General features: G+C 46.0%; 51 protein-coding genes and 1 pseudogene (2 of these 52 cut by a window edge). 30 read left to right on the plus strand and 22 right to left on the minus strand.

Translation table 11 applies throughout. From position 1 onward, the window contains the following. Positions 1-89, minus strand: the 5' end (the start) of a protein-coding gene (urtB, locus tag QMA41_RS10390; protein WP_281629587.1) for an urea ABC transporter permease subunit UrtB. The gene continues 1,561 nt to the left of window position 1, outside the view; the window shows 89 of its 1,650 coding nt (coding positions 1-89); it begins with the start codon at positions 87-89; its stop codon lies beyond the left edge, outside the window. A gap of 83 nt (positions 90-172) precedes the next feature. Next, positions 173-1,459 carry an urea ABC transporter substrate-binding protein gene (gene urtA / locus QMA41_RS10395; protein ID WP_043009708.1) on the minus strand — a complete coding sequence of 429 codons (1,287 nt, stop codon included), beginning with the start codon at positions 1,457-1,459 and terminating at the stop codon, positions 173-175. 574 nt (positions 1,460-2,033) lie between these two features. Between urtA and QMA41_RS10400 the strand changes: the two genes are divergently transcribed. After that, a complete protein-coding gene (locus QMA41_RS10400; RefSeq protein WP_281629588.1) occupies positions 2,034-3,392 on the plus strand; it encodes a hypothetical protein in 1,359 nt (452 codons plus the stop codon). Positions 3,393-4,375: 983 nt separating this feature from the next. After that, positions 4,376-5,413 carry a hypothetical protein gene (locus tag QMA41_RS10405; RefSeq protein ID WP_281629589.1) on the plus strand — a complete coding sequence of 346 codons (1,038 nt, stop codon included), beginning with the start codon at positions 4,376-4,378 and terminating at the stop codon, positions 5,411-5,413. A 139-nt stretch (positions 5,414-5,552) separates the two neighbouring features. On the opposite strand, the gene QMA41_RS10410 is transcribed toward QMA41_RS10405, so the two are convergent. The 4 genes from QMA41_RS10410 to gcl all read right to left on the minus strand — a co-directional run bounded on the left by QMA41_RS10410 (position 5,553) and on the right by gcl (position 10,003). After that, entirely contained in the window at positions 5,553-6,167 is a 615-nt protein-coding gene (locus QMA41_RS10410) for a TetR/AcrR family transcriptional regulator (RefSeq protein WP_038156877.1), read from the minus strand. A gap of 302 nt (positions 6,168-6,469) precedes the next feature. Next, positions 6,470-7,369 (minus strand): 2-hydroxy-3-oxopropionate reductase, encoded by a 900-nt coding sequence (locus tag QMA41_RS10415; protein ID WP_171340138.1) that lies wholly within the window; start codon positions 7,367-7,369, stop codon positions 6,470-6,472. 25 nt (positions 7,370-7,394) lie between these two features. Then, entirely contained in the window at positions 7,395-8,171 is a 777-nt protein-coding gene (gene hyi, locus QMA41_RS10420) for a hydroxypyruvate isomerase (protein ID WP_281629590.1), read from the minus strand. A 59-nt stretch (positions 8,172-8,230) separates the two neighbouring features. After that, complete coding sequence (gene gcl, locus QMA41_RS10425; protein WP_006959841.1) at positions 8,231-10,003, minus strand: glyoxylate carboligase; 1,773 nt, start codon at positions 10,001-10,003, stop codon at positions 8,231-8,233. A 312-nt stretch (positions 10,004-10,315) separates the two neighbouring features. On the opposite strand from gcl, the gene aceB reads away from it, so the two are divergent. Beyond that, positions 10,316-11,944 (plus strand): malate synthase A, encoded by a 1,629-nt coding sequence (aceB, locus tag QMA41_RS10430; protein ID WP_281629591.1) that lies wholly within the window; start codon positions 10,316-10,318, stop codon positions 11,942-11,944. Between the two features lie 20 nt (positions 11,945-11,964). After that, positions 11,965-12,402, plus strand: a complete 438-nt coding sequence (locus tag QMA41_RS10435) for a heme-binding protein (RefSeq protein WP_006959844.1) — start codon at positions 11,965-11,967, stop codon at positions 12,400-12,402. Between the two features lie 40 nt (positions 12,403-12,442). On the opposite strand, the gene QMA41_RS10440 is transcribed toward QMA41_RS10435, so the two are convergent. After that, complete coding sequence (locus QMA41_RS10440) at positions 12,443-13,363, minus strand: LysR family transcriptional regulator (RefSeq protein WP_045986358.1); 921 nt, start codon at positions 13,361-13,363, stop codon at positions 12,443-12,445. A gap of 130 nt (positions 13,364-13,493) precedes the next feature. On the opposite strand from QMA41_RS10440, the gene QMA41_RS10445 reads away from it, so the two are divergent. The 6 genes from QMA41_RS10445 (at position 13,494) to QMA41_RS10470 (ending at position 19,464) form a co-directional block, all read left to right on the plus strand. Then, positions 13,494-14,912 carry an AbgT family transporter gene (locus QMA41_RS10445; RefSeq protein WP_281629592.1) on the plus strand — a complete coding sequence of 473 codons (1,419 nt, stop codon included), beginning with the start codon at positions 13,494-13,496 and terminating at the stop codon, positions 14,910-14,912. 9 nt (positions 14,913-14,921) lie between these two features. Beyond that, the gene (locus QMA41_RS10450; protein ID WP_281629593.1) at positions 14,922-16,736 is read left to right on the plus strand and encodes a CocE/NonD family hydrolase; all 1,815 of its coding nucleotides are present in this window, start codon (positions 14,922-14,924) and stop codon (positions 16,734-16,736) included. A 311-nt stretch (positions 16,737-17,047) separates the two neighbouring features. Next, entirely contained in the window at positions 17,048-17,344 is a 297-nt protein-coding gene (locus QMA41_RS10455; protein ID WP_021456182.1) for a c-type cytochrome, read from the plus strand. A 4-nt stretch (positions 17,345-17,348) separates the two neighbouring features. Next, positions 17,349-18,575 carry a molybdopterin-dependent oxidoreductase gene (locus QMA41_RS10460; RefSeq protein ID WP_281629594.1) on the plus strand — a complete coding sequence of 409 codons (1,227 nt, stop codon included), beginning with the start codon at positions 17,349-17,351 and terminating at the stop codon, positions 18,573-18,575. Next, a complete protein-coding gene (locus QMA41_RS10465; RefSeq protein ID WP_019277429.1) occupies positions 18,575-18,988 on the plus strand; it encodes a hypothetical protein in 414 nt (137 codons plus the stop codon). Before QMA41_RS10460 ends, QMA41_RS10465 begins: the two co-directional genes overlap by 1 nt. Continuing rightward, positions 18,985-19,464 (plus strand): cytochrome c, encoded by a 480-nt coding sequence (locus tag QMA41_RS10470; protein ID WP_281629595.1) that lies wholly within the window; start codon positions 18,985-18,987, stop codon positions 19,462-19,464. Before QMA41_RS10465 ends, QMA41_RS10470 begins: the two co-directional genes overlap by 4 nt. A 61-nt stretch (positions 19,465-19,525) precedes the next feature. Here the strand turns inward: QMA41_RS10470 and QMA41_RS10475 are convergent, their stop codons facing one another. Continuing rightward, positions 19,526-20,008 carry a MarR family transcriptional regulator gene (locus QMA41_RS10475; protein ID WP_006959854.1) on the minus strand — a complete coding sequence of 161 codons (483 nt, stop codon included), beginning with the start codon at positions 20,006-20,008 and terminating at the stop codon, positions 19,526-19,528. Positions 20,009-20,128: 120 nt separating this feature from the next. On the opposite strand from QMA41_RS10475, the gene QMA41_RS10480 reads away from it, so the two are divergent. Further along, positions 20,129-21,028, plus strand: coding sequence for a DMT family transporter (locus tag QMA41_RS10480; RefSeq protein WP_038156899.1), 900 nt, complete (start codon positions 20,129-20,131; stop codon positions 21,026-21,028). A 48-nt stretch (positions 21,029-21,076) separates the two neighbouring features. Here QMA41_RS10480 and QMA41_RS10485 read toward each other — a convergent pair whose 3' ends face one another. Then, on the minus strand, positions 21,077-23,560 hold the full coding sequence (locus tag QMA41_RS10485) for an EAL domain-containing protein (protein ID WP_006959856.1): 2,484 nt from the start codon (positions 23,558-23,560) through the stop codon (positions 21,077-21,079). Further along, the gene (locus QMA41_RS10490; protein ID WP_172857372.1) at positions 23,557-24,675 is read right to left on the minus strand and encodes a substrate-binding domain-containing protein; all 1,119 of its coding nucleotides are present in this window, start codon (positions 24,673-24,675) and stop codon (positions 23,557-23,559) included. Before QMA41_RS10490 ends, QMA41_RS10485 begins: the two co-directional genes overlap by 4 nt. An 82-nt stretch (positions 24,676-24,757) precedes the next feature. Between QMA41_RS10490 and QMA41_RS10495 the strand changes: the two genes are divergently transcribed. Next, positions 24,758-25,855, plus strand: coding sequence for a substrate-binding domain-containing protein (locus QMA41_RS10495; protein WP_043009699.1), 1,098 nt, complete (start codon positions 24,758-24,760; stop codon positions 25,853-25,855). A gap of 81 nt (positions 25,856-25,936) precedes the next feature. Here the strand turns inward: QMA41_RS10495 and QMA41_RS10500 are convergent, their stop codons facing one another. Further along, on the minus strand, positions 25,937-26,554 hold the full coding sequence (locus tag QMA41_RS10500; protein WP_281629596.1) for an NUDIX hydrolase: 618 nt from the start codon (positions 26,552-26,554) through the stop codon (positions 25,937-25,939). 77 nt (positions 26,555-26,631) lie between these two features. Next, positions 26,632-27,543, minus strand: a complete 912-nt coding sequence (locus QMA41_RS10505; RefSeq protein ID WP_281629597.1) for a LysR family transcriptional regulator — start codon at positions 27,541-27,543, stop codon at positions 26,632-26,634. A gap of 118 nt (positions 27,544-27,661) precedes the next feature. On the opposite strand from QMA41_RS10505, the gene QMA41_RS10510 reads away from it, so the two are divergent. The 3 genes and pseudogenes from QMA41_RS10510 (at position 27,662) to QMA41_RS10520 (ending at position 29,710) form a co-directional block, all read left to right on the plus strand. Next, a complete protein-coding gene (locus QMA41_RS10510; protein WP_064486839.1) occupies positions 27,662-27,979 on the plus strand; it encodes a monooxygenase in 318 nt (105 codons plus the stop codon). Continuing rightward, complete coding sequence (locus tag QMA41_RS10515; RefSeq protein ID WP_281629598.1) at positions 27,976-28,347, plus strand: hypothetical protein; 372 nt, start codon at positions 27,976-27,978, stop codon at positions 28,345-28,347. The genes QMA41_RS10510 and QMA41_RS10515 overlap by 4 nt, the downstream gene beginning before the upstream one ends. A gap of 114 nt (positions 28,348-28,461) precedes the next feature. Further along, positions 28,462-29,710 (plus strand): annotated as a pseudogene (locus QMA41_RS10520) (leucine-rich repeat-containing protein kinase family protein). A gap of 26 nt (positions 29,711-29,736) precedes the next feature. Here the strand turns inward: QMA41_RS10520 and QMA41_RS10525 are convergent. Continuing rightward, complete coding sequence (locus QMA41_RS10525; RefSeq protein WP_019277418.1) at positions 29,737-30,078, minus strand: helix-turn-helix domain-containing protein; 342 nt, start codon at positions 30,076-30,078, stop codon at positions 29,737-29,739. A gap of 104 nt (positions 30,079-30,182) precedes the next feature. On the opposite strand from QMA41_RS10525, the gene QMA41_RS10530 reads away from it, so the two are divergent. Then, the gene (locus tag QMA41_RS10530; protein WP_281629599.1) at positions 30,183-30,950 is read left to right on the plus strand and encodes an SDR family oxidoreductase; all 768 of its coding nucleotides are present in this window, start codon (positions 30,183-30,185) and stop codon (positions 30,948-30,950) included. A gap of 25 nt (positions 30,951-30,975) precedes the next feature. Next, entirely contained in the window at positions 30,976-31,632 is a 657-nt protein-coding gene (locus QMA41_RS10535) for a cupin domain-containing protein (RefSeq protein WP_021456172.1), read from the plus strand. 52 nt (positions 31,633-31,684) lie between these two features. Here the strand turns inward: QMA41_RS10535 and QMA41_RS10540 are convergent, their stop codons facing one another. Together QMA41_RS10540 and QMA41_RS10545 are read right to left on the minus strand one after the other, a co-directional pair. Then, on the minus strand, positions 31,685-32,416 hold the full coding sequence (locus tag QMA41_RS10540; protein WP_281629600.1) for an SDR family oxidoreductase: 732 nt from the start codon (positions 32,414-32,416) through the stop codon (positions 31,685-31,687). Between the two features lie 38 nt (positions 32,417-32,454). Further along, positions 32,455-33,360 (minus strand): LysR family transcriptional regulator, encoded by a 906-nt coding sequence (locus QMA41_RS10545; protein WP_281629601.1) that lies wholly within the window; start codon positions 33,358-33,360, stop codon positions 32,455-32,457. 82 nt (positions 33,361-33,442) lie between these two features. On the opposite strand from QMA41_RS10545, the gene QMA41_RS10550 reads away from it, so the two are divergent. After that, the gene (locus QMA41_RS10550; RefSeq protein WP_281629602.1) at positions 33,443-33,679 is read left to right on the plus strand and encodes a DUF2798 domain-containing protein; all 237 of its coding nucleotides are present in this window, start codon (positions 33,443-33,445) and stop codon (positions 33,677-33,679) included. 65 nt (positions 33,680-33,744) lie between these two features. Here QMA41_RS10550 and QMA41_RS10555 read toward each other — a convergent pair whose 3' ends face one another. From QMA41_RS10555 to QMA41_RS10570, 4 genes are all read right to left on the minus strand, one after another. Then, entirely contained in the window at positions 33,745-34,974 is a 1,230-nt protein-coding gene (locus QMA41_RS10555) for a lysozyme inhibitor LprI family protein (RefSeq protein ID WP_281629603.1), read from the minus strand. 169 nt (positions 34,975-35,143) lie between these two features. Further along, the gene (locus tag QMA41_RS10560) at positions 35,144-35,860 is read right to left on the minus strand and encodes a YebC/PmpR family DNA-binding transcriptional regulator (RefSeq protein ID WP_019277412.1); all 717 of its coding nucleotides are present in this window, start codon (positions 35,858-35,860) and stop codon (positions 35,144-35,146) included. Between the two features lie 89 nt (positions 35,861-35,949). Beyond that, positions 35,950-36,159, minus strand: coding sequence for a DUF3283 family protein (locus QMA41_RS10565; RefSeq protein WP_006959884.1), 210 nt, complete (start codon positions 36,157-36,159; stop codon positions 35,950-35,952). A gap of 161 nt (positions 36,160-36,320) precedes the next feature. Continuing rightward, positions 36,321-36,518 carry a hypothetical protein gene (locus tag QMA41_RS10570; RefSeq protein ID WP_281629604.1) on the minus strand — a complete coding sequence of 66 codons (198 nt, stop codon included), beginning with the start codon at positions 36,516-36,518 and terminating at the stop codon, positions 36,321-36,323. A gap of 371 nt (positions 36,519-36,889) precedes the next feature. Here QMA41_RS10570 and QMA41_RS10575 point away from each other — a divergent pair, with 371 nt between their 5' ends. Genes QMA41_RS10575 through QMA41_RS10585 form a run of 3 tightly spaced genes read left to right on the plus strand, consistent with a single transcriptional unit; the run spans position 36,890 to position 39,134 of the window. Next, positions 36,890-37,738 (plus strand): ABC transporter ATP-binding protein, encoded by an 849-nt coding sequence (locus tag QMA41_RS10575; RefSeq protein ID WP_281629605.1) that lies wholly within the window; start codon positions 36,890-36,892, stop codon positions 37,736-37,738. Further along, on the plus strand, positions 37,735-38,667 hold the full coding sequence (locus QMA41_RS10580) for an ATP-binding cassette domain-containing protein (protein ID WP_281629606.1): 933 nt from the start codon (positions 37,735-37,737) through the stop codon (positions 38,665-38,667). The genes QMA41_RS10575 and QMA41_RS10580 overlap by 4 nt, the downstream gene beginning before the upstream one ends. Then, complete coding sequence (locus QMA41_RS10585) at positions 38,664-39,134, plus strand: transcriptional regulator (protein ID WP_281629607.1); 471 nt, start codon at positions 38,664-38,666, stop codon at positions 39,132-39,134. The genes QMA41_RS10580 and QMA41_RS10585 overlap by 4 nt, the downstream gene beginning before the upstream one ends. Positions 39,135-39,219: 85 nt before the next feature. Here QMA41_RS10585 and QMA41_RS10590 read toward each other — a convergent pair whose 3' ends face one another. Next, positions 39,220-40,137, minus strand: a complete 918-nt coding sequence (locus QMA41_RS10590) for a phosphatidylinositol-specific phospholipase C/glycerophosphodiester phosphodiesterase family protein (protein WP_021456167.1) — start codon at positions 40,135-40,137, stop codon at positions 39,220-39,222. Between the two features lie 595 nt (positions 40,138-40,732). Beyond that, positions 40,733-42,703 (minus strand): replication initiator protein RctB domain-containing protein, encoded by a 1,971-nt coding sequence (locus tag QMA41_RS10595; RefSeq protein WP_019277407.1) that lies wholly within the window; start codon positions 42,701-42,703, stop codon positions 40,733-40,735. 1,251 nt (positions 42,704-43,954) lie between these two features. On the opposite strand from QMA41_RS10595, the gene QMA41_RS10600 reads away from it, so the two are divergent. The 3 genes from QMA41_RS10600 to QMA41_RS10610 all read left to right on the plus strand — a co-directional run bounded on the left by QMA41_RS10600 (position 43,955) and on the right by QMA41_RS10610 (position 48,248). After that, positions 43,955-45,172, plus strand: coding sequence for a ParA family protein (locus QMA41_RS10600; protein ID WP_006959900.1), 1,218 nt, complete (start codon positions 43,955-43,957; stop codon positions 45,170-45,172). A 7-nt stretch (positions 45,173-45,179) separates the two neighbouring features. After that, on the plus strand, positions 45,180-46,151 hold the full coding sequence (locus tag QMA41_RS10605) for a ParB/RepB/Spo0J family partition protein (RefSeq protein ID WP_281629608.1): 972 nt from the start codon (positions 45,180-45,182) through the stop codon (positions 46,149-46,151). A gap of 108 nt (positions 46,152-46,259) precedes the next feature. Beyond that, positions 46,260-48,248 (plus strand): GNAT family N-acetyltransferase, encoded by a 1,989-nt coding sequence (locus QMA41_RS10610; RefSeq protein WP_281629609.1) that lies wholly within the window; start codon positions 46,260-46,262, stop codon positions 48,246-48,248. A gap of 112 nt (positions 48,249-48,360) precedes the next feature. On the opposite strand, the gene QMA41_RS10615 is transcribed toward QMA41_RS10610, so the two are convergent. Further along, complete coding sequence (locus QMA41_RS10615) at positions 48,361-51,570, minus strand: methyl-accepting chemotaxis protein (RefSeq protein WP_165579816.1); 3,210 nt, start codon at positions 51,568-51,570, stop codon at positions 48,361-48,363. A 500-nt stretch (positions 51,571-52,070) separates the two neighbouring features. Between QMA41_RS10615 and QMA41_RS10620 the strand changes: the two genes are divergently transcribed. The 6 genes from QMA41_RS10620 to aer2 form a co-directional block, all read left to right on the plus strand. Next, the gene (locus QMA41_RS10620) at positions 52,071-52,364 is read left to right on the plus strand and encodes an STAS domain-containing protein (RefSeq protein WP_006959908.1); all 294 of its coding nucleotides are present in this window, start codon (positions 52,071-52,073) and stop codon (positions 52,362-52,364) included. Next, entirely contained in the window at positions 52,357-52,716 is a 360-nt protein-coding gene (locus QMA41_RS10625; RefSeq protein ID WP_006959910.1) for a response regulator, read from the plus strand. Before QMA41_RS10620 ends, QMA41_RS10625 begins: the two co-directional genes overlap by 8 nt. A 45-nt stretch (positions 52,717-52,761) precedes the next feature. After that, a complete protein-coding gene (locus QMA41_RS10630; protein WP_281629610.1) occupies positions 52,762-54,867 on the plus strand; it encodes a chemotaxis protein CheA in 2,106 nt (701 codons plus the stop codon). A 9-nt stretch (positions 54,868-54,876) separates the two neighbouring features. Next, on the plus strand, positions 54,877-55,428 hold the full coding sequence (locus tag QMA41_RS10635) for a chemotaxis protein CheW (RefSeq protein WP_080569006.1): 552 nt from the start codon (positions 54,877-54,879) through the stop codon (positions 55,426-55,428). After that, on the plus strand, positions 55,425-55,895 hold the full coding sequence (locus QMA41_RS10640) for a chemotaxis protein CheW (protein ID WP_281629611.1): 471 nt from the start codon (positions 55,425-55,427) through the stop codon (positions 55,893-55,895). Before QMA41_RS10635 ends, QMA41_RS10640 begins: the two co-directional genes overlap by 4 nt. A 108-nt stretch (positions 55,896-56,003) precedes the next feature. Continuing rightward, a protein-coding gene (gene aer2 / locus QMA41_RS10645) for an aerotaxis transducer Aer2 (protein WP_348650164.1) crosses the window boundary here: on the plus strand, positions 56,004-57,671 show its 5' portion. Its footprint extends 1,050 nt past the window's final position; only the first 1,668 of its 2,718 coding nucleotides appear in the window; the start codon lies at positions 56,004-56,006; the stop codon falls past the right edge of the window.

The raw sequence follows: 57,671 nt of genomic DNA on the forward strand, positions 1-57,671 counted from the left end.
TACGCGAACGCCGCCTGAGAGATAAAGGGCAGCCACACCAAGGCTAAACAGACCATCAGCTTTTTGAGCACCCGAACTAAGCTTGTCATGAATTGTATCCTTACAAGACATATGGCAGAAAAGAAAAAGCAGCGCCGTAGAGGTTGCCCTCCTTGGCGCTGAAGGGAGACATCTAATTTGTGCTACCTGCACATTTATTGGTTTCAACATTAAATGCGCCGCAAGAAAACGGCTTAGACCAGCTGGAATAAAGCTTGGCGGATTCCGGTAAGTATTGTGACCAAGCATCCCCTGCGACCAGCCCCGTGGTTTCCCACACCACGTCGAACTGACCGTCATCCTGAATTTCACCAATCAGAACGGGTTTGGTGATGTGATGGTTTGGCAGCATGGTTGAGTAGCCGCCAGATAAGTTAGGCACAGACACCCCAATCAAGGCATCCTGTACAGCTTCTGAGTCCGTGGTGCCAGCGTTCGTCACCGCTTGCGCCCACATATTGAAGCCAATGTAGTGCGCTTCCATAGGGTCGTTGGTCACACGTTTTTCGCTGGCGATAAACTTCTGCCAAGCTTCAACAAACTCAGCGTTGTTATCAGTATCGACACTCATGAAGTAGTTCCACGCCGCCAAGTGACCAACCAGTGGCGCTGTATCCATACCAGACAGCTCTTCTTCACCCACAGAGAAAGCCACCACAGGGATGTCTTCAGATGAGACCCCTTGCGCCCCTAACTCTTTGTAGAAAGGCACGTTAGCATCGCCATTAATGGTTGAAACAACGGCGGTTTTCTTACCTTCAGCACCGAACTTCTTAATATCCGAGACAATCGACTGCCAGTCAGAATGACCAAATGGCGTGTAGTTGATCATGATGTCCTGTTCACTGACACCTTTACTCTTAAGGTAGGATTCCAAAATCTTGTTGGTGGTGCGAGGGTAAACGTAATCGGTACCCGCCAGCACCCAGCGCTCAACTTCCAGCTCTTCCATCAGATAATCCACTGCTGGGATCGCCTGTTGGTTTGGCGCAGCGCCAGTGTAGAAAACGTTTTTCGAAGACTCTTCGCCTTCATATTGAACAGGGTAGAAAAGAATGCTGTTAAGTTCTTCAAAAACCGGCAGCATGGATTTTCGCGATACCGAGGTCCAGCCACCAAACACAACGTCCACTTTCTCTTTTTCGATCAGCTCACGTGCTTTTTCAGCAAACAAAGGCCAGTTGGAAGCGGGGTCGACCACCACAGCTTCAAGCTTCTTGCCTAGCAGGCCGCCCTTTTTGTTCTGCTCCTCAACCAGCATCAAAACAGTGTCTTTCAGAGTGGTTTCGCTGATTGCCATGGTGCCAGAAAGGGAGTGCAGAACGCCGACTTTAATCGTCTCTTCCGCCTGAGCTGCCCCCGCCGCAAGTGCCAGTGAAGTGCCCAATACAGCAAGCTTAAGTTTGAACATCATGTTCATGTTGGATATCTCCTTATAATGAATGGTTATTCAACCTTTCGGTATCTGAGAAGAGAAATCCAAGAACAGTGCCAAGCTTAAAGCCCACACTAGATGGCAATTAATTAGTTGATTTTTAAATAATTAAAATTCAAATCCACCAAATTAGGGCGATGAGCTGAGTGACATTTGCTGCATAGTAGTGCAATCACATAACTATTTTCACCATTATGGCGATATGGCTCGAAAATTCGGGGGGAGCTGAGAAAAACTATGGGGAAAGGCTGAATCTATAACAAGCTTTTGTCCCTTTCCTTTCTAGTAACGCTCAACCTCACTAATCACAGTGAGGTGATTCGACCGACTTTTTCTTATCTGTGTAATGTCTTGGGGGTAGCTATAGCCAATGGAATAACGCAATATATTCCATTGGGTTAAGTTTAGGAAGAATTGATGCTAGTTAAAACTCTCAGTGCTTGGCACTTTGTCGCAGACACTAACCTCGTCGAGTTGGAGCATGGACTTTTAAACTCAATTACGTAGCACTCGAAACTAGATAGAATACAGAAGCCTTATCAACACGGATTTAGAAACGATGGGAAGCTACGTATACGACTACTTAAATGATTCATTGCTACTCGATAGTACACTCGTAACTAGGTTTTACAGTGGTTTGTCAGACGCTGTACTAGAACAGGAACTTATCAAGTATCGTGAGTACTGCTTAAAGGTGCTGCCTGAAATACGTGATGCAGTGAAATCTAACGGTGTGGTTAGTTGCTTGGCAACTGATACCCTGTCTCATACTTCTCATCTAAAACAGGCTGCATTGTATCTCGAAGAAGCTGTAGTTGCAGATCCAGTATTTGAACTAACGGACTTTAGAACCCAAGCTACAGAAGCCCTGACATCATTTATGGGTATGGCGTCAACCCCAAAAGTAGACCGCCAAAAACTAGCTAAAGCAGCGGTTCGACTGATTGAATTACGTCCGTTAGTATCAGGTGGTTACGTCAAACTGTACCCAGTTACTTTTGAACTTGAAAAGGGTGCTGAAGTACCACTGCTCTACTCAGATGTTGGATTTGAAGATTGCTTACCTCCAAACATCTTAGAACAGTACAAAGCTAGTGCAGATGTTCGAAGTGTTCAAAACGATAATGGACGAATGCTCGTAATGCGAGATCTGTATCCATGTAGAAACATCAGCATTCATTTTCAAGGCATGGAAAGTGGCTTCGCTATGGGTTATGTATTAAACCCAACAAAATTTGAACCGACTGATAAAGAAAACGTATTCACCATCATTCAAAAGAAGTCCTCTGTGCCACCCAGTAAACCTGATTTTGATGCTTGGGTAAATCAATCTGTAAATCAAACCGCACGAAATCACTTCATTGAACTAAGTAAGCGCATAGCGTTATCTGAATACCTTGGCTGCATGTTTGGTACGGAACATCCATTCGAAAGCAATCTGCTTAACATGAATGTCGGTAGTGCGGATATTCAAGCCAATACATTAAATTGTGCGCTACAGATGGACGTGCCATTCTTGGAACAAGTGTCCTCTGCTGATTTGATGTCTATCCGAAACAACGATGGTGAAGCATTCCAGTCATTCCGTGCTGAATTAGAAAAAGGGCTGCGTGAAGCGAGGCATGAAACTAACCTTAGTCGTGTGAAAGCAATTATCGAAGATACTCAGCATGAACTATTCGAAGTACAGATGCGCCAGATCGCACCTCAAATTAAGCACATCCAAAACACCCATCTTGCTGAAGCAGTGATTGCCGTAGCGGGTTTAGGTCTTAGTGTCGTGACTGGCGGGGCAAGTTTGATTGCTACTGGCATAGCAGGGCTTAGTGGAATGAAGTCACATAGCGACTACAAATCAAAACTCACTGCTAATCCAAGTCATTTCTTGTGGAATGTAAAACAAAAAGCAAAAAAGTAGTTCGATTAGTTCGTGATTCGATAGAAAGCCCGCTGTATGCGGGCTATTTGTTATGGGATTGCTTACTTGGGCTTGTAGGGGCGACTTCGTTCTCTCTATTGCTATCGAACCTAACAGTGTCTCTTTTCCTTTTTCCATAACTGTCGTAATTCATTAATAGCTGATTTAGCAAATGTGCCAACAAGTTTTTGTCCAGAAATGAGTCGATATAATGAGGGTTAATCCCTTGGAATTCGCCTTTATTCGTCATCGAGTTACGGCCGACTCAAAGAAGTTTAAAATATTTATGTGGATCAACGTATTAGGCATGTGGAGCTACATAGTTCTTATTGCAAGTCTATTATTTTTAAAGTTAACGGGGTACATGCCTTAAACCATATGGGAAGCGATCGCTTCCCATTTTTTATTGTTCATTTTGACTCGTTTACCAATAAAAAAAGCAGCGCTAAGGCTTAACTCCCTAGTAAAAAGCTAGAAAATATAACAAATGATTCTTTAGCTTTTTTATTTAAAGCTGCCAATTGAACTAGCTCTGTTTATCGGTTCCCAAGTTAAGCCATTGCTTAAATACTCATGTGTATTATTAGAATATAAATTTTATACCTTTCACCACTCTGTTAATTAAGACTGTCACTTTATAAGAGCCCTTACATAGCCTTACAAAGCCATACAATACTCACTTCGGTTTTAAATTAATCTGTTCATCTTCGATGAACAGATTTTGTACGTTTCTAGAAAATACTTATCTTGCTAGCACTATTGCGCTACGTTCATCTAGAAGTTATAAAAATGTTAATTAGGTGGGTCAGATTACCGCATTCGATACCTTCTTGTTGTAGCGTATTGAGAGTTCATACGCCCACATAAGTAGCACTTCGCATCATAGGATGCATATCTAAGATGTTCATGAACGAACAAGGAAACACAGCACTTTTAGGATGGTATAGGCACAGAAAAAGTACACCGAGTAGGGAGATAAGCCAATGTATAAAAATGATGCTATTGCAAGTCTAAAACAATACAACAAACTGGATGAGGTTGAAGTAGAACCCGGAGATGTGCTGATATTCAAAGTCTTCCCTGGGTGGGCATTTGGTCAAGTCGAACTCGGAATTACATGGGGACAAAAGCTTCTGCATAAGAAGTCAGCGGATGAAAAGTTCGGGATAAAACTTCAAGGTTCATCAACGTCTGAACATGCAGCCATTGGTTTATCAAATCGCCTATTAGCAGAAGCTGCTGCAGAAGTTCACGACACTGATGAGATACCAAACAATGCCGCTATTGTATTTAAATGCAAAAACAAAGAATTAGCTAAGGGTGCTGTGGCAGTGACTAAGGCACTTTGCAGAATTGATGTTGATACAAGACCTAAAAATCGAAATATTCTTGATGGTAATTATGACATGGGTGGCGCCATAAAATCGTTGTCTCAGGAAAGAGCTTTTAAGTCGACGACCAATCAGTTTATCGAAGACATTATCAGTTTCGTTTATGGTAGCAGTGACGTTATCCCTAATATGTTTTGTTCTCAGCTAGCCGTCGCGGCATATGAGAGTGCGTCCGTTGCCTTGTATGGCAAAACTTGTTTTGGCTCAGATCCTAGAGGTGTCACACCTAAATACTTGGAACACCTTCTCAATACTAGCGGGAATTTTTACCTCGCAGGAAAATTAAAAATCCCTGCTCTCATTCTTCACACTCACAAAGTGATAAAAAAATATGAGCATGCTAGAAAATGGAAACAAAGCAGCGAATCTATAGAACTGATGGAGATATTGGAAGAAGCATGGAGTCTGCAAGCACAGGAAAGAAAAGGGTTTGGGAGACTATTGCATATTTATGAGACGTATTTTGGGCTTAATGTAAAAAGTGAATTCAGGCACGAAATGCTTTCTCTGACTCCTGAATATCTAGAGGATTATCCAGCAGTCAAAGCGCTACACATGAAACCCAAAAGAAATGGTCGCTTGTACAATATGGTTTTTCAAGAGATCGCGCCGTTAGAATATTTTATGTGATAATTGCGATTGTTCAGTGCTAAATTGGTGCTAATCTCCAAGGTAACAATAAGGGCGTAACTATTAATTGGTTACGCCCTTTTTTTGATCAGATAAACCAACCAACTTCAGTCGCTAATTCGCATAAGTGGGTGGTTACTTACGCTTTACCCTTCACTCCACAGCCTTTAATCACTAGCTGGGTGATAAATTCAGCGGCTTGTTGGTAATCGCCATTATCCAGCGTGTCTTTCTGCATAACGTTACAGATCTGCCAGCTGAAATCTGCGTAAGTCTGCGTCGCTGCCCAGATGGTGAACATCAGGTGGTGTGCAGGGACTTTATCCATCAGCCCTTCTTCACTCCAGGTCGCGAATTTATCCAAAATCATCTGTGACTGCTTAAACAGCTCTTGCCCGATATCTTCTGGCAACACCTTAGCTCCTGACATCACTTCATTAGCAAACACTTTAGACGCGTGTGGGTGGTCGCGCGAAATACGCAGCTTAGCTTCAATGTATTGAGTTAAGGCTTCGACTGGGTCGTCGAGTTCTTCAATCGGGCGAGAGGCTTCCAGTAACGGCTGAGTCACCGTCTGGAGCACAGCATAGTAGAGCTTGTCTTTACTGCTGAAGTAGTAGAACACATTAGGTTTAGGGATATCTGCGGCTTTTGCAATATCCGCCATCTTTGTCGCTGCGTAGCCATGGGTGGCAAATTGTTCACTCGCGACATCGATAATCAATCCCTGATTTTTCTGCCTGATACGAGACATTGTTATTCCCTATACATCTGGTGTAACGACATACTAAACAATATGTTAAGAGAGACAAAGTGGTGAGGATAAAAAATCCCGAAGTAAGCACACCAGGAGCCTGCTATATGGAGCCCGAGGAAGGTGTAACTCCAACCTGCTGTCTTACGACGGGAACGCGTATAAAAGGAGACGAAAAACTACGCGATTTAGTAATGAATCATTTAGGAGCAGCGACTACGGATTCAAGCCATGAGAGAATCAGCAGGACCGCTACCCCATGGAACGATGAGGGAGAGGAATCCACATCGTCCCGACAGGAATTAGTCCCTGATTGAGTGGCCTGAGCGTTTCTCAATCGCTTTAATTAGCGCAGAGTGATCCCAGTTCTGGCCGCCCATTGCTGCACAATCTTCAAATAGCTCTTGAGCATTTGCGGTGTTTGGTAGTGCTACATCCAACTCTTTAGCGCCAGTCAGCGCAAGGTCTAGATCTTTCTGGTGCAATGTAATCTTAAAGCCTGGGTCGAATGTGCCTTCCACCATGCGCTCGCCGTGCACTTCAAGAATCTTAGAGTTAGCAAATCCGCCAAGCAGTGCCTGACGTACACGCGCTGGATCAGCGCCCGCTTTTGATGCAAACACTAAAGCTTCAGATACGGCTTCGATGTTCAGCGCAACAATGATTTGATTAGCGACTTTACACGTCTGACCCGCACCATTTTCACCGACTAGCGTGATGTTTTTACCCATCACCTCAAACAGTGGACGCGCTTTATCAAACGCTGATTGCTCACCACCAACCATGATGCTCAGTGACGCATTAATAGCACCCACTTCACCGCCTGATACAGGTGCATCAAGATATTGCGCACCACTTTCGTTGACACGTGCCGCAATCGCCTTGGTTGCGATTGGTGAAATCGAGCTCATGTCGATAACCAGTTTGCCTGCTGCGCCACTTTCGTTTAGGCCAGCTTCAACACCGTTCTCACCGAACAGTACGTCTTCTACCTGCGGTGTGTTTGGCACCATCAGGATAATCGCGTCCGCTAGGCGAGTCGCTTCTGCTGGTGAGTGACAAACCAGCGCACCAGCTTCAACAAGTTCAACCGGTGGCGGGTTGAAGTGATCAGTCAACACAATGTCGTGACCCGCTTTTTGCAGGTTGATCGCCATTGGCTTACCCATGATACCTGTACCGATAAATGCAATTTTCATAATATGTTCTCCGTAACGTTAACCGCACTTAGCGGTATAGGTTTAGCCAATCTAAGCCTTCAGTTGTGGTGGTTTTTGGCTTGTATTCACAGCCCACCCAACCTTGGTAACCCAATTCATCCAGATGTTTGAGGACAAACGGGTAGTTAATCTCACCAGTTCCCGGTTCATGACGGCCCGGGTTGTCCGCCAACTGCACGTGGGCGATCTGGCCAATGTTGGCACTCATGGTTGGCGCTAAATCCCCTTCCATGATCTGCATGTGATAGATGTCGTACTGAATGAACAGGTTGTCACTGCCCACTTCTTTAATCACTGCTTTGGCCTGCTCAGTAGTGTTGAGGAAAAAGCCCGGAATATCACGAGTGTTAATCGCTTCAATAACCAGTCGAAGCCCCGCTTCCTGCAAAGCCTGAGCGGCGTATCTGAGGTTAATGACAAAGGCTGCATGCGCATCCTGTTGGCTGACACCAGCAGGGATAATCCCCGCCAGACAGTTGACCTGCGTGTTGCCCAGCACCTTGGCGTACTGAATGGCTAACGCAACGCCTGACTGAAACTCTTCGATGCGTGACGGGTCACACGCAATGCCGCGGTCGCCAGCATCCCAATCGCCCGCTGGAAGGTTGAACAGCACCTGTGTCAGGTTGTTTTGCTCCAGCTTCTGTTTGATTTGCTCAGCATCGAATGCGTAAGGGAAGAGGTATTCCACACCGCTGAATCCAGCCTGAGCAGCAGCGTCAAAGCGCTCAAGGAAATCAACCTCGGTAAATAACATGGATAAATTTGCAGCAAACTTTGCCATAGTGATGTCCTTTTTCTTGCAGCCCTTTCGGGCTGCTTCAGTATTTTGCGATAAACAGATTATTGATTGGCTAGCGCGGTTGGTGCGTCATCGATGCTGTCTGCCAGAGATTCAAACTCGTTGATGGCATCAATCTCTACACCCATAGAAATGTTGGTCACGCGCTCAAGAATCACTTCCACCACAACAGGTACTTTGTGTTTGTTCATCAGCTCTTTCGCTTGTGCAAACGCGGCCTGCATCTGTTCTGGGTCAGTTACACGAATCGCTTTACAACCTAAGCCTTCAACCACAGTCACGTGGTCAACACCGTAGCCATCAAGCTCTGGCGCATTTTGGTTTTCAAACGCCAACTGAACACAGTAGTCGATATCGAACTGGCGCTGCGCCTGACGAATCAAACCTAGATAGGAGTTGTTCACCAATACGTGGATGTATGGCAGATTGAACTGAGCACCTACCGCCAATTCTTCAATCATGAATTGGAAGTCGTAGTCTCCCGAAATTGCCACGATGTCGCGGTTTGGATCCGCTGCACGTACGCCTAGAGCAGCTGGTGTTGTCCAGCCAAGCGGACCTGCTTGACCACAGTTGATCCAGTGGCGTGGTTTGTAAACGTGAAGGAACTGCGCCGCCGCAATCTGGGACAAACCGATAGTGCTGACGTAGCACGTATCGCGGCCAAAGGCTTTGTTCATCTCTTCATAAACACGCATTGGTTTGATTGGCGCGTCAGTGTAGTGCGTCTTACGCAGCATGCTCGATTTACGCTGCTGACATTCCGCCACCCAAGCGCCACGATTAGGCAGTTTGCCTGCATCACGCCACTCACGAGCGACTTCAACCAGCAATTCCAGCGCTGCTTTGGCGTCAGAAACGATACCAAGATCCGGACAGAACACGCGGCCAATTTGAGTTGGTTCAATATCGACGTGAACAAACTTGCGGCCTTTGGTGTAGACATCCAGTGAACCAGTGTGGCGGTTCGCCCAGCGGTTACCAATACCGAACACGAAATCCGATTCCAGCATAGTTGCGTTGCCATAGCGGTGCGCAGTCTGCAAGCCCACCATACCGGCCATCAGTTCGTGATCGTCCGCAATGGAACCCCAGCCCATCAAGGTTGGGATAACAGGCACACCAGTAATTTCAGCGAACTGTTGCAGTAGCTCTTCCGCACCAGCGTTGATTACGCCGCCACCTGAAACGATGACTGGGTTTTGTGACTCACACATCATCGCCATCGCTTTCTCAACCTGCGCACGTGTCGCTTTTGGTTGATACGCTTCTAGCGGCTCATAGGTGTCGATGTCGAATTCAATTTCCGTTAACTGAACATCAAGTGGAAGGTCGATCAGAACCGGACCCGGACGACCAGAACGCATTAGGTGGAATGCCTGCTGGAAAGCACGTGGCACCTGAGCGGGCTCTAGAACCGTCGTCGCCCATTTGGTGACAGGTTTCGCAATGGATTCAATATCCACCGCCTGAAAATCTTCTTTGTGCAGGCGGGCTCTTGGCGCCTGACCCGTAATACATAAGATTGGAATGGAATCCGCCGACGCTGAATACAGGCCAGTGATCATGTCTGTCCCTGCTGGGCCAGATGTACCGATACAGACACCAATGTTGTCTTGATTAGTACGGGTGTAACCCTCCGCCATGTGCGATGCACCTTCCACATGTCGTGCTAACACATGATCAATACCACCGAGCTTTTTCATTGCCGCGTACATAGGGTTGATGGCAGCGCCTGGAACGCCGAAGGCAATGTCTACGCCTTCCTTTTTCAATACTTCTACCGCTGCTTCGATTGCCTTCATCTTTGCCATGCGAACCTCCATTTCAATTGTATACAATCCAAAGATACTTTGTGTACTATGAATCAATTTCTAAATATAGCAACCCCCATTTGCAACATTTTTTCAACATAGAACATTTACCCTAAGTGGTTGCTAACCCCATAACACAAAGAAATCATTGCTTTACATAAAATATCTTTACGTAAAAATAATTTCCCAGACGAGCAAATGAAAAATAAATGTTAAATACCCTTTGATTGTTTACAAATTTTCCCATATAAGTATTCGTGTAAATAATTTTTGTACACAAAATCGATCAATATTGTTTAAAGGAGACGAACAATGAATTTGAACGATCTAGCCGAAAGAGAAGAAACTGCCTGTCTGGAGGTTGTCGGTCATACAGACAACCCAGGCTATAAGGAGATTCTGTCAGATGAAGCCCTTTCTTTTCTGACAGTATTGGTAAACCGATTTGGCGCCCGTCGTGACGCTTTGCTGCAAGCACGCGAGGAACAGCAAAAGCAATACGATGCGGGTGCATTACCAGATTTCAGAGCTGACACTCAGGCGATTCGTGATGACAAATCATGGAAAGTGGCAACACCACCGCCAGAGCTATTGGATCGCCGAGTAGAAATTACCGGTCCGGTAGACAGAAAAATGGTTATCAACGCGCTGAACTCTGGCGCAAAAGTCTTTATGTGCTGCTTTGAAGATGCTTCTTCACCGACATGGGAAAACATGGTCGAAGGGCAAATCAACCTCAGAGACGCCAACGCAGGCACCATCAGCTACTTTGACGACAAAAAAAATAAGCAATATGAGCTGAATGCTAACCCTGCCCTACTGATCGCTCGTCCACGCGGCCTGCACCTGCCAGAGCAATCAATCCAATTCAATCAACAAGTGATTCCAGGCTGTTTAATGGATTTCGCTTTGTACTTCTATCACAACTACCAGACCCGATCGCAACAAGGTCTGGGCGTATACTACTACATTCCTAAGCTAGAAAGCATGGAAGAAGCAAAATGGTGGGATGACGTATTTGCTTTCACTGAAGATCACTTCGGCGTGGCACGTGGCACCATCCGCGCAACCGTACTGATCGAAACACTGCCAGCAGTATTCCAAATGGAAGAGATGCTCTACGCCATGCGCGATCATATCGTGGCGATGAACTGCGGCCGCTGGGATTACATTTTCAGCTACATCAAAACGTTGAAAAACCATCCAGATCGCATCCTGCCAGATCGTCATGTGGTTGGTATGGATAAAGAATTCCTCAATGCTTACAGCCAGTTACTAGTCAGAACCTGCCACCAGCGTGGTGCGTTGGCAATGGGCGGCATGTCGGCCTTTATTCCTGCCAAAGACCCGCAGGAGATGGAACGCGTCACCGCTAAAGTGATTGAAGATAAAGAACGTGAATCACGCAATGGCCACGACGGTACTTGGGTCGCTCACCCTGCTTTAGTCGACTTGGCGATGTCTGTGTTCGATAAAAATCTTGAAGGCAAAGTCAATCAGCTCGATTTCGTCAGCCCTACGCACGAGATTGGCGCAGAGCTGCTGCTTAAACCGTGTGAAGGCTCGCGTGATGAAGCTGGCGTGCGCAAGAACATTCGCATCGCTCTTTACTACATTGAGGCATGGATTCAGGGCTCAGGTTGTGTGCCTATCTATGGTCTGATGGAAGACGCGGCGACCGCAGAAATCTCACGCGCGAACATCTGGCAATGGATTCATCATGGCGTGAAGCTGGATGATGGCCAAACCTTCAACAAAGAATTATTCCACACGTGGTTGTATCAGGAACTCGACACTATCAAACAGGAAGTGGGTGAGGCTCGCTATGCGGCAGGCCGCTTTGAACAAACTGCTGACCTTTTCTATAAGTTGTCTACTGCAGAAGAGTTCGCCACCTTCCTGACCTTACCTAGTTACGAGCTTCTGCAAGGAGCCGCGTAAACAAAAAATCAGGAGATAACATGGGAAGTTTAACTCTAGAACAAGCACTAGCCGTCATTGACGGTACTTTTCAGGCTGGACAAAAGAGCCAAAGCGCCCCTCTGACGGTCGCTGTACTCGACAGCGGAGGAAAGCTGATTACATTGCAGCGACAAGATGGTAGCAGCATGATGCGGCCAGACATCGCAATCGCAAAAGCATGGGGTGCTCTCGCGCTCGGCTGCTCCTCCAGAAAGCTCGCTCAAGACGCAGACAACCGCCCCGCGTTTATCTCCGCCGTAAACGTTCTGGCACACGGTAATATGGTCCCCGTCCCTGGTGGCTTACTGATCCGTGATGCTGAGCAGAACATCCTCGGCGCGGTCGGTGTTAGTGGAGATATCTCCGACCTCGACGAAAGCTGCGCCCTGCGTGGTATCACTCACGCTGACTTGTTCTGTGATGAGAACGCAGCATAACCTTTCATCAAAAGCGGCTCCGGCCGCTTTTTTATTACCGTTAACGGCCCAACACAGGCAGTTCTGTCAACATTTCCTGAAGTAAATCCGAAAACGCATCAATGACTGGCTGTTTGCGCTCATTGGCAATGTCATCAGGCCGCTGGATCACGCCATACTGATAGCGAGGCAAGTCCAAGATCGGCAACGCACGAATCTTGTGATTGTCCATCCCTTTGAGCATGGTGCTGTTGGCAATCGACACGCCAATCCCTTCCGCCACCAGTGAACAAGCGACATCGACAGAGTGCGCTTCAACGACAATTTCCGGAAACAAATTACTGCGAGTAAACCAGTTCATCACATCATGACGAGTACTGCTCTTACGTCCGATCATGACCAGTTTCTGATCGCGCAAGTTGTCAGCGTTGACCGAGTGGAATGACTCGAACTCATGGCCCTCGGGAAACACACACATCGCAATCCCTGAATCCAGCGCCGTAGAGCGAAACTTGGAATGATTGCTGATGCGGGTAAACCCAACATCGGCCTGACCGGAATAGACACTTTCTTCAATCGACTGATAATGGCTTGAAAACAATTCAACCGACACGTCAGGAAATAGCGCCACCAACTGCTTGATGAGTTTAGGTGCCAGTGACTTGGCAAAGGTATAAGGCATCGCAATCTTGAATACTTGCTTCGCTTTGCGTCCCCTTTTGATTTCCGACGCCTGAGTCTGGAGCTGCTCCATACCTTCTAAAACGTGCAGTGCGTTTGATAACAAATTGAGCGATTCGGGCTTAATTTTCAATCTCCCTCTGTCTCGTTCAAAGAGATCCAGATCAAGCTCCTTTTCCAGCTGAGCCAACATTCGACTCACTCCAGATTGAGATAAGTTCAACTGCTCTGCCGCCAGACTGGTTGTCCCAGCTTGGCTGATGGCTTTAAGCGCCCGAAGTTGTTTTGCCGTTATATTCATCTGGTTCCATTTAAACAAGTCATTTATGTCATACACCTATGACTAATTGTCATTGAATTGAAAACCCTAACACAAAAAAATATGTTGCAGAAATGTTGTAGGATAGAATGTGACGAAATGGAGATTTAAAGTGAGTGAAGCTATATCACCAGCTCAACAAAATGTTACTGAACAACCCAAGAAGAAAGGTAACTTAAACCCTGTAATCATCCTGCTGTCTGTCGTTGTGGTAGCAGTACTGATGACCTATTTTTTCGATTCCGGACAGTTTGAACGTAACGGCAAACTGATCATTCCCGGCACCTACCAAGTGCTGGAAAAAGAAGTCTCCCCACTCAACCTGATTGGTATTTACCCTCAAGAAGGCGAAGCTCAAGCCGTCAGTTTGCTTGATGCGTTAGTCAGTATTCCTCAAGCCATCACCAAACAAGCAGGCATGATTTTCATGGTGCTGTTTATTGGTGGTATGTTCGGCGTACTCGACAAAGTGGGCGCCATTGAAACTGGCCTTGAGCGCACACTTTCTGCAACTCGAGGTAACGTCTACTTATTGGTACCGATCCTGATGGTGGTGTTTTCCATGGGCAGTACCTTCATGGGCATGGCGAAGGAGTTCCTGCTCGTGATACCTATGGTCGTCGCCATGGCAACAAGACTGGGGCTGTCAAAAATTATAGGTCTGGCGATTGTCACCATTCCGGTTAAAGTCGGTTACTTAGCATCGATCACTAACCCTTATGCCCTATCCGTCGCTCAGCCACTGGTTGATGTGCCGATATTCAGCGGTATGGGGATGCGTATTTTCGTTTACGTGGTACTGATGATCATTGGTGTGGCGTACGTACTGCACAGTATTCGCAAAGAAGCGCGCACAACGGAAATCGTCGCACAATGGGACAACAAACCTCTGCCAGTTCGCCATACGCTTGTACTGGCGGTTCTTGGACTGGGCATCGCCTTTCTGGTCTATGCTTCGCAAACTTGGAAGTGGAAATACAATGAGTTATCTGCATATTACATCTCGCTTGGCGTGATTTTCGCTGTCATCGGTGGCTTGTCAGCTAATGACACCATCAACGCTTTCATCAGCGGCATGAAAAAGGTTCTCATCGCAGGCGTATTGATCGGGCTCGCCACTTCTGTCGCCATTGTCCTTGCGCAAGGTAAAGTGCTTGATACCATCATCTACCACTTAGCCGGAGTCATCGGTGAAGGCCAACCAACGCTTGCAGCTTATGGCATGTTCTTCTCTCAGTTGGTCATCGACGTGGCGATTCCATCCACCTCTGGGCAAGCCGCCGTCACTATGCCAATCCTTGGCCCACTCGGGCAGCTTTCCGGTGTCGACCCACACACCACGGTACTGGCCTTCCTGATGGGTAACGGGGCGACAAACATCATTACACCGACTTCCAGCGGACTACTGATCTTCCTTGCGACGGCACAAGTTGGATGGGGACAATGGGCGAGATACATCTTCCCATTCTTCCTCATCACCATTGCGTGTGCTCTGGTATTCCTATCCATCAGCCTACACGTATACGCCTAAGGACATCTCATGAAAGCAGTAACTGATGTCAAAATCCGTACGCGAGACGGAGAAACACTCGCGACCGATATTTACTTTCCAACCAACGGTGAAGGCCCGTGGCCCGTGGTGATGGAGCGAACGCCTTACGACAAAACGGCGCCTTCTCGTTCTGAAGTCACGTTGCAAGGGCATAAGGTCTCACGAGAAGAAATGGCGCAGGCATTTGTTGATAAAGGCTTTGTGTGTGTCTTTCAGGACTGCCGTGGACGTTATCAGTCCAGCGGCACCTTTACCAAGTACATCAATGAAGCGGAAGATGGCTACGATACGTGTGCATGGCTAGTTGAGCAGTCTTGGTGCAATGGAAAAATAGGTACCATGGGGCTGTCTTACGCCGCCCACACTCAACTGGCACTGGCGTGTCTCAATCCTCCGGGGCTGGCAAGTATGGTGATGGATTCAGGTGGTTTCTCCAACGCCTATCAGTGCGGTATTCGTCAGGGAGGAGCGTTTGAGCTCAAACAGGCAACATGGGCCTATCGTCAGGCCCTGGTGAGTCCCAAGGCCAAGCGAGATCCTGTGGTGAAAAAAGCGCTGGAACAAGAAGACATTCGCGAGTGGTTTAAGTACTTACCGTGGAAAGCGGGCCAGTCGCCACTGCGCCATGTGCCTGAGTATGAAGCGTATCTACTTGAGCAGTGGAAACAGGGCAGTTTCAGTGATTTCTGGAAAAAGTCCGGCATCTACGCGCTTGATAGCTATCAGAACATTGCTGATATTCCGGTGTTGCTCATGTCGAGCTGGTACGACGTATACGTTAAAAGTACGCTGGAAAACTACACTGTACTGAGTGAAAAGAATCGCTCCCAGACAGCACTGCTCATGGGCCCGTGGCTTCATGGAGACCGAAATACCACGCATAGCGGTGACGTAGAGTTCGGTCAGGACGCCTCTTTTGACGACAACATTGACAGCAGCTGGCTGGATTTTCGCGTGAAATGGTTCCAGCGCTGGCTGCTCAATGATGACTGTCATACGTTTGCCAACGTGCAGGTGTTCCAAATGGGCGGCGGTTCAGGTGAAAAAAACCAACTGGGCCGGCTTCAACACGGAGGCCAGTGGCTAAGCAGTGATCGCTGGCCAATGAAAAACACCGAAGCTCAGAACTGGTATCTGCATCGACAGGGCCAGCTGACCCAGCAGGCTCCGGCCACAGACAATCACATCAGCTATCTGGCCGATCCGAGTAACCCAGTCCCCACTGTTGGCGGTGCGTTAACCTCGGGTAAGCCAGTGTTTGAAGGTGGTGCGTACGATCAACGTGAAGATGCTCGCTTTTACGGCACCAAAGGCAACCATCTCCCCCTTGCCGCACGTTCGGATGTGCTGGTGTTTGAAACCGAACCACTCGCTGAAGATTTGGTTGTATCAGGAAAAGTATCGGCGAAACTGTTTATTGAATCCGACGCGCCGGATACGGATTTCACCATCAAACTGGTGGATGTTTATCCGCCAAGCGAAGACTACCCGCAAGGCTTCGCGATGAACATCTCCGATGGCATCTTTCGTTGTCGCTACCACAAAAGCTGGCAACAGCCAGAGCAACTTCGCCGTGGTGTGATTTACGAAATTGAGGTTGAAGCGTTTGCCACTCAGAATTGCTTCGCGCAAGGACACAAACTGCGATTGGACATTGCCAGCAGCAATTTCCCTAAGTTTGACGTCAACCCCAACAGCGGTGAACCCGAAGGTGAGGCATATACCAAACAAGTGGCCAAAAACACCATTCACTGTAGCCACAGTCATCCATCAATGTTGACCTTGGAGATACTCCCTAGCTAGAAAATTAAGCCCCTATTTTAGTAGGGGCTCTATTCACACTTTCGGCAGCTCTTACCCATGATCGAAACACGCTGATTTCAGTTTCCAAATGCATTTCAGATACTTACCACCATCAACAAAGTTTATCTTTGAACGATTAAAATACTCATTATCTATCAGTAAGTTACCAGACATTGATTTCGTTACTGGGTTAAATATTAGTTAACCTAGGTTAAATTTATTTGAATTTTATTGATCGCAAAAACTCGTTCTAATGCGCGTGATTTTTAATCACCCAGCCTGCTTTATTAACCTAAGGCTTAGGAGACGTTTTGCGAAAGTCCATTCTTGCCCTGATCTTTTGTTCGCTGCCTGTCTTTGGGGCCGCCGACGATTACCAAAAACTCGCAAACATGTGTATCGCTTGCCACGGCAGTGACAACAATACTGCGTTTCCTTCTATCCCTAATCTGAAATGGCAGAACAAACTCTACCTGACCAAACAGCTCTCCGACTTCAAAAACAGTCAGCGTCAGGATGCCACCATGACCAAAGTCGCCCAGTTACTGTCTGAAGAGGATATCGAAAAGCTGGCCGATTACTTTTACACCCTGAACCATCAAGAGTAACCCCATGAGTTTAGATAGAAGACAATTTCTCAAGGCGGCCCTTTCCGCCACCGCCGTATCTGCGTTACCTGTATCTTGGGTGTTTGCTGCTAATCGACCGGAAAACGTTGCGGCTTTGGATATCAGCGCACTGACATGGGCCAAAGCGGAAGATCTGCCGGATTACTACACGGTACTCAACACGAACCCCCTCAATGCTTATCCGCCAGAAAGCATGCTCGCGACTCCTGTCACACCAGCAGGAGTGCCTTTTGTGCGTTGGAATGGCCAAATGCCGGATTTTTCTCAAATCGACCCAGAGACCTGGACATTTGAAGTGAAGGGAGAGTCGGTCAAGCAAAGCAAGACGTACACCATTGCTGAGCTCAAGTCTAAGTTCAAGCATCACACCCAGAGCTTGGTACTAGAGTGCGGCGGTAACAGCCGCAATAACTTCTACCCAAGCACTAAGGGTAACCAGTGGAACAACGCTGGCGTGTATTGTGCCGAATGGACAGGCGTATTGCTTAGTGATGTGCTCAATGACTGTGGCATCAAAGATGATGCGGTCTACACAGGCAACCATGGCTTTGACAAGCACTTGAGCGGCAAAGGCGAAGCCATCTCGCGTGGCGTGCCTATCAAAGCCGCGATGAACGACAACGCACTGATCGCGTGGGCCATGAACGGCGAACCAATTCCTTATTTGCATGGTTACCCACTGCGCGTCGTCTTTGCCGGCCGACCAGCTTCCGTCTCACAAAAGTGCGCCACTGGGATCAGCGTTCGCAACCAAATCCACGATGGCCACAAAATGGCAGCCCCGGCTTATCAGGTGCCAAAATATCCGATCGCTCCCGGAGAGAAGGTCGACAACAAAGACTTTCGCATTATCGAGGAGATGATCGTCAAATCACTGATCACCTCTCCCAAAAGCGGCACTGAGTTTGCTCTGGGTAAAACCGTCACGGTCAGCGGCCATGCATGGGCAGGTATGAGAAGCGTGGAGAAGCTTCAGGTGAGCTATGACTATGGCACGACATGGCGTGACGCTAAACTGGAGAAACCCGTCAACAAAGGCGCATGGCAACAATGGCAGGCCGATTTGGAACTGCCAATGGCGGGCTACTATGAGATCTGGGCTAAAGCAACGGACAGCGAAGGCGACAGCCAGCCTGTCGTCCAACCGCAATGGAACCCTAAAGGTTATCTGTTCAACGGTTGTCATCGCATTGCCATCAGGGTGTCGTGATGAAAAGGGCTACAGGCAAATCTCGTGCGATGTTTATCGCCTCACTGCTGGCGTTATCTCCACTCAGTGTGCAAGCGGAAGACGAAGCCAAGCTGACACCGGAGCAGAAATACGGTGTCGATAAAGCTTCTGGGCTGATCATGGCACCGGGGTGGGAGTTGGTGAATGGTCAATGTAACGCCTGCCACACGAGTCTTATTGTGGCTCAGAACAGCGGTGATAAGGAGCAGTGGCGAGAAACGATTCAGTGGATGGTGGACACACAAGGGCTGTGGGATCTGTCAGACACTTGGGATCCGGTACTCAACTACCTCAGTACCTACTATCAGGACAAGGGCATCGATATGAACAAGTATCGCCGTAAGCCGATTGAAAGTGCTTTGATGCCGCCAATGCGGGGAGAAACACAATGACACGCTCAATGTTTCACGCGCTTTGCCTGACAGGTGTATCTGCGCTCAGTATCGCAGTACTGTCTGCTTGTTCAGAGGAGCCAGCAGCTCCGATACAACCATCAGACGCACTGTCGGTCGAGAATCCATCCGATACTGAGCAGCCATCTAAAGCTATCATCGATATCGCGGCGGGAGAGAGCTTAGTGACCAACCTCTGTAGCCAGTGCCATGGCGACAAAATCATCCCTTTCGTCCAGTCATACCCGAACATAAAAGGGCAAAAGGCGAATTATATCCTTAAGCAGCTACACGAGTTCAAAACAGATAAGCGTCAGGATCTGTATATGCAGTCGGTGGTGAAATCTTTGTCCGATCAGGACATGAAGAATGTCGCCGCCTTCTATAGCACGTTAGAACCGCTCGATCTTTACGATAAAAGCAAAGATTACCGTCAGGCGGATAAAGAAAGCTCTAACAGCCAACAAGATAAGTAAAGTTAGGTAAGATTGACCCGATGGGCACCAACTGTAGCGCCCATCGGGTCATGATTTGAGGTTATTCGAACTGAGTCTGCCAACCTTTGAGGATCTGATTAATCTGGTGCTTCTGGTTCGAGTTCATGCCTTTTACCAGTTTTTGCTGCACTTCAGCATGCTCTTCAATGATTTTATCAATCAAGGTGAAACCTTCATCCGTCAGCTGCACAGTAACACTGCGTCGGTCTTCTTTACTGTGCTCACGCACAATCAGGCTTTTAGACTCTAATTTATCCAGACGATTGGTCATCGCACCAGAAGTCAGCATCATTGAATCAATTAATTCAGAAGGGGTCAGGCGGAATGGTGAGCCACTGCGACGTAAGGTCGCCAGTACATCAAACTCACCCAGCTTTAAGTCATAACGCTTATGTAATTGCGTGACTTCCGTTTCCATATATTTGGCAATTCTGAGCAGCCTGCCCATGATGGCCATGGGTTCAGTATCTAATTCGGGCTTTTCCTTTGCCCATTGATCGACCACTCTATCTATAGCGTCCATGAACAGATTTCTCCACTAAGAAAATGACGTTTCGAAGTATCTTAACATAAAGATACTTTACAAACAGAACTTTTAGGCGTACATTCACGCAAAAATATCTTAACGTAAAGATAAAAGATTATGAATATATTACTGGCTATGATCCCCGCCTTCTTCTGGGGAACAACATACGCAGTGACACAGTATAGTTTGACCGACTGGCCTCCACTACTACTTGGCGCCATTCGAGCATTGCCTGCCGGACTATTGTTACTGATGATTAAGCCGTCTCTGCCAAAAAAAGGAGACTGGCAGATTCTCTTCAGTCTTGGACTGATTAACATTGCGACCTTCTTCGGTCTGATTTTTGTTATGGCATTAACACTGCCTTCGGCAATTTCAGGTGTCGGTATGGTGTCTGTACCGGTTTTTGCCATGGTGTACAACTGGGTGGTCAACAAAAACCGCCCAAACTCTATTCAGGCTGTCTGTGGTGCTGCGTTGGTTGGTCTGGCGTGGATGTTATTCTCTCCAGGCTCCATCAGCCTCGACCCAATTGGTTTGGGCGCTATGCTGGCTGCCATCATGTGTATTGTTGCGGGTAGCTCTCTGACCAAGTCATTGGGCAATCGCATGCACTGGTGGACAGTACTGACATGGCAACTGATTCTCGGTGGTGCAATTTTGTCTGTTGCGGCAGGATTTCAGGCTATCGTGGACCCAGCGCAATACAGCAACGCACTGGGGAATTTCTCTCTACGAAATGGCTTAGGTTTATTGTGGGTGGTAGGTCTTAACACGGCACTGGGATACGGTATGTACGTGTGGCTGCTGCAACGCATGACAGTGGTAGACTTTACCTTTGGTGGTATTGCCAACCCAATTGCTGGCATCTTAACGGGACTAGTGCTGCTGGGTGAATCCTTTAGCCCATTCCAGTACAGCTTGATGATTGGCATGATTGTGATGTCGCTTCTGCCACAGGCTATACTGGCACTGAGACAAAACAAGCCGTCACCAGCACAATGTAAATCTAGCTGAGCAGATTACACCTATTGAAAAGGGCCACGTCAATGTGGCCCTTTTTGATTAACTGAAGGTGTCAGAGACAATGGCTGACTGTTCAATTGAATGAAGATAGTTAATCCACTCTTCGACTGGCAGAGGTTTAGCAAAGTAATACCCCTGTGCACATCGACAACCAATCTGACGTAGAGTCTCTACATGAGACTCGGTTTCTACGCCTTCGGCAATCACTGAAAACTCAAGAATTTGTGCCAACTTAAGCACCGCTCGGGTAATTTCGTAGTCAACTTTTGAGGAATTCACATCTTCGATAAAACTCCGATCAAGCTTGATGCAATCTGCTGACAGATTTTTGAGTACCGACAGTGAAGAGTAGCCTGTTCCAAAATCATCAATCGCAATCTTGTAGCCTTTCTCACGCAAGGTCGCAATAGTTCTGACGCAGGTTTCAAAATCACGCATCATATCGCGCTCTGTGATTTCCAGTAGCAACTGATGCGGCTGGCAGTCGGTGTCATCCAATATCTGTTGCAACTGTTCAGCTAAATCAGTTCGATAGAACATACGCGCAGAAAAGTTGATAGAGAACAGCACACCTTGCAGATCGATACCCGCTCGCTGCCACTGGGTGATCAGATTCGCGACTTTTCTGAATACCCATTTATCGATCTCAGTAATTAAATCCGTTTTCTCGGCCACTTCGAGGAATTCAGCTGGCGGCAGCATCCCCAATTTAGGGTGATTCCAGCGCACCAATGCCTCGGCCCCAACAATGGTGTTTGAGTCTAAATCCACCTTGGGTTGGAAATACACCACTAGCTCTTCATTAGCAATCGCTTGACGAAGGCCTATATTGGTCTCAACCAAGTCCGTCACTTCATGGGTCATCTTATCCGCGTAGACTTTGTACTGGTCTCGGCCACATCGTTTCGCGTGGTACATAGCCGTGTCCGCATTACGTACTAAGGTTTCACCATCCTTACCATGGAGTGGGAACTCACATACACCGATACTGGTAGAGACAAAAATCAGATTGTCTTCAATGTAATACGGCTTGCGCAGCGCTTTGTTGATTCGCTCCGCCAGGGCTTCACCATCTTTGAGATTGGCATCAGAGATAACAATCATAAACTCATCACCGCCCATACGTGCGACAAACCCTGAGTCTCCAATAATCTTCGTCAGAATTTCAGAAATGTTTACTAGTAAGTTGTCCCCAGAAGCATGACCCAAAGAATCATTGATGGTTTTGAACTCATCAGTATCTAGATAAAGCAGAACAAAAGGAGCGCCACTTTGTTTGCTCTGTGCGATTTCACGTTCAAGCTGTTTCGTTGCCAGTAAGCGGTTAGCCAAACCAGTCAGCGGATCATGGTGCGCGAGAAAGTCGAAATTCTTTTTCTCATCATGCAGCTCTAAATAAGCATCTGACAGGCGAGAAGCCATGTTGTTGTAGGCACTTTCTATGTGTCCCCACTCGTCTTGGCGCCCTAAGTCGATCGGTTTTTTAATTGAGTCAGACTCAAGGCGATCAAAACCGTCCTTCAAATCATCAAGTGGTTTTCGAATATGACGACGCACCACATGACTCACCAACAATACTGACAGCAGAACTGCAGCAACACTCATGGTTACGGCATTGAGTCGCGATGCTTCTATCTCTTTTTCCAGCTTTTTGGTTAACTCAAGCGCCTGATTTAGTACTCGTGCTTCCGTGTTCTCCACCATGTTCAGTAGCTGAGTTTGTGCATCCACCAGCGAGGCCATCACAATCCAACGCTGTTCTAGGTTAGCGCGGATACGTCTCAAGGCTGCGTTATAGCGTTTAACCGTACGATTGATACGTTTCTTCTGTGACACAACCGCTTCGGTTTTGATATCGACGTTTTCCAGATGAAGCAGGAAGATATCGAGCTCTTTTTCGACTTCAATCAACAGCACTTTTTCTGTTTCAGGGGTGATTCGGCTGTGTATGTCACCGACCATTTTACCAGCAGATAGAAACGCTTCGCGTAACATGTTAACTAAGTCTAACTCATTGTTATAACGCATAAAGTCAGGCTCATTAATGTGGCGAAGTTTGCTGTCAGCAATCGCAAGTTCCAGTTGATCCAGCTGCTCTGCTAAGGTGTCGTCAATCTCATGAGTTTGCTTAAGAATACGATTTAACGCTAAAGAACTACCCAGAAAGCGATGGAAGCTCTCGATAAATGCATCAATCTTAAGTGAGAACTCCTGATTAGTAGAGAGGTCGCGCAGTCGCTGAAGTTGGAAGTCGACATTAAAAGCTTCTTCCGACAAGGTGGTTTCACTGAACAAGAACGTCTGCTCAAGCAGCTTAACCCGTGATGTCAGAGCAAATACCCGCCGACTGATCTCGGAGTTCACGATCAGATCTGACACATGCGATGTGGTCTCCGTTTTCAAGGTCGACTCAACAGAGTGGAGCGAGCGGATGACCATAAACACAGCGAAGCTGACGATCAGCAAAGAAAGCAGGTTGGAAACAATCAAGCGCTGAGTTAGGTTGATAGGGCTGAATTTCATTGCGACTTCCATATACTCAGATACGCTTCGCGATAGCCGTTTTGCGGATCATAAATCCCCGTATCTTTTTGACTGATTAACTCTGCAACATTGTCAGGCGTGACTAGGTGTACAGGGGCGGAGTAACCGCTAGGCGGCATGTTATGAAAGGCTCGATTAAGCTCATCAATGATTTGCCAACCTTGTAGATAAAGGGGCTCAGGTACAGTGGCAAGCTGAAAGAAATCACTGTCGATACGCTTGTACGCAGCTTTACTGCCATCTCCAGCAGAGATGTTCTGTGGAATAGGCTTGTTCTCTTCTAAAATCGACTCCAAAGAAGGAATCGCGTAATCAATGTACAGATCGTTGATGGCGAGTATGTGGGTAATTTCATCGCCATGTTTTTCCCACAATTGATCGAGAACAGCTGGCATTTGTTCAGCAATTTTATCCAACGGTAGCGCTTTGAGCTCTAACACTTTACACGTTTCGCAGCGCTCAATTGCCGCAACCATAGCATCAGACTTAATCGTCGCGATCTTGTAGTTCGGATCGGTAAACACCAACGCATTCACTAAGCCATTGGAGTTAACGATGGCCAGTAATGCAGCTACCTCCGCAACAGCCAATGGATCAGTGGTGATGTTCATGTACAAGCCAATATCTGGGTTGCCCCCTGCTAGCTCCGTGGCATGCCAACCAATAACCGTAATGCCTAAGCTTTCAGCAAGTTTGAGAATATCTTTATGTCGGTGCGCATCAATGCCACCTAACACAATCGCATCGGGTTCAAAACCAATCGCCTTTCTTATGGCGGCCCCCTGGCGCACCTCTGAACCGAGACCGTCAATAAACCTTAAGTGCCAATCCAAGTGAGAAATAGCCTCAGACATGCCTTTCGCAACGCCATACACACCGCCATTGCGAAGGTCTGAAGCAACGAAAATGATGTTTCTGTCGTGAACAATTTTAGGGCCAGAACTAGGTCCATCCCACGCCTGATCGCTAGCTATTGCAAGCGTTACTTTATCTTTGGCATAGGTAAAAAAATCGGTGTCAGTTGTGTCTGCAAATAACGGCAAGCTACAAACAGAGGCGAGCAACACGCTCGCCAAATTTAAAACTTTATGCATATTAATTATAAAAATCTTTAACTCATAATTTTTATATATTTATAATAATGTTAATACACAATCAAAACATTTGGTAACAAGTATGCGATTTCACGTTAATAGAGTGCTAACAGCCGTGCTGACGGGGACTCTATGTGTTTCATCTTTTGCTTTTAGTTCAGAGACTTCCCACACTCAACAAGATAAAATCAAGCTTGAAACATTTCAAAAGACAGTCAGTGGGGAACCGGTCCCTTTAAACAGGCCTTCAGCCGATAAACCAATCAAAATCGCCTTAATTTACCCAAGTGCGGATATTTCTGATTTCTGGGTACGCAACTACACGGCTCTAGTCAAACGCCTCGAAGATCTCGACGTACCTTTTGAAATCGTTCAATACACCTCTAAGCAAATCGAACACTCATTGCAAACGCAATACACCAAACAGGTGTTAAACGCTGCTAAGCCCTACGATTTCGTGATTTTTGGCCCGTCCGAACTCGGCTTACAGTCAGGAAACATCCAGAAGTTGTCTGCCTCCGATAAGTTCAAAACCTTTATCTGGGCTTTCCATACTCCAGATTCTCAGTGGCAGCACCAGCCAGATGCGTGGTTTGATTTCTCCAGTGCAATGGGCGCAGAGGTATTATGTGAACACGTTGTCAAACACCTAGGTAACGAGGTCGACTTTGCAGCCAATCGAGGTATTCCTGGCATTACAGATACCCAACGTTCTCAAGGGTTTATTGACTGTGTAGAAGAAAAAGGAGACTGGCTGACAGCCTATGAGCATTTCGGTCAGTACCAAAAACTCGGCGGCGCTGATGGTGTCAAACTGGTGCTGGATAATTTCCCTGAAGTCACCATGATTCACAACGCGAATACTGCGATGACAATGGGCGCGGTAGATGCCTTAGGGGAAGCAGGGAAGCTCTCTGACATTTATGTGACTGGCTGGGGTGGAACAGCGAAAGAAATTGAAAAAATACGCTCTGATGAATTAGATGCGACGCCGATGCGCATGAGCGATGATCTCGGCGTCGCAACAGCTGAAGCCATCAAATTTCATCTGGAAAGTCGAGCAGAAGAAATACCACAGATCTATCTTGGCCGCATTACCGTCGTGCATAGTGACATGGACCATACTGAGCTCGATAAACTGACACGTGAAGCCTTTCGATACTCGGGGTCAAATAATTAAGAGCATTCACCACCAATAAGCACAAACGCCATGACAATGTCATGGCGTTTCACTTTACACTGTAAACACAAGTTCTCACTGTTAATCAACGTAAATAGGCTTATCAGGGTTGGCGAGATAGTCAAACATCATCTCGATGTCTTCGACTAATACGCGTCCTTGGGAGAGTTGAGGAAGCTCATCCGGTGCAAAAAATTCAATCTCAGAAATCTCAATATTAGTCGTCGCTTCACCGGATACAAAATCGCACAGAAAGAATAGCTTATAGATATGAAACGGAAACTCAGGTTGATAGTTATGTATCGCACGATCTTTCACCGCCACCAGCCGAGGGTTATTCACCACATAACCAGACTCCTCCAATACTTCACGCACAACACCTGTTTTCGGTGTTTCACATACATCACCCCAACCACCGGGTAGCGTCCAGCAATTATCCTCTCTTTCTCTGACTAAGAGTATTTTTCCATCCTTAATCACTGCAGCGCGCAGGTCTATCTTTGGTGTTGGGTAACCTGATTCCGGAATAAACAGTTTCTGTACCTGCTCAACTGAGCTGCCACTCAAGTGAGCAAACATTTGATGGGCAATCTCGTCCAGCTGACGGTAGCGCTCCAAATCGTACTTATCTCTACCATACGTTTCGCCAGCCTGTGCGATAGCTTTAATTTGTTTAGCCCAATCTAACCAAGGTTGCATTTACGTTGCCCTTCAAAAATCCAAAGTTAGCGTCCATAGTAACGCTTTCGCTGGGCAGGTATTCGCTGATCATCTCACTACTGGCATTTTTCACCAGATTCTGACCAAGCTCCATTCAGCAATAACTCATAGAAGCACCGCGCTGCTGGGCCGGTTTTGGCCCCTTTGGGTAGAGTAAGATGGAGCGGGACCTGATAACAGTCACTCTCCTCCACATTAAGTACCTGCAACTGTCCCTGATTTCGCTTGGCAACAATGTGAGTCGGCAAACGGCAAAAACCCACACCCTGCTCTACCGCCCGAAAGGCATGGTCAAAGTTATCGACAGTAACTCTCTGGTTGGATTTCAGCCAGCCGACATTTTGCGCCTGCTCATTGGTTTGAGACGCACCAAGATCGCGAATAACAATCTGACAATGCGTAGCGAAATCAGCCATAGTTAAACTCGCTTGCTGGGCAAGCGGGTGTTCGGTCGACACAACAGGAACCATGCTGGTCAGCGAAAATGCCTGAGCCGGATAGTTGGTCACTGGCAGGGTAATGATGGCAATATCAGCCTGTGCACTAGTGACCATGTCAGATGTTTTCGATAGTGACGTTTCCACAACCTGAATCGAAGTCGCGCTGTTTTGCCTGAGGTAATGTACCATTGGACGATAGAGCAAAGACGGATCGCACAAGTGATCCATTGCAACAGTTATTTCAGACTCAACTCCAGCTGCGATCTGCTGGCTAAGATCCTCAAGTTCTCTTGCCTGATCCAGCATGCTATTTGCTCTACGTAGCAGAGACTGGCCATGGTCAGTCAAAGTTGCTCGCTTACCTTTTACTTCAACAAGCTGAACACTGAGTTGCTCTTCCAGCTTTTTGACCGAGTAAATCAAGGTCGTATGGCTCTTATTGAGTGCGACCGCGGCGGCCTGAATGCTACCAGCTCTGTCTATCTCACGAAGCGTGACCCATTGCTCTAACGTGCTTTTTAATCTCACCGCTTTTACCTGTCAGTTTTTTAGACAATTACACGCAATATTATGAACTTTTCTGTTTATTTTTTATAGGCAACAATCATCCCAACAGCAACCAAACACCACTTACGGAGAAACCATCATGAAACTATTGCAAGTCGATTTTGAATACCACGGTCCGATGGGAGAAGAAATGTCTCAGGCGCTGATAAAGCTGGCTGAGTCAATCAATCGCGAACCGGGCATGATCTGGAAAATCTGGACTGAGAGTAAAGCTGAAAAGCTCGGCGGTGGAATCTACCTGTTTAAAGATGAAACCAGCGCTCAACGCTATCTTGAGATGCACGCTGCACGCTTAAAACAAATGGGGGTCGCAGAAGTACGCGGCATTATCTTCGACATCAACCAACCACTGACAGCCATAAACCAAGGCCCTGTCAATCAGCAGGTAGTACAATGAACAACAAAACCTTCCTAACCCTACATGGCGGTATTTATACTGCCTTTGCTATCGCCCTATTCTTTCTGCCCCATGTGATGTGGCCGATGTATGGCGTAGAAATCAATGATCGATACGCCTACTTCTTATCTCAACATACCAGCATCTTTTTGGGCGGGGTGGCCGCTGTCAGTTTGTTACTGCGCCACATTGAACACAGAGAAACAATGCGCCAGCTGTTTAAAGCTCTGGTGGTGACTAACCTGCTTGGCGTAGTGATCACTGGCTATGCAGGGTTTGTCGGCATTTTCGTCGGTTTTGGCTGGAGTGACCCGGCGTTTTTCACTCTGCTGACCATACTGAGCTATCGACAACTCACCCAGCAATAACGTAGTGACGAGCGCCTCTTGTACCAGGTGCATCGTCCTTGTCTCGCCTTTAATCCATTTACTGCGTAGAATACGCGCTCTTTTCCATCCCCAAACATTTATAGGCAGACAAGTTTGCATACAGTAGAACAACTAAGAAATGGCCAGCTGGCAGGCATTCAGCGCCTTCAGCTTTCTGAGCAATTAACTAAGTTACCACGAGAGATCTTAACGTTATCTGACAGCTTAGAGATCCTCGATGTGTCCAACAACCTACTGTGTGAACTGCCGGAATGGCTGACTGAACTTACCCAACTCAAGATTGTTTTTGCTTCCAATAACCGCTTTACCCGTCTTCCTTTGGTACTCGGTCAATGTGAACGGTTAGAAATGGTTGGTTTTAAGAGCAATCAAATTGTCCGTGTTGCGGAAGAATCTCTACCAGAGCAACTCCGCTGGCTGATTCTGACAGATAACCAAATAGAGCAACTACCAGAATCTTTAGGCCATAGACCACGACTGCAAAAACTGGCGTTAGCGGGTAACAAGATCACGGCTCTGCCAAAGAGCTTTAAAAATTTGCTTAACTTAGAGCTAGTCAGGCTGTCAGCCAACCAACTCGATGTGTTTCCTCAAGTCTTGCTTGAGCTGCCAAAACTGGCTTGGATGGCATTTGCAGGCAACCCATTCTGTGAGCGTCTGTCACACAACGAAAGTGTCCCTCAGATCTCATCGGCCAGTTATTCAATGAATCACGTGCTTGGCCAAGGCGCTTCTGGGGTAATCTCACACGCAAACTGGCTCGATATAGGATTTTGATTTCCCAGCAGAAGTAGCGGTAAAAGTGTTTAAAGGCGAAGTAACCAGTGACGGTTACCCGCAAGATGAGTTACAAGCTTGTCTGCAGGCTGGACATCACACTAACCTAGTCAAATCGATTGCACAGTTGAGCAAAGATAACCACCTTGCGCTCGTCATGGAGTTAATCCCATCAGATTATTTTAATTTGGGATTGCCGCCGACTCTAAACACCTGTACGCGTGATGTATTCAAACCGGAATTTATCCTTAGTGCCAAAAAGATCGAATACATCGTTGATCAAATGCTCAACGTTTTCAGCCACCTGCATGACAACAAAGTCTGTCATGGTGATTTGTATGCCCACAATGTGTTGATCAATGCACAAGGTGAGATGATATTCGGCGATTTCGGGGCAGCTTCAGTCTATGACTATCTGACTGACGCTCAGCAGCAAGGTGTGCGCCGTGTTGAGGCCAGAGCTTTGAGTCACTTTATTGAGGACCTACTGTCAGTTTGCGATCGTAATGACATAGGTAGCACCAGTCATCAACGCTTAAGTAACATGATGTGTTTGGCGGGCTAACCAATGTATGGGTGAGTCACTGTGGCTCACCCGATTTGATCGATTTCGTCTTGTAAGGCTTCCAGCTGTTCAAGAATGGCTAAAAATTTCTCTCCGAACTCTGTCACCTGATACTCCACCCTTGGTGGCAACTCGTTATAAATCACTTTATCGAGTATTCCAAACTCCACATTGCGCTTAAGACACTGGTTCAACACCTTCGTCGATAGCCCCTCAACATTGCGCACCATTTCTCCCGGTCGATTTACACCTGCAGCGAGTAATTGATAGACCGTTAGCGACCATTTGCAGCCATAGATTGCTTCCACCATTCGGGCACTGCTTTGGGGTGCAGTTTTTCTCGTAAAAAGTTTTTCTTTGTTATTCATAAAGATGTACCAAAAAGTACCTACCCTACTGATTTGTACTTACTATTCAGTGATTTACATTGCTCCTAATATTAGCACGTCCGAATCAGTCAGGAGAAAGAAAAATGACATACAGTAATCAAGGTACAGCACTCATCATTGGTGGTTCGAGCGGCATGGGTTTTGAAACCGCCAAGCAACTGCTACAAAATCAAGTCCCAGTCACGCTAGTAGGAAGAAATGCCGACAAGCTAGCACAGGCGGCTAGCGAGCTTGGTGAGTTGGGCATGGTAAAAACGCATCAGACGGATTTATATGATGCAGACTCTGTCTCGCAACTTGTGCAAAACATCCAAGATTCTCAACAAACCATCGGTTATTTAGTCAATGCTGCGGGCTACTTTAATCCCAAAGCCTTCATTGACCATACTGAACAAGATTATGATCGCTACCACCAGCTTAATAAGGCGATATTTCAAATCATGCAGGCCGTTGCGCAAAAGATGATTCAGGCCAACCGTGGTAGTATTGTCAATATTGGTTCCATGTGGGCGAAACAAGCGATTAAAGCCACACCTTCTTCCGCCTACTCAATGGCTAAAGCGGGTCTGCATGCGCTGACTCAGCACTTAGCGATGGAATTGGCGGATTATAATATTCGAGTCAACGCTGTCTCGCCTGCCGTAGTAAAAACTCCCATCTATGAAGCGTTTATTGACCCTAAAGAAGTCGATCAGGCTTTGGAAAGCTTTAACGATTTTCACCCGATAGGACGAGTCGGAACCGCGGCAGATGTGGCGAACAGCATCAGCTTTTTGCTCTCGGATCAGGCAAGCTGGGTAACAGGAGCTGTCTGGGACGTGGATGGCGGCGTGATCGCAGGCCGTAACTAATGCATATCAACCTAAGGAGTAACTGATGCTCAATATGAACTTTGCCCAGCGCGTCGTAATTGATACTGAGTCGATGCCTTGGGTTGCTAGCCCAGCCAAAGGCGTTTGGCGCAAACCGCTAGAGCGAGAAGACGCAGAATCCGGTCATACAACCAGTGTTGTACGCTACGATGCGGGCTCTCGTTTCAACACGCATCCACATCCAGTGGGAGAAGAAATATTCGTCTTGGAAGGTATCTTCTCCGATGAACAGGGGGACTACCCCGCAGGCACCTATCTGCGTAATCCACCAGGCAGTCAACACGCTCCTTTCAGCGATCAAGGTTGTACCATCTTGGTGAAACTGAATCAGTTTGATGAGAGAGATAGCGCGAGCATCAGGGTGAACACCCACACGCAAGCTTGGTTACCTGGAATTGGCGGCCTTGAAGTAATGCCATTGCATGAGTTCGAACATGAACACGTCGCTTTAGTGAAATGGCCAGCGGGAGAAAGATTTCAGCCGCATCGACATTTTGGCGGTGAAGAGATCTTTGTCCTCTCAGGAGAGTTCGCCGACGAACATGGCCGCTACCCAAAAGGGAGCTGGTTACGCAGCCCACATATGAGCGAGCATTTTCCTTTTGTTGAGCAGGAAACAATCATTCTGGTCAAAACAGGGCACTTGCCCTTATTACGCTAAATGATTCGATAAAATGGCCATCTGGTTAACCTGGATGGCCAGTTCAATCACCCTATTTTCCACCGGCTATATCGATGAACGAACCGGTCACAAACGACGCTTCGTCAGACAACAACCATGCTATCGACTGAGCAACCTCTAGTGCCGTACCACCACGTCCAAGCGGAATTTGAGAAGCGAGTCGGTCTACACGCCCTGGTTCACCGCCATCGGCGTGCATCTCAGTGTAAATGCAGCCCGGCCTGACGCCATTGACTCGAATATCACGTTCAGCCAGCTCTAGAGATAAACCTCTAGTTAAGGAATCCATCGCGCCTTTCGATGCTGCATAATCGACATACTCAAACGGCGCACCCGTTCTTGATGCTGCCGAAGAGACGTTGACAATCGCCCCTGAAGCATCCAGTTGATTGATAAACGCTTTGCAGCACAGGAAACAACTCACCACATTGGATTCCATCACCTGTCTAAATCGGCCTACATCGACCTTATTCAATGTCGTTTGCTGGAACAATACACCCGCGTTGTTCACCAGATGAGTCACCATACCAAAACGAGCGTTGACGGCACTGAACATAGTTTCAACTTGACCTTCATCAGACACATCCGCCTGATGCGCGAACGCACGACCACCTGACTGAGTTATCGCCTCTACAACCTCTTCAGCACGCTGGTGGTTTTTAAGATAATTGACACACACCGCGTAGCCCTGTCGCGCAAGAAGCTTAGCGGTTTCTGCTCCAATCCCTCTTCCCGCTCCTGTAACGATGACCACTTTATCCATCTGCTCGTCCTTTCCTTATCTTTTCTATTAGGTTGGTTTTACACTGTAAAATGCGTTGGTTCCTGCATTTTCTCCACACCACTCATTAAACGCTCAACCAGTAAGTTCAACGCCTTAGGTTGGTAGCGCCTTTGCTTGTATACCAGATACGCCTGTCTCACACTACGCTGATACTGAGGCAGAACCCGGACAATATTCATCCCTTTATGAACATGCCTAAACGGTAAAGAGGCCACACCCAACCCTTTTTCAACCGCTCCGCATACCGCCAGAATATCGTTAACAATCAACTTAGGTTTAACAGTCATGACATCAACTAAACGTTCCTGTTCGTAAACCGAGATGTCTAATGCATGATCGACACTAACCCAATCCAGTTTGCTGAACTGCTGTAAATCTTCCACATTCCCCACCTTCTCCAAGTATTCAGGGCTGGCAAAGAATGCATGACGAGCTTTAAACAAAGGCCTGGCTATCATGTCATTCATCTCTGCCAAATCGAAGGTGATCAATAAATCTCGGTCAGTTTGGGGAACGGCTTGCTCCTGGCTGAGCACTAAGTCGAGTGAGACTTTGGGGTAATCAACCAAAAACTGCTCAACGACATCCCCCACAAAAGCGCGGTAGAAGTTGTGTGGGATCGCTAACTTTATCTTGCCGGAAACTTGCTGCGTATCTGAGACCATTTGGCCAAAGCCAGACTCGATCGACTCCATACCGCTCTGCAACAACTCAAACGCCTGAACACCACTTTGTGTTGCGACCAGTTCCCTGCCCTTCTTCTCAAGCAATCTGATATTCAGACGCTGCTCTAACGTCGAGAGTCGACGCGACATAGTTGATACTGGCAATTGCAGTTTCTTAGACGCAGCCAGTAAAGAACCTTCTTCTACAACGCAACAGAACAAATAAAGGTCGTCGATATTTCCAAATATGGAATTCATGCTTCTAAACCTGCTTATTTTTTTCACTTATGGCTAGTTATATCCTTAATGACAGCATAAGAACAAGCAGAGGAGGCGAAATATGAGTCGCAAACATTTTTGGATTTCAGCCCTACTTTCTTCATTGACTATGGCCGTCATCATGTCTGGATTAATTTCTGGCTATAAACTTGGCTTTAGTAGCGAATGGCCAGCGATCTGGCTCGACAGCTTTATTCTTGCATGGCCAGCAGCACTCGTACTCAACCTGACCGTATTACCGCTAATACGTAAGCTCTCGTACTGGCTAGCAGGAGTAGGTGCTGTATCACAAGCCTAACGATGGATTTTTGAGATTGAAGGGAGCGTCTCGTTGCCACTCCCTTTTTCCCAGTTTTGATATGGTTATTGAACGATGATGTCGCGCAGTTGCCGCTCTCTTTGAGCAGTAAGCCAATTTAAGCATTGCTCTTTTAGCGACGGATGGGGCACAGCCACTAAACGACAGGTCGCATCCCGGTGCTTTATCCATTGCCTTTGAACCTCTCGCAACTCGAAAGATTGAGGTTTTGGCAACGTATACTCTGGTGATGGCAGCTTGAGATAGTCCATCACTTCTTGATAAGTCGCATTTAGACGCCTATCCGTTTCTGCCAGAGGTGTAGGTACGCTCTCGATGTTGCCCCGAACCGCTTTTTCCAAAGCTTCTAGGTAATCGTTTTTCTGTTCTTGGATGGAATCCGTTATCCACGCAGCTCTCCCAGAACCGCCATGCATTTCTTCTTGCTGTGCTTTAAGAGTGACAAAGGTCGTCATTTCGTTATAAGCAGCCTCCATCAATCCTGAATAGTTACCTGAGAGTTGCGCCTTTAAAGAACTCAGAGCACTCTGGCGCTGTTTTTCTTGCTTGTCCGCGATTCGCTGAGCGCAATACCCCATCCCTGCTCCACTTGTCACGTATTGACATAGATCGAACGGCACCACTTGGTTATCTTTCCAGTGCTGATAGTAATCTTTGACTGCATATGACAGCTCAGCGGGAACCCAACCACCACGGGTGATGAGCCAGAAAACGAGCTCTGGATCGGGTTTGCCAAATACACTCCCTTCACGCGAGGCCTGTTCTGCCAGCTCCCAAACATCATAAAATGGCCAGTCGCCATCTTCATCCTTTACGCCATACCTCTCGAAAAACGCTTCTACGTCCCGCTCAGGTAACTCTGCAGCATAGCGAATCGTTTGGATTTTCTGTTCTTCATCATAAATTGATAAAACGGGGTTGTGTTGTTTGGCCTTCTGATAAGTCTCGAGCGCACTTTTAGGGTCTGACATTGATATACTGCCCGCTCTAAAGAACACCTTCTCAAGGTAGTTGTCTAGTGCCTCTTGATGGCCTTGCAAAGCGGCTTGCTGATAGTGATAGGCACTCTGCTGGTCAGACAGGATGTATTGGTAAGCGAGCCTAAAATGCGCCTCAGCACTGCCCTGCTCTGCGGCGACCATGTATAACGATTTGGCTTGCTCCTTTTCACCCTGTTCATAGAGTGTGTTGGCTCGTTCGAGCACATCCGTTTGTGCAGAAATAGCGGGAAATGCTACGCAGCAGCTAAGAAATATCGCAAGTCGTTTACTCATCTGTCGTCCGGTACCTTATCTAACCAGCATCTATTGAAAGGGTTTATTACCTAAAAGACAACGATTTATCTAATCAGATGATGAGTTTTCTCAGTGTTCAGAAACAAAAAAAGGAATCACGAGGATCCCTTTTTTAGCAATTTTTTAGCACATGTTAGTGTGCCTGACATTACAGCTCAGCGTTGTGGTAAACCTGTTGAACGTCATCACAGTCATCTAGCATGTCGAGGAATTTCTGGAATTTCTCTGCATCTTCACCCGCAACAGGTGTGTGAGTTTGAGGAACGAATGTAATTTCTTCGACATCAAGCGTTAGATCTGGGAAAGCGCCGTTTAGAGCAGTCTTAGTTTTGAAGAACTCAGTGTGAGGAGCGAATACCGTAATCACGCCATCTTCAAGTTCAACGTCAGTAACATCCACATCATCCATCATTAGCGTTTCTAGAATGATCTCGTCATCATCGCCTTTGAACTGGAATACCGCTTGGTGATCAAACATATGCGAAACTGAACCTTCAACGCCAATTTTCGCACCTGTTTTAACAAAACACTGACGTACATCTTGGAAAGTACGGTTACCGTTATCTGTTAAACAATCAACGATAACGCTAGTACCGCCAGGGCCGAAGCCTTCGTAACGTGCTGGAACGTAGTCTTCACCGCCGCCACCGTTGGCTTTATCAATCGCTTTGTCGATAACGTGTGCAGGAACTTGGTCTTTTTTCGCTTTTGCGATCAGGTGCTTAAGAGACAAGTTCATGTCTGGGTCTGCACCACCATTTTTCGCGCACATGTAAATTTCTTTACCGTATTTGGAATAAACTTTAATTTTTGCGCCAGCTGTTTTCGCCATCGAGGCTTTGCGCACTTCAAAACTTCTTCCCATCGGGATGTTCTCTCTAATTCAATTTAACGCGAAGGATTTTAGCAAAAATCGAGACCATTTCAATTTCTCGATGTCTTGCACACAGGACGTCAGGCGACACCCATCACTCGCTTGTACTTGGCTACAGATTCGAGAAAAGATGCTCGTTCATCTTCATCTCTGATTTTATCCGCTTGCTGATCAATTTCATCTGGCCCTGCTTTCGCTTCACGCAGCTTCCAGACTAAAAATGAGGCCTGTTTATCAAGCTCAATTTTGTTTTTTTCGTTGGCCGGGAGGGTAGATAAATTAATCGACATACAAAGGGGCTGAATCTGCAAAAATATGGAGAGGGAATATAGCACATTCGTGACTTAAATGGACATCAAAGCGCGGCGAGTGAGTTAACTAAGATCAAAAAAAGAAAAATTAAGGGTGGCTATTTGAGCCACCCTTACGTCGATTATCACTGTCATCACATCTAGTGCAGTATGCCTAGGTCTTTCGCTTCCTCTATGGTTAAGCCGCTTTCGCGAATCTCTCTTAATGCTTCAATACGACGACGAGCCTCCGCCGACTTAACACTTTTGCTTGGCTTCTGTGATTGTACTTCTTCCGTGAAGTCCCACTTGTCTGTGATTTTAGTCATTTCATCATGGTCAATAGAATTAATGGACATTGTAACCTCCGAACAAACCATGCAAGGGACAGCTAATCTGTAGCAAAAGCTCGCCGCCCTTGTTAAGAATTTTAGCTTCATAATGTGATTGCGCTAATAGTTCGTACACAGTTACTGTTTTTTGTATAAATAAGCTTTGCGCGTGGCCAAATGGCGAAGTACATTTAAGGAATTCCCCCTAATATTTGTAAGGCGATCCAGCTCTCACTTTTCACGCCAACTCCAGTAGTACTTCTCCCTCACAAATGACAAGCCTGTTCACATACTGAGCGTTTTTCGAGTAACTTCACTGTTTTCATCACCACTTCTTTTCAGTCAAAAATTAACAGTTAATGATAATCATTCTCCTTTATTTTTAGGTAAGTGTGATTATGAGTGATAAAGAGCTAACGCATGCGGTACATCACGACCCGATCATTCAGGTTCGTGATTTGTGCGTCGATTACATAACGGACAACGGCGACTTTCGCGCGGTGAAATCCGTCAGTTTTGATATAGGCAAAGGTGAAATATTCGGTCTCGCGGGAGAATCAGGTTGTGGCAAAAGCACTATCGCTTTTGCAATCAATCGTCTCCACAAGCCGCCCGCGTTCATCTCTGAGGGGCAAATCCATTTTGACGGTCAGGATCTGCTTAAACTGTCAGATCGCCAGATAAACGCGATTCGTTGGAGCGAAATTGCAATGGTTTTCCAAAGTGCAATGAATTCGCTAAACCCCGTTTTGCCGATTCAGGAGCAGTTTGCCGACGTGTTGCGCCACCATAAAGGCATGAGTGACCTTGAGGCGAAAGACAGAGCGGAAAAATTGCTAGACCTGGTTAATATTCCACGTGAACGGTTAAGCGAATATCCTCATCAGTTCAGCGGCGGCATGCGCCAGCGACTTGTGATTGCGATTGCGTTATCGCTTAACCCAAAGCTCATCATTATGGACGAGCCCACAACCGCACTGGATGTCGTGGTGCAACGTGAGATCCTGCAACAAATCTATCAATTGCGTGAAGAGTTTGGCTTCTCAGTTCTGTTCATTACCCATGATCTGGCACTAATGAGCCAGTTGTGTGATCGGATTGCCATCATGCTCCACGGGGAGATCGTGGAAATCAATCAGTCGGTGCAGATCCGTAACCATCCTCAACATCCTTACACACAGAAACTATGGGCGTCATTCCCCAACATTCATCAAGGTAAGCACCACACGCAAGGAGCCACGGTATGAGCCAGCCGATTATCCAACTCAACAATGTTGTCAAAGAATTCACGATTGGCGGTGGTTTCGCCGCGCAAGATAGATTTAAAGCACTTCAAGGCGTCAGTTTTAGTCTGCACAAAGGCAAAACTCTGGCGCTGGTCGGTGAGTCTGGTTGTGGAAAAAGCACCTGTGCACGCTTGATCACCAAAGTCCACTCTGCCACATCAGGAGAGATCCTGTTTAACGGCAACAACATTGAACAGATCCAGAGTCGAAAAGCCCTGCTTGATTATCGCAGTAAAGTGCAAATGGTGTTTCAAGACCCGTTTGGCTCACTTAATCCAACTCATACCATTGCTCACCACCTCACCCGCCCACTTAAGATCCATAAGCAGGTTAAGAGCAGCCACGCCATCCCGGAACGATTGACTGAGTTACTGGACTTAGTCGAACTCGCGCCAGACACATTAGAAAAGTACCCTCACCAGTTAAGCGGAGGCCAGCGACAACGGGTGAATTTAGCGCGAGCACTAGCAGTTGGCGCGGAAGTGATATTGGCTGATGAGCCGACGTCGATGCTTGATGTATCGATCAGGCTTGGCGTGCTTAACCTGATGCAACGAATGAAAAAAGAGCTGGGTATCGGCTTTTTGTACATCACACATGATTTAGCGACCGCTCATTACATCGCGGAAGAAACCGCCGTGATGTACAAAGGCCAGATTGTTGAGTGGGGTGACACACAGGCGATCTTAACCGATCCGCAACATCCTTATACCAAGCTGCTGATCTCTGCGGTACCGGATCCTGATCTGCCGTTTGGTAATCTGGTCAAGAGTGAACCAAACTACTCTGTAGACGCTGATCAAATTCGCGCGACCAGCGCGGTAGTGCAACAAGGCTATGATCAAATTGGTCCAAATCATTTTGTAAAACATTGGATTAAAGCTGCATGATGACGCTTGATAACTGGGTTTCACACATCGACAACTGGTACCAAACACAGAAGCATGATCAAGGTATTGAAGCTTTAGTACTGAGTGTGCCTGACGAAGTATGGGGCCCAGAGATTAGCGAGCTACAAAGTAAAGCCATTGCCTGCTGGCTGGATGCTTGTTTGCGAGTTTTCCATTTTGAGCGCTACTCACAACCTGATAAAGCTTACCAGTATCTTCAGCTTGCCTACAGCAAACTTCAATTGTGCGCCTGTAACCCAGAAACAGAGTTAGCACTTAAAGACTGGTGTATGAAACGACTACAAAACCTGACGGTGCTTAGTTTAGAATTTTGCAATCAACGCCCCGAAGCACATTGGCAAAGTCAATCACATCAACTGATTGAGTCACACGTCCAGTTTATGGCCGCACAAAGCTGGAATGAATCTCGGAACGATGATCAAGAACTTTACGAACAGCGGCATTGATAGGCAGATCATTCAGTAGCAAATTCATTCAGTAGAAAATGGCAGCGACAAGGCTGCCATTTACCTTGAAAACAACAGCACTACATTAGTACATGGATTGCCAGTCTGGGTGATCGAGCCAGTTAAGCCCTGGCATATCTGGGTGAGGATCATGGCGCAATAGCCAGTCGTGTAGGGTCTGTTGTAAATCTGTATTGATGTAGTCCACGTTTGCTTTCGTCAGCTCGCCCCAAATTTTGTTATGGGTTTCAGGATCCCCTTCTGGGGTTGCCCAGAAACGAATCTTCTGCATATTACTATGCGCAGTCGTCACAATCCGTTCGAGTTCCACCAGTGCAGCATCAGGCCACTCCCCTTCCCCATTGAAATCACCAAACTGTTCTTGATCAAAGTAATCAAAATTGTTGCTAATCAATGGCATTAGAGTAGGTGAATAGCCCTTATCAAGATCGCTCAGTCGCCCATCAACAAACGAATAACGGGTTTGCTGTTGATCCATCAACTCGATCGGACGATTGCCGGAGATGATCGCAGTAACTGGGCCTTGATACACTTTGCCATCTTGATAGCGGCTGAATACATCCGGATACTTTGCAAGTACCTCTTCCACAGCCTGCCAAGTCAGAACATCCTGAGTCTTGATATCAATCAGCAGGACTGCGGTGTAGTTCCAACCATCATACATTTGATTCTGGTTATTTCTGACGTGTTCAACTATCGGCTGAACATAAAGCTCGTCAAATTTCCACTCGTGAACAAGGTCGTCGTCATCATGGGCAATCAGAACCTCCTCATAACCTTCTTCATAGTAAACATCGGCTTCAAAACTCCCAAAACCCAACTCTGCCGCGCCATAAAAAGGCTCATCTCGATAGTAATCATTATGAGAGTGAGAACGAACTGTCTCCACGGTATCGGTTTCAGTCTCTGTTTCATTACAGGCACTCAACACTAAGCAGCTGAGTACGATAAGTACTACTTGTATAGGCTTCCCAAATTTCATCATTTTTCCCGATTATTCAATAAACAAACTGAATCACTGCATTGGCAGTGCGAGGGACATCATTTGAGCAATAAGTGACACTTCCATTAACGAAAAATGACCATGTGCTAATTAATATGAATGAGTTAAAAGGTGGAATAAGAATCTGATTTAGATAATAAAATTACATTCATGCTACTGATTTTATGGCTGGGATAGCGAAACTCAGTAGACACCAAACAGATACAGGGAGATCGCTTAGAGGCGAAAGCATGATCAAGGATGTCTCTTGATCATGCTTTCGATCAAAGAAGAATTTCAGGCAAAAAAAAGCGAGTTCATAAGAACTCGCAAAATATTCAGAATGAATGTAACAATATGAGCCAATCTATCAGGGATAATCCAAATCCCTCATTCATCAGAAAGGACAAAAGGTTGTCTATTCGGGATAAATATTATCCAACTCCACTGCAACCAATGTCAGTTCATTGTCAGGGGAATGTAGTAGATATGTCTATTCACCACAGGTATGTAACAGCCTGTATCAAGCAGTAAACAGATATAAAAAAGCCAGCAAGAGTTTGCTGGCTGATAGAAAACGCGGGCTATTCTTCACTTATACCGCCACTTCGTCAAGCACCCTGAAGACGGTCTCGTCCAAATGCCCTTCATGCACCTGTTTGCAAACTTTACGTCTTACCGCAAGGCCAGCAATCAGGCGTTCAATGGATAAGTGTTTGTTTTCACTCTGACCATTGTAGAGCTCAATCAACTTACTGAGCGTTTCGTATGGGATGATCTCCTCCCCTACCCTGAGGAAATCGAGCTTCTCTATGAGCTCCTGACACTCTTCTTGGATGGAATTGTGAGAATGCCCGGTCATCGCAGCTAAAGCCGTTATAGAGCGTTCTAGAGCCTCTGGAGAGGTATATTTAGAGAGAGTAATCGTAATTTCATCGGCATTGATCTCAACCAGATGCTTACGCACTTTGACTCGCCGTCCTAATTTGCCCTTAGGAGAGCGCTCTTTACGTTGGATAGGTTCAAACTCACCGTCAATGATCTGTGACATCTCATCCAACTGCTGCTTGGTGACCATCTCGTTACGCAGTGGGTTTGGCAAGGTCGGCGCCATGTTGCGTTTACCCGCATTGGTAGTGCGCGCACGGGAGTAACGTAAGACTTCTTCAGCATCGCACTTAATGTCGAACTGATAGTCTTTGATCTTGCCGTCTTCTTCCAGCGTGGAGATCGTCAGATGATAACCCCAAAGATTGACCTCAAACGGATCTTCATTACCACTGCCTTCGGATAACTTCTTGAGTTCGCGGATCAAATCCATAGAGAATCGGCGCCATTCGATATTGCGCGCCAATTTCTGGTTCAACGTGCTAAGTAGCATTACATCAGTATGACGGCGTGACATCCGGCTACGGAAGTAACTGTACAGTTGGAAAACCAATGTATGTTGCTTCAAGATTTCTGGCGGGAACAGGAAGAAATAATCACGGGTTAGCAGCTCTTCATAGAAAGAAGGCTCCCAGACGAGGATATACAGGTTCGGTTTAATACGAATTTCGCCGTCAGCGCCTTCTGTTGGTGCCTCTTCTGATGCGGTAATGGTGCGAGCCAGAAAACGGAAACGATCACTCTTAAAGCCTTCTGGCATGTTCTCACTCAACCAACGGCCCGTCAGCTCATGCAGTTGAAAATCGGTAAACTCAATACGATCAATACTGTCGCGGATCGAATCTCGCGCAGGTCCACTATCCTTCTTACCACGTAATGAAAGAATGTCTGTAATATATAATGGCGTCTTATTGGGAGTTTGCTTGGCATCCAATTGATATTGGTGCTGGTGGTGATCATGGTACTGAACGGTAAGCGTGAACAACGCAAACAACGTCATCAGATCGTCCACCGTCATAATGTTTTTCGACGATCGTGTTTCGATCACTGCCTTAGTGCCAGAGATCGAAACCATGCTTTTCTGGTATTGCTTACGGGTGCGCGGTGGAGCCAATGCTTGATCAATGATACCCGCCCAATTGGTTGGTGACACAACAAACTGATCCGCTTCATCTTTCATTGCAGGTGGCGTATTAAGGCCATGTTCATTCAGCAGACGCTTATTCACATGAGTTTGTGCTAATGCCTTAGAGCGTTTCTGTTTTTCGCTCTGTTTGACGGATTCCGTCATCAGGCTGGTGGCGCCTAATGCAGTGATCAATTGGTTAGGATTTACGAAACGGTGCAGCATGGTTTTGCCGGCAAGACCTTCTTCAAAACGAACCGGGATCTGTTGGAACAAACCGATATTTACTGCAGCTCGCAGACGTTGCTGAATGGCAGCCCGAGTCAATTGACCATCAGTGGCATCAATCAACTCTGTGGTAGAGACTAGTCCATCTTTGCTACTGAAGCCTTGTAAAGAAATAAGATTCAGAAGTTCAACTATGCTTTTAGTGACGCCTTTGAAGTGCTGATATTGCTCAATCCAATTCACTGCTGCTTCGGACACCTCAAACATATGTCCGTCTTTATGGCTTCTTGGAGCCTTAATCAGTACTTTTTCTTCTGAACTCATTTATTATGATCCGTATCACACTAGCCGTAATATCGCTATGGTTCCGAAAGAATAAAGAAAAACAGATCATAAATAAAGAAAAAACTTGTTGTTTTAAATAACTGATCTTTCTGATTAAAGTGATCTTAAATGATTATATGATCTAATGATCTGGCAAAGAGTTTTCTTGTAAGTTTATGTTATTAATGATCTTTTTTTATCCACTGCTGAAAGCATGATCATGAATACTTCGAAACTATGATCATCAAATGACTGAAAGCATGATCAAACCTTTTCAGAACGATGATCATTAATGTTACGAATGCATGATCAATATCGAACCCGAAGCATGATCATCATAGACTCACAATTTATCCACAGAGCGAAACGAACACAACCGAAATGGATACTTCATTTGATGGGGAATTTGAGTGTAGAACACGAAAGAATGATCAAGGATAGCCTGTGTGAGCATGTGAATTGATGTTTTCTTCACCAATCTGAAATCCATCTGACATACATTACTCATTTTACAGGGAGTAAATCTCACTAACATCGATATCGAAAGCATGATCAAGAAAATCGAGTCATGTAAGGTTCTTCTCTCTTCGTTACTCGATTTAACGTGAGATACCAGTACATACAGCGACATCTCTTAGTTCATCTGCATTCCGCCGTAATTCGGATTGAAATTATCATGCTTCCGAGCGTTATCATTACTTGATCATTGATCCGAATAAGGATCATTAAAACTGAAGGTATTTAACTGCCTCAAACACATCGAATTTTCCTTGATCATGCTTCCTATAAGCTATTTTATGCCTGAAAGCATGATCACCGTAATTGCCTTGATCATTGTTTCGGAAAGTCGCGAACATGAGGAGTTGTTGCGTTTACTCTCTATGAGATTAAGTTCATTGAATTAGGAAGGACTAGCAAGCCAATATGGTGCTCGTCTAGAGTCGAAATTACACAGGCCGTAAAATGTGAGCATATAACAATCGTTCCGGGAAATTTTTCTCTTTTTCATCGATTTTTTATTTACAATGTAAATAAGTGATGCTGTAACACTTTAAATGTAGTCGAATATCAAAGGTCTTTTACACATCTAAAATGGTCAATTTTTGACAGGTTTTGTTGTGTATTCATTAAATCGATTGAAAACTCTCTTATTAATGTGATTTTAATCTATAAATGTCTGTTCACCTTTTTGTTGTTATTGATTGATTATGCTGTACAATTATCAACAGACACTAATAACGGAATTTGGCAATGAAAAGAGAACAGACAATTGATAGTCTCATTCAACTCGCTGAACAAACTGCACAGGTTCAGGCTGACCGAATAGAGATCGTTTTGGAAGAGCGCAGCGATGAGCATTTCCCGCCTATGTCGAAAGCACTGATGGAAACTCGCTCAGGTCTGACTCGTCGTAAATTGGATGATGCGATCAGTAAACTTGAGGAATCCGGTCATCAGTTTACGAAGAATAATGCGAATCACTATTCTATTTCACTGCAAGAAGCTCACATGTTGATGGACGCGGCTGGCGTTGCGAAATTCCATGAGCGTAAGAAAAACAATGACAATAAACCGTGGATTATCAATGTACAGAACCAGAAGGGTGGTACAGGTAAATCCATGACGGCTGTGCACCTTGCGGCGTGTTTAGCATTGAACTTAGACAAGCGTTACCGTATTTGTCTGATTGACTTGGATCCACAAGGTTCATTGCGTTTATTCCTTAATCCACAAATTAGCCTGACTGACCACGATAACATTTACTCAGCTGTGGATGTGATGCTCGACAACGTGCCTGAAGGTGTCGAAGTCGACAAAGAATTTCTGCATAAAAATGTGTTGCTTCCTACTCAGTACCCGAACCTGAAAACCGTATCGGCGTTCCCGGAAGACGCGATGTTTAACGCAGAAGCGTGGCAAAATCTATCACAGAATCAATCTCTCGATATCGTAAAACTATTGAAGGAAAAGCTGATTGATCAAATCGCCGATGATTTCGATATCATCATGATTGATACTGGTCCACACGTTGATCCACTCGTGTGGAATGCGATGTATGCATCTAACGCACTGCTTATCCCTTGTGCCGCTAAGCGTCTAGACTGGGCATCTACGGTAAACTTCTTCCAGCATCTCCCGACAGTATACGAGATGTTCCCAGAAGACTGGCAGGGGCTTGAGTTTGTTCGTTTGATGCCAACGATGTTTGAAGATGATAACAAGAAGCAAGTGGCCGTTCTAACAGAGATGAACTACCTGTTAGGCGATCAAGTGACGATGGCCACTATTCCACGTAGCCGTGCTTTTGAAACCTGTGCCGATACCTACAGTACTGTATTTGACCTGACAACTGGCGATTTTGAAGGTGGTAAAAAGACGTTGGCGACAGCGCAAGATGCTGTTCAAAAGAGTGCGTTAGAGCTTGAACGAGTTCTGCATAGCAACTGGTCATCACTAAATCAGGGGTAATTAGACAATGGCAATTAAAACTTCAGATTTAAACGCAAGATTGTTTGGTAAAGCGAATAAGCGCCATGTAGCAACGCCTCAGGAAGCGCAAAAAGCGGCTAAAGAGCAAGCGCAGGTGATTGAACTGGCGGTTGCAGGCGAGGAGATGGTTACGTTTGAGCTGGTACGCATTTCGGCCAGCGATATAGCGGAGCAGACGGTTGTATTTGCAGAAAATGCCCGTGAGCAATCTTTCCTAAATGAACATGCGTTGTCCGATGTTCTGGCAACATTAAAAGAACGTGGACAGCAATACCCAGCCGTTGGCCGTAAGCGCGAAGACGGTAAGATTGAAGTCCTTGACGGTAGCCGCCGTCGTATGTCTTGTATCTTGGCCGAAAAAGATTTCCTCATCTACGTTGCTGAAAACATCAATGGTGAGCATGCAAAATTCTTGTCCGATGTGGCGAATGCCCACAAGCCTTTGTCTTTATATGAAAAAGGCAAAGAGATGCAGGCGAAGCTGGAAAGCGGTGAGGCTGAGGATCAGAAAGCATTAGCCAAGATGTTCCAATGCAGTGAAGCCTTGGTGAGTGGCGCATTGAAAGCCGCCGATCTACCGTTAACGCTTCTTCAGGCCTACCCAAATGTTGCTGATTTAGGGCGTCCGACGATTGTGAAGCTTCACAAGCAATTCAATGAACTTAGTGAAGCAAACCGTGGCAAGCTTTTAGATAAGTGTCAGTCAACGGACGGTTTTGTTTGGCAACGCAGTCAAGCTCAGGGCGTTGCACGTATTACGAAAGAAGTTTCTGAAACCCTTGAACAGTGGATTGAAGAGCTTGCGCCAAGTAAACGTTCAGCCAGCCGAAAAATAGAGTTAGTTAAAGGGCGCGCCAGTTACAGTCGCAAAGGCGCAGACTTAGCAATTAATCTGAAAAAAGTGGATGATGCACTGATGCAAGAGATTCTCGACTTTGTATCGACTAAACTCAAATAGCGTTATTGTTACCTGACAGAAAGCCGCACTTTGCGGCTTTTTTTCTACCTCTCATTTACGCGTCTTAGTTGTTATAATTCGCTTATTCTCGGAACTTTGACAACGGCCATGCACAATTATTTTTCTCAACTTATTCAATCCGCCAATAACGCGAATCACAGATTTGGAGTGGTGCTGAAAGGCAGTGTTGACTGGCAGTCTAATACGTTGTCAGCCCTTAAAGAGTTGTTTTCAAATTCTGCTATTTATCAGCTGGGTGGGAAAAGTGACGATGATAATGTACATCTGGTTACGTTTAAGCAAGGGCAGAGGTTACTAGGGCAAGAGTGTGGCCTTCTCATTTGCGATTTTTCCGATGGATTTGACGCTAATTCCTTTAGTGCCGCATTGGGCTGCGTAACCGGTGGTGGCTTGGTTGTAATAATACCAGCTGATTCCGATTCTCTTTCGTTGTCAGAACAATGGTTCAATGCTGCTTTAGGTTCGCTGATTCAGGTTGAGCAGGTTAAGCCTTTGCCTGAACTGCCTCAAGTTGATAGCGCCAGCGCTGAACCTTTAGCACAGCAGAAAATCGCGGTTGAAAAAATACGAAAAGTGGTTGAGGGGCATCGCAAACGTCCTTTGGTAATGAGCGCTGACCGTGGTAGAGGGAAGAGCAGTGCTTTGGGGATTGCTGCCGCTGAATTGATGGAAGCGCGTAACCTTCATATTGTAGTGACTGCTCCGAGTCTTGCGACAGTGGCTCCTGTGTTTGAACATGCTCACCGATTGCTGCCAGAGGCGGTCATCAAAAAAGGCGCCATTCAGTTGGGTCAATCGACACTGACGTTTATTGCGCCTGATGCACTACTTCGAATGCCTCCTGAATGCGATTTGCTATTGGTTGATGAAGCGTCCGCAATTCCAATTCCAATGTTGCAGAAAATGGTCGAGCGCCACCACCGTTGTGTGTTTTCGACAACGATTCATGGCTATGAGGGGTGCGGACGCGGTTTCACGCTCAAGTTTCAGACTTGGCTCAGACAGCAAAGACCTGGTGCGGTGTTTTATCACTTGGATCAGCCGATTCGCTGGAATGAGAATGACCCTGTTGAACGTTGGCTGTTTGAGACTTTTTTGCTTAATGCTGAATTGGAGACGCCACCTCTCACTGTTTTACCGCCAATTAAATTGGAGCTAATCGATAAGCAACAACTTGTGGTTCAGCCTGATTTACTGCGATCTTGTTTTGCGTTACTGGTAAACGCTCACTATCAAACATCACCAAATGATTTAATGCTGTTGCTCGAAGATGATGCGATCCAGCTTTATGCGGCATTCTCAGAACAATATTGCTTAGGTTGTATGTTAACGATTAAAGAGGGTGAGTTAGAAGAGCCTTTAATTAAATCGATACAACAAGGACAAAGAAGGCCAAGAGGGCACTTGGTACCAGTGATGCTAGCCAATCACCTTGGTTTAACCCAAGCTGCCAGCCAGGCAAGCCTCAGATTGATGAGAATTGCTACACACCCTGACTATCAGCAGCAAGGGGTTGGCTCTGCCATGTTAGAACAGTTGACGCAGCGGTTAGGGAGTCAGTTTATGTCCACCAGCTTTGGGGCGACTAGTGAGTTAATTCGCTTCTGGCGTAAGAATGGTTTTGTTCCTGTTAAGTTAGGTGTGCAAAGAGATCAAGCGAGTGGCTGCCATTCAGTGGTCATGGTCAAAGGGTGTTTCGATTGGATTTCGGTGGCCGAGCAGCATTTTCATCAGTCTATGCGTTATCTTCTCGGTGATGCATTCGCTGATATTGAAACTGACATTGTACGTAATCTATTGCGTAAGGAAGATGCTTCCGAAGTGGAATGTGAGTTTCAAGCGCTTGTTAGAAACTATTGTCTGGGCGGGGCAGGGTTCGAAAGTGTGGCTCCATTTATCGCTAACTGGTTGCAGTCCTCGAACAAAGCACTAATAGGTTGCTCATCTCTTGTGATCCGTAAGGTGTTGCAGCAACGCAGTTGGCAAGTGTGTAGTGAAGAGTTCGGTTTTACTGGGAGAAAGCAAACCGAGCAGCAATTGAGATCAGATATACAGGTCTTGTTGGATATCGTATGAAAACGCCCCAATTTACACTGTAAAAGGGACCGATTTCAGGCTTTACCCTACTAGAACAGCGTATAAAAAAGAGGAGAATATATCTCCTCTTTTTTTATTTAAGTGTTTCTTCTTAGTACGAATAGTTACTCACCTTGAGCACAGTTTGAGCCTCTGTTCGGCTCGATGGTGATGGAGAAATATCTTCAATTTTGAAACTGGACAGCAGTTGGATAACACTGTTGACTTGTTCTTCCATTGACGTACTGTTTGCGGAAGCTTCTTCTACCAATGCCGCATTTTGCTGAGTCATATCATCCATGTCTTTAATGGCCTCATTGACCTTAGAGATTCGATTGCTTTGAGTTGAAGAGCCCGCTGAAATCTCAGCAATCATGGACGTTACTTTTTCTACCGAGGAAACGAGATCTTTGAGTGTCGAACCAGATTCATTAACCAGCTCCGTACCTTCTTCCACTTTAGATACACTGTCTCGAATCAATTCTTTGATCTCTTTGGCTGCTTGAGCTGAGCGCTGAGCTAGATTGCGTACTTCTCCTGCGACGACGGCAAACCCTCGTCCTTGTTCACCAGCCCGTGCAGCCTCTACGGCAGCGTTCAGTGCCAGTAAGTTAGTTTGGAAGGCGATTTCATCAATGACACCGATAATGTCTGAAATCCGCTTACTGGAACTGTTGATTTCTGCCATGCTTACTACCGCTCGCTCAACAACTTCTCCACCACGTTGTGCTTTGACTTGCGCATCTCGTGCTAAGTCAGTTGCCAAACTGGCGTTGTCGGCATTTTGTTTTACCGACTCAGTCATATCAGACATCGACGCAGAGGTCCGTTCTAATGACGCGGCTTGGTCTTCGGTTCGGTGGCTCAAGTTAACAACACCGCTTGATAGTTCGCTCACCGAGTTGTTGACGATACCGGCTGATTGGCTAATGTTTTTAATCAGTTCTAGCAAGTTTTCAATACTGGTATTCACGGCTTCCTTCAATACAGCAAAATCGCCTTGGTAAGTACCTTTCACTGTGCTTGTTAGGTCGCCATCTGCTAAGCGAGCGAGAACTTCTTTGCATTCATTCGTCGGTTCAACCATGGCATCCAATGTTTGGTTCATTCCTTCAACAATTTGCTTGAAGTCACCTTGATGGCGTGAGGTGTCTGCCCGGTTATCTAGCCTTCCTTCAACCGCGGCAATCGCTAATGCGTTGGCGTCATCGATAAGCTGTTTAATAGCGGCAATACATGTATTGAGGTTGTTTTTGAGTAGGTTAAAGTCACCATTGTAGTGTTCTTCAATAGGTGAGGGTACTTGACCTTTCGCTATTTGATCGACGCAATTAGCTGCCACCGTGAGCGGTGTGACAACCGCATCTAGCGTGCTGTTGACCCCTTTGATGATGGTTCTGAAATCACCTTGATGCTGAGTTTCATCGGCTCTTGCTGATAGCTGACCTGCGATTGCTGCATCTGCTAGGTTGTTGGCATCCTTGACCAACAGGTTGATGGCTGAAATACAGGTGTTTAAGTTATCTTTCAGTTTGTTGAAGTCGCCGCGGTACTCATCGGTGATTGATTCGGGGATCTGGCCTAGGGATATTTTCGCCACGCAATCTGCAGCGATCGTTAATGGTCCGACGATGGCGTCGAGAAGCTCGTTAATACCATCGCCAAGATCGTGCATAAAGCCACTCAGGCGAGTGGTATCTAAACGAGTGCTGAGTTGGCCTGATGCAGCTGCACGTATGACATTCTCAACTTGCAGCTCTGCATCACGTTGCTCCGTTAAATCATCCCACTCAATGACGGTTCCTAGGCGAATTCCATTTTCGCCCATTACCGGATTCGCAATGACTTTGTAGATTCGCTTGTCGATGTTGATCTCTACAGCCACAGTTTTATCTATTGATTGAAGAATGCGTTGGTATTCAGTTGTGTGACTGAATAGACCAATGTTTCTACCTAGTAACCTTTCAGGGTCAAAACCTTTAATGGCATTGCTGAAACTTGATACATTTCGAGCAAATTCTTGATGCATCGCGTGATTCAGGTAAATGAGATCGTTGTTGTTATCCGCTACCATCACACTTGCGGATACTTGATCAAGGGCCTGACGAATACGGCTATTTTCTTCTGCTTGTACTCGCTCCTGTTCCATTCTCTTTTCAAGGTCACGTTGCGCTTGGAGAAGATTTTCCTGCATGGTTGAGAGGGCTTTGAGCAGCATACCTGATTCATCATTCGAGCTGGCATTAATTTGATTGTTCAGTTTCCCTGAAGCGATAGAGTTGGCTATTTGTACAGCAGCTGTAATCGGTACGGTAATACCTTTTTGCACTACATAAACGACAAGTGCTGTCAATAACAGTGCGGCTACCATTAAAATGATATCTCTTGTGAGTTCGGAACTCGCTTTATCCGCATAAGCTTGTGTTAGGGTGATGAGATCATTTGCCAGTTTATCTTCTACTTGCTTGAGCAGATTGATTTTTGCTGTTTGCGCTTTGAACCACTCTGCCGGGTCAACACCAAAGCCACCAATCATAGCGTATTCAATAGCTATCTCACGAAAAGAGGCCGTTTCTTCCATGATCGGCCCAGTCATGGTTCCGCGGTATATTTCTAGTTGTGAGGGCGCTGCGAGGGTTTTGAATACACTAGTGTAATTGGTCTGAGCGGATACAAGATTTTGGAAGCGTTCATACTGACGCCCTTGGAACTCATCATTAGCAAATACCCCCATTAACAATGCACGTTCAATACCTGCTCGTTCTTTACTTTGCAAAAAGTTTGCATAAGCTGCGGCCATAGAGCTGAGCTCTCCACTTGAACTGGCTTTAGAAAGATGAACAATGTCACCCAAGAACTGGGCATTCATATCTGTATAGAATCCAATTGCCTGGCTTTTAGGTATCTCAAGGGCGTCTATTTCTGTCCGCTTCGAATCCAATTCATTCAGTACAGAGAGGGAATGATCCAACTGCTTCTCAAAGGCTGAGCCATAGATAGAAGGATCAAAACTTTGCATGAACAACCTGAGCTGATCTCTCTTTGCATCTACGTTTCTGCGTTGATCTTGAACTTCATTTGAGAAGCGTAAGCCGCGGCTGTCCATAAAGCCGGCGGTAATGCCTCGCTCTTTTTGTAACTCATGCACAAGAGCACTAGCTTTAACTGAAAACTCTGACAGCATCAGTATGTTGTTATCTTCTTCAACGAGAGCAACGTTTCTCATCACCTGTGTTTGGGCAAAATAGACTAAACACACAACCGGAATGACGATAATTGCCATTAACTTCCAACGTAGTTTGAGATCAGCAAAAAGGTTCATAGACTCTTTCCTATCATCCGTCCACTTAAGCGCTGATAAGCGGTATTGAGTTAATTAAACTTAATAATGAAATATGAGCGTAGTTTAATATTGATGTTATTGCGTAGCGATGGTGGGGAATACTCTAATGTGGCTCAATAATTGTGATATTCGATAGGGCAAGCAATAGGTTTACAATTTACATTGTAAACTCTGAAGTGCTCCGTAAATGATGTGCTAGATTTCTTGGTTGATAGAACTAACAAAAGGTAGATGTTTTTGATTTGTTTGCAAATATCCCCTTATCTATAAAAAATATATGGAAATTATTTTGTCCTTCATTAACGAACTAACCCTTTAAAAAACAAGGTAATTAACCTTATTTACGCCCTAAATATATGACTTTTAGTTCATAATTTGATTTTGTTAATTTGCTAAATATCTATTCCTTCCTACACTCAAAATTAAGCGAAAAGCTTCCATAACGGCTAGGAAATTATAAGAAAAGTGTAGGTAGAAACATGGAATGTTTACTTCCTGAGTCTCTAGACATTTCTACAGTGCTAGACACAACGACTCATTATCAAGAATGGTTTGCCAATCACGACTCTATTCAGTTAAACGCTAGTTCAGTGGCGAGAGTGGATGCGGCTGGCGTACAACTACTCTCTTCTCTTTTTATTTCCGCAAAGAAGAATCAACGAGAAATTCAATTGCTTAAACCTAGTGATGTTCTACTTGAAGGCATCGATACGCTAGGTTTGCAAGACGTGTTTGAGCTAAAACTAAAGTCGGAGAGTAATCAAAATGACTAAGATTCTTGCAGTAGATGATTCTGTATCCATTCGCCAGATGGTGAGCCACACGTTACGTGATGCTGGCTATGAAGTCGAAACCGCAAATGATGGTCGAGATGCACTCAACAAAGTCGCGAGTAGCAAATTTGATGTGGTCATTTCGGATGTCAATATGCCCAATATGGGAGGGTTTGAGCTAGTTAAGGCGCTGAGAGATAAGCCTCAGTACAAGTTCGTCCCCATTCTCATGCTGACGACTGAAACCAGTACCGAAAAAAAACAACAAGGTAAATCAGCCGGAGCAACGGGATGGCTAGTTAAGCCATTTAACCCAGAAACGCTTCTAAAAACTCTAAAACGCGTTATCTAAATTAAATAATTCATTAACAACGTCATCTGGCAGGGAAAAAAGCTTATGGCTTTAGATATGGAACAATTGCGCAAGATGTTTTACGAAGAGTGTCGTGAAAATCTTGAGGTGTTGGAAGATGTGTTACTTAATCTGGATGTGACTTCTCTTGATGAAGAATCCATTAATACCATCTTTCGTGCTGCTCACTCGATTAAGGGAGGAGCAGCAACATTTAACTTGTTTGATATCAGTGAATTTACCCACTCTGTAGAAGCCTACCTAGATCTGGTCCGTAATAATGAAAAAGAGCTCACTGCAGAGACTGTCGACCTGCTACTTAAAAGTGGTGATTGTATCCAGAGCATGCTGGAAGGGCATGAACAAGGCAGTGAAGTAGACACAGCACTGCAAAAAGAGGTCAGTGCGCAGCTTCATGAGTTACTCGGTGAAGCGTCTGTGGATTCCGAGCCTAATAACGAAGAATTCTCTGAACAAACGACGAATAGTGACGATTCACAACCAGACACTTCTGGTGGTGAAGGTCACTGGCTGGTGACTTTTGAACCCCACCCTGAAATGTTTTTTAGTGGTAATGACCCGCTAAGAATACTCCGTGAGTTAAAAGAGCTTCATGCTTCCTGTCAGATTACGGTTAATACAGAGTCTTTGCCTGAAATTGAAGTGATCGAAGCTGAACTTTGCTATCTCAAATGGCAAGCGAGTCTCGATGCTGAAGTAAAAGAAGAGGAAATCCGAGAGATTTTCGAATGGGTCGAAGATGAATGTGAACTAACGGTCGAGTTTATCTCCGCTATCCCTGCCACAACTACAGCAGCTCCTGAGGAAGTTGAGGAGCCTCAAATTTCCACTACAAAAGCCCCCTCTGCAACCAAAGAAGTCGCGGAACAAGATTCAATTAAAGCCGAACAGAAACCAGCAAAAGTTGCGAAAACAGAGTCAAGTGTCAGCTCTATTAGAGTGGATATCGACAAAGTTGATAGCCTGATCAACTTGGTCGGGGAACTTGTTATTACTCAATCGATGCTTACTGAGATCGGCAATGATTTCACGATTGATAAGCTAGAGAAGCTTAAGGTTGGATTAGCGCAACTGTTGCAAAACAGTAAGGACCTGCAGGAAAACGTTCTGAATATCCGCATGTTACCGATGAGCTTTGCTTTCAGCCGCTTCCCACGTCTGGTCCGTGATCTATCGACTCGTTTAGAGAAGCAGGTTGACTTGCAAATTCAGGGCGAGCAGACAGAGCTTGATAAGACGGTACTGGAGCGCATTGTGGATCCTTTGGTTCACTTAGTCAGAAACGGTATCGACCACGGCATAGAGCAGCCTCAAACACGATTGGAAAGGGGCAAGAAAGAGCAAGGTGTGATCAAGCTGAACGCCTATCACCAAGGTGGTTCTATTGTCATTGAAATTAAAGATGATGGTGCTGGCTTAGATTGCGACAAGCTTTGGAATAAAGCCACTGAAAAAGGTGTTCTCGCGCCAGATGCGCGTCGCGAAGACATGAGCGAAAAGCAGATTATGAATTTGATTTTTGCACCAGGTTTCTCTACTGCAGAAGAAGTTTCTGATATTTCGGGCCGAGGTGTCGGCATGGACGTGGTGAGAAGGAACATCGAAGAGTTGGGTGGTCACATTGAAGTGGAATCGGAGTTGGGAGTCGGAAGCTGTTTTACGATCAGTTTGCCACTGACTCTCGCTATTCTTGATGGCCAGCTGGTAAAAGTCGCTGGCGAGGTGTACGTAATCCCACTGTTGACGATAGTAGAATCGATTCAGATTGACCCCGAATGTATCAAGCTTGCCTCTGGGGGAATTGAATTGTATCGCCTGCGTGAAGAGAACATTCCGATCCTTCGTCTGCAAGAAGAACTGGAGATGGGACAGAGTGGTTCTCTGGATGCTCGTATTCTCTGCTTCGTTGAAGCAGCTGGTAACCGTGTAGGCATTCTATTAGATGAATTGCTCGATCAGCAACAGGTCGTGATTAAGAGCCTAGAATCTAACTACAGCAAAGTTGCTGGCATTTCAGGGGCCACTATTCTCGGAGATGGCTCTGTATCGTTAATTCTCGACATACAGGGGCTGATCACCAACTTCCTCAAACGAGCGTCTGACTCAACGCACAACGGCTTAGCAGCATAAGGGGGCGAGATGGAATCTGCGATGGAAACGGCAACAGAAGTTAACTCTCGTCAGGCGATTGAAGCTCAGGCGCAAGCCGTTCTAGAACAAGTGAGCGAAGAAGGGGTTTCTGAAAGTGCAGACTTCTTAAGTTTTAAGTTGGCGAGCGAATTGTATGGCGTAGAGATAAAAGATGTTGAAGAAATTCGTGTCTGGGAGCGCCCAACACCAATACCACGAGCACCACGATATGTGAAAGGGGTCATTAATCTGCGAGGAATGATTGTTCCTGTGGTGGACTTACGTAGCCGGTTTGAAATTGGTGAATGCGAATACCTGCCAAGCACAGTTGTGATTGTCTTGCGCTTTCAGGCAGAAGAAAGTGAACGCCTAATGGGCTTGGTGGTTGATGCGGTGAGCGATGTCGTTAGCCAAGGGCAAAATGAGCTTTATCCAGGAGTGGGCGAGTCTGCTGTTTCTCCTTATCTTCAAGGGCTGATAAATGTTGGCGAGCAAGTCATGTCATTGCTCGATACTGAAGAGCTTCTCAACATAGAGCGAATTTTGAGGAAAGAGCCATGATCATACCGCAAGAGTTTTTGAGCTTTGTGTTAGGGGATGACGAGTATGGCGTGCCCATTCTCGATGTCCGTGAAGTTCGTGGCTGGAGCTCGGTACGTGAAGTGCCCAACTCTCCAGATTATATGCTGGGTGTACTAGAGATTCGTGGAGAGTATGTCCCGATAGTTGACCTACGTTCTCGATTCGGATTACCCCCAGCGCAGATCGGTGCAACCACGGTGGTGATTGTTCTCAATGATGCCGAGATGCATCCGCTAGGTATCATCGTTGACGGTGTCTCCGAGGTCTATCCGCTAACAGATGAACAAATAAAACCTGCACCGCACGTATCCCACTCAGTTGACCACAGCTATATAAGAGGTATTGCGTCAGTCGAAAATGGTCATCTGATATTAATAAAACTTGAGGCTCTGTTTGATGTATCAGAGCTTGTTGTACCTGACCAGAACGAAGAGAGTTGGGCTTAAAACACGTCAAACGAAGCAACCAGTGAGAGGTGACTCATGGCATTTTGGAATCGGAAACCACAGCCTGCTACTGCGGAGCAATTTGCTTCGTCTGCGCAGGATAGTTTAATGGATGAATACGAGCCGGAAAGTAATAAAGGGTTGTCTAAAGAGCAACTCTTCTCAGCGTTGAACGCAGCGCAGACAGCGCTGATGATGATCGATCGGGACTTTAAAATCACCTATGTGAACCAGAAGTCGATGGATCTGCTGAAAACACATAAGGCGCTGTTTCAGTCTTTCTGGCCTAACTTCCGTGCCGATGAAGATTTTCTGATGGGCTATTGTATTGATGGTTTTCACTCAAACCCAGCACATCAGCGCCAAATGCTGTCCAACCCTTCAAATCTGCCTTACACCACTACTATTGAAGTCAAAGATGTAAAAATTGAGCTGAATGTCGGCGCGATCATTGACGGTCAAGGTAACTATGTTGGTAACACACTGGAATGGTCTGATGTTACTGCTGCGGTAGCCCAGCAAAACGATATTGCCAGACTTCAAGCCGCGGTTGATCAAGCTCAGACGGCAATGGTGATGATAGATCGTGATTTTAATATTACGTATGCCAACCAAGAAACTCTCAAGTTGTTTGGTAAACATGAGGCGACATTACGAACTGTCTGGTCAGGCTTTACGGCTTCAGAAGACTGGTTGATGGGGCGCTGCATCGACGAATTCCATAAGAATCCAGCACACCAAAGGCAATTGTTGTCTGACCCATCGAATCTGCCATACAAGACCGACATTCAGATTGCAGACTTAACCATCGAACTTAACGTCGCTTCAATAACTGACTCACAGGGAAATTACATCGGTAATACTCTGGAGTGGTCAGACGTAACAGCGATACGTGCTCAACAAGATGACGTGGCCAGGTTGCAAGCAGCCGTTGATCAAGCCCAAACCGCGATGGTGATGATAGACCGAGACTTCCTTATTACCTATGCCAATAAAGAAACCATCGAATTGTTTGGTAAGCATGAAGCGAAGCTACGAACAGTTTGGTCAGGCTTTACGGCATCTGAAGAGTGGTTGATGGGACGTTGTATTGATGAATTCCATAAGAACCCAGCCCATCAGAGACAGCTTCTCTCGACGCCGAATAATCTCCCTTACAAAACCGATATTGATATTGCGGATATCAAAATAGAGCTTAATGTTGCTGCGATTACTGATGCGCAAGGTAACTATATTGGTAATACACTTGAATGGCGTGATGTTACTGAAGAACGTGCAAAAGAGCAGGAAGTTGGTCGTTTAGCATCGGCGGTGAAAGGAATGACCACTAATATGATGATGGCTGATAAAGACGGTATTATTCAGTACCTCAACCCGGCATTATCGACATTACTTAAATCCAGAGAAAGTGATTTACAAAAAGCGCTGCCTGGATTTGATGCCAGCAACTTGGTTGGTAAAAATATCGATGTCTTCCATAAAAACCCCAGCCACCAGAGGAACATCATTAGTAACCCGGACAGGCTTCCATTCAGTTCTAACATCGCCGTCGGGGGACTGGAATTTAATTTGACCTGTATTGCTATGCATGATGCTCAAGGCAACTATATCGGCCCTGCTTTACAGTGGGAAGATATCACTGAGCAGCAAGATGGTCAGCGCCAGGTTGAAGCATTGATTCAGCGTGCAATTTCTGGAGAGCTTAACGAGCGGATTGATACCTCTGTATACAGCGGCTTCATGAAAGAGCTCGGGGATGGCATTAATAACTTGCTC

The sequence above is a fragment of the Vibrio sp. St2 genome, assembly GCF_947311885.1.
In the GTDB taxonomy this organism is placed as follows: domain Bacteria; phylum Pseudomonadota; class Gammaproteobacteria; order Enterobacterales; family Vibrionaceae; genus Vibrio; species Vibrio coralliilyticus.

What these genes read in the sequence shown, in the direction of transcription:
- urtA (WP_043009708.1), bottom strand. Translation starts at nt 1,459, where the DNA reads ATGAACATGATGTTCAAACTTAAGCTTGCTGTATTGGGCACTTCACTG.
- QMA41_RS10400 (WP_281629588.1), top strand. Translation starts at nt 2,034, where the DNA reads ATGGGAAGCTACGTATACGACTACTTAAATGATTCATTGCTACTCGAT.
- QMA41_RS10405 (WP_281629589.1), top strand. Translation starts at nt 4,376, where the DNA reads ATGTATAAAAATGATGCTATTGCAAGTCTAAAACAATACAACAAACTG.
- QMA41_RS10410 (WP_038156877.1), bottom strand. Translation starts at nt 6,167, where the DNA reads ATGTCTCGTATCAGGCAGAAAAATCAGGGATTGATTATCGATGTCGCG.
- hyi (WP_281629590.1), bottom strand. Translation starts at nt 8,171, where the DNA reads ATGGCAAAGTTTGCTGCAAATTTATCCATGTTATTTACCGAGGTTGAT.
- gcl (WP_006959841.1), bottom strand. Translation starts at nt 10,003, where the DNA reads ATGGCAAAGATGAAGGCAATCGAAGCAGCGGTAGAAGTATTGAAAAAG.
- aceB (WP_281629591.1), top strand. Translation starts at nt 10,316, where the DNA reads ATGAATTTGAACGATCTAGCCGAAAGAGAAGAAACTGCCTGTCTGGAG.
- QMA41_RS10435 (WP_006959844.1), top strand. Translation starts at nt 11,965, where the DNA reads ATGGGAAGTTTAACTCTAGAACAAGCACTAGCCGTCATTGACGGTACT.
- QMA41_RS10440 (WP_045986358.1), bottom strand. Translation starts at nt 13,363, where the DNA reads ATGAATATAACGGCAAAACAACTTCGGGCGCTTAAAGCCATCAGCCAA.
- QMA41_RS10450 (WP_281629593.1), top strand. Translation starts at nt 14,922, where the DNA reads ATGAAAGCAGTAACTGATGTCAAAATCCGTACGCGAGACGGAGAAACA.
- QMA41_RS10460 (WP_281629594.1), top strand. Translation starts at nt 17,349, where the DNA reads ATGAGTTTAGATAGAAGACAATTTCTCAAGGCGGCCCTTTCCGCCACC.
- QMA41_RS10465 (WP_019277429.1), top strand. Translation starts at nt 18,575, where the DNA reads ATGAAAAGGGCTACAGGCAAATCTCGTGCGATGTTTATCGCCTCACTG.
- QMA41_RS10470 (WP_281629595.1), top strand. Translation starts at nt 18,985, where the DNA reads ATGACACGCTCAATGTTTCACGCGCTTTGCCTGACAGGTGTATCTGCG.
- QMA41_RS10475 (WP_006959854.1), bottom strand. Translation starts at nt 20,008, where the DNA reads ATGGACGCTATAGATAGAGTGGTCGATCAATGGGCAAAGGAAAAGCCC.
- QMA41_RS10480 (WP_038156899.1), top strand. Translation starts at nt 20,129, where the DNA reads ATGAATATATTACTGGCTATGATCCCCGCCTTCTTCTGGGGAACAACA.
- QMA41_RS10485 (WP_006959856.1), bottom strand. Translation starts at nt 23,560, where the DNA reads ATGAAATTCAGCCCTATCAACCTAACTCAGCGCTTGATTGTTTCCAAC.
- QMA41_RS10490 (WP_172857372.1), bottom strand. Translation starts at nt 24,675, where the DNA reads ATGCATAAAGTTTTAAATTTGGCGAGCGTGTTGCTCGCCTCTGTTTGT.
- QMA41_RS10495 (WP_043009699.1), top strand. Translation starts at nt 24,758, where the DNA reads ATGCGATTTCACGTTAATAGAGTGCTAACAGCCGTGCTGACGGGGACT.
- QMA41_RS10500 (WP_281629596.1), bottom strand. Translation starts at nt 26,554, where the DNA reads ATGCAACCTTGGTTAGATTGGGCTAAACAAATTAAAGCTATCGCACAG.
- QMA41_RS10510 (WP_064486839.1), top strand. Translation starts at nt 27,662, where the DNA reads ATGAAACTATTGCAAGTCGATTTTGAATACCACGGTCCGATGGGAGAA.
- QMA41_RS10515 (WP_281629598.1), top strand. Translation starts at nt 27,976, where the DNA reads ATGAACAACAAAACCTTCCTAACCCTACATGGCGGTATTTATACTGCC.
- QMA41_RS10525 (WP_019277418.1), bottom strand. Translation starts at nt 30,078, where the DNA reads ATGAATAACAAAGAAAAACTTTTTACGAGAAAAACTGCACCCCAAAGC.
- QMA41_RS10530 (WP_281629599.1), top strand. Translation starts at nt 30,183, where the DNA reads ATGACATACAGTAATCAAGGTACAGCACTCATCATTGGTGGTTCGAGC.
- QMA41_RS10535 (WP_021456172.1), top strand. Translation starts at nt 30,976, where the DNA reads ATGCTCAATATGAACTTTGCCCAGCGCGTCGTAATTGATACTGAGTCG.
- QMA41_RS10540 (WP_281629600.1), bottom strand. Translation starts at nt 32,416, where the DNA reads ATGGATAAAGTGGTCATCGTTACAGGAGCGGGAAGAGGGATTGGAGCA.
- QMA41_RS10545 (WP_281629601.1), bottom strand. Translation starts at nt 33,360, where the DNA reads ATGAATTCCATATTTGGAAATATCGACGACCTTTATTTGTTCTGTTGC.
- QMA41_RS10550 (WP_281629602.1), top strand. Translation starts at nt 33,443, where the DNA reads ATGAGTCGCAAACATTTTTGGATTTCAGCCCTACTTTCTTCATTGACT.
- QMA41_RS10555 (WP_281629603.1), bottom strand. Translation starts at nt 34,974, where the DNA reads ATGAGTAAACGACTTGCGATATTTCTTAGCTGCTGCGTAGCATTTCCC.
- QMA41_RS10560 (WP_019277412.1), bottom strand. Translation starts at nt 35,860, where the DNA reads ATGGGAAGAAGTTTTGAAGTGCGCAAAGCCTCGATGGCGAAAACAGCT.
- QMA41_RS10565 (WP_006959884.1), bottom strand. Translation starts at nt 36,159, where the DNA reads ATGTCGATTAATTTATCTACCCTCCCGGCCAACGAAAAAAACAAAATT.
- QMA41_RS10570 (WP_281629604.1), bottom strand. Translation starts at nt 36,518, where the DNA reads ATGTCCATTAATTCTATTGACCATGATGAAATGACTAAAATCACAGAC.
- QMA41_RS10575 (WP_281629605.1), top strand. Translation starts at nt 36,890, where the DNA reads ATGAGTGATAAAGAGCTAACGCATGCGGTACATCACGACCCGATCATT.
- QMA41_RS10580 (WP_281629606.1), top strand. Translation starts at nt 37,735, where the DNA reads ATGAGCCAGCCGATTATCCAACTCAACAATGTTGTCAAAGAATTCACG.
- QMA41_RS10585 (WP_281629607.1), top strand. Translation starts at nt 38,664, where the DNA reads ATGATGACGCTTGATAACTGGGTTTCACACATCGACAACTGGTACCAA.
- QMA41_RS10590 (WP_021456167.1), bottom strand. Translation starts at nt 40,137, where the DNA reads ATGAAATTTGGGAAGCCTATACAAGTAGTACTTATCGTACTCAGCTGC.
- QMA41_RS10595 (WP_019277407.1), bottom strand. Translation starts at nt 42,703, where the DNA reads ATGAGTTCAGAAGAAAAAGTACTGATTAAGGCTCCAAGAAGCCATAAA.
- QMA41_RS10600 (WP_006959900.1), top strand. Translation starts at nt 43,955, where the DNA reads ATGAAAAGAGAACAGACAATTGATAGTCTCATTCAACTCGCTGAACAA.
- QMA41_RS10605 (WP_281629608.1), top strand. Translation starts at nt 45,180, where the DNA reads ATGGCAATTAAAACTTCAGATTTAAACGCAAGATTGTTTGGTAAAGCG.
- QMA41_RS10610 (WP_281629609.1), top strand. Translation starts at nt 46,260, where the DNA reads ATGCACAATTATTTTTCTCAACTTATTCAATCCGCCAATAACGCGAAT.
- QMA41_RS10615 (WP_165579816.1), bottom strand. Translation starts at nt 51,570, where the DNA reads ATGAACCTTTTTGCTGATCTCAAACTACGTTGGAAGTTAATGGCAATT.
- QMA41_RS10620 (WP_006959908.1), top strand. Translation starts at nt 52,071, where the DNA reads ATGGAATGTTTACTTCCTGAGTCTCTAGACATTTCTACAGTGCTAGAC.
- QMA41_RS10625 (WP_006959910.1), top strand. Translation starts at nt 52,357, where the DNA reads ATGACTAAGATTCTTGCAGTAGATGATTCTGTATCCATTCGCCAGATG.
- QMA41_RS10630 (WP_281629610.1), top strand. Translation starts at nt 52,762, where the DNA reads ATGGCTTTAGATATGGAACAATTGCGCAAGATGTTTTACGAAGAGTGT.
- QMA41_RS10635 (WP_080569006.1), top strand. Translation starts at nt 54,877, where the DNA reads ATGGAATCTGCGATGGAAACGGCAACAGAAGTTAACTCTCGTCAGGCG.
- QMA41_RS10640 (WP_281629611.1), top strand. Translation starts at nt 55,425, where the DNA reads ATGATCATACCGCAAGAGTTTTTGAGCTTTGTGTTAGGGGATGACGAG.